Source organism: Gordonia liuliyuniae (assembly GCF_021739025.1).
Classification (GTDB): domain Bacteria; phylum Actinomycetota; class Actinomycetes; order Mycobacteriales; family Mycobacteriaceae; genus Gordonia; species Gordonia liuliyuniae.
In genome coordinates this window covers 1-56,716 of record NZ_JAKKOT010000003.1, presented here as the reverse complement: position 1 = coordinate 56,716, position 56,716 = coordinate 1, and the positions used below count along the sequence as shown (strand labels likewise).

Sequence of the window (56,716 nt, the reverse complement as noted above, 5' to 3'; positions counted from 1 at the left end):
CGGACACGTCCGTCGATGCCCCGGTGAGGTCGCCGAACGCGTTCTCGATGCAGCCGGTCACTTTGTTGCGCATGTACAGCTCGGTGCCGACTCCGGCGATCACGAGGAGCAGGACGACGGCCACCGCGACGAGACCGTACGTGCGGCGACGACCGTGCTTGCCTCCTGCGGGCGCCGAGCGGGTCACCGGCGCGTCGGGCGACGACATCGGCAGCGACGGGTCGGTCCCGATCGGCCCGAACTCACCGGTCCCGGGCGTCTCCATCTGCTTCGTGGACGGATTCGTCTGCGAATACGCGTGCGTCGCCGGGTCCGGCCGGGCGTGCGCGGGCGGACGAGGCTGGATACGGTTCTGGTCGATCGGGCCGGTCACCACTTCGCCGGTCGGCGAGTCCTCGGGAGTCGGCGGAGTTGTCGGGCTGTCCGGGGTCGCCGAAGTGTCCGGGGTCGTTGAAGTGTCCGGGGTCTGGACGCCTTCCGGCGTCGGAGTAGCCGAGGCCGGAGGAGTCTCCGGGGTCTCTGGATTCTCGACCGGTTCGTTCTTGTCCTCGTCCGTCATTTCGCATCGGTCCCATCCAGGCGGGGAATGTCCCGGCGGTTGGCGAGCGTCGCCAGCGCCGCACGCGCCTTGTCGGTCCGGGACAGGTCGAGATCGTGTAGCTCCACCCGCTCGCCGGAATCATAGTCGGCGATCACGCTACCGAACGGATCTGAGATTCGGCTATGACCGATGCCGGTGGGGGCCGCGGAATCTCGCGCCGCGGCGTCCTCCGGCAACGCCTGTCCCACGGCTGCGACGAATGCTGTCGCGTCCAGTGCACGGGCCGACGCCAGCAGTTCCCACTGGGCGATCTTGCCTGGGCCCGACCCCCACGACGCTGGGACGACGATGAGATCGGCGCCGCGGCGTGCGAGTTCGGTGAACAGTTCGGGGAAGCGGATGTCATAGCATGTGGCCACCCCGACCCGGTGGTCGCCGAGGTCGAAAACGAGCGGCTCGTCACCCGGCGCGATGGTCGCGGATTCTTCGAAGCCGAAGGCATCGAACAAATGAATCTTGTCGTAGGCGAGCCGAGGGAGTCCGGGGCGGGCGACCACCAGCGTGTTACGGGTCCGACCGTCGTCGGACGGCGTGAACATGCCTGCGACGACGGCGACGCCCGTCTCATCGGCGACATCGGACACCGCAGAGGCCCATGGGCCGTCCAACGGCTGCGCGACAGGGTGCAGCGACACCCCGAATCGGCACATCGCAGCCTCGGGGAACACGATCAGGTCAGCGCCCGCGGCGGCTGCCTGCCGCGTCTCATCGAGAACTCTGGCCAGATTCTCAGCTGGATCGGTGCCTGTCGAGATCTGGGCCATCGCGAGGCGCACGCGGGGTCCTCCTGAAATGTCGTCGATCCGGGGCGAGTATGGATGTCAACGCTAGTCGGCCGTCACCGGCGACTGCCAGGGGATCGATGAAATGCAGGACGCGCGCCCAGCGGAGAGGGCCTGGCTGAGGAGGCGATCGGAGCCTACTGCCGGTATCGGGTGGATCCTACTGCTGGTATCGAGTGGAGCCTTCGGGGCCTCGCGTCGAACTGATGAGCTTCGCGAAGCAGTGGTCTTTGTCGAGGGACTGGCTCGCACACCACGACAACGCCTGCTCCGGGTTCGCGAACGGCTGCACCGACACGATGATCCACCAGTCGGGGCTGGAGAACACCGGCCAGTCCGAGGACCGCAGGAGTTTCACGTTCGGATAGCGGGCCTTCATGCCCTCGTACTCGGCGAGGATCGACTGGTTGTCCCAGGTCTGGCCCTCTGCGACGACGCCAGGCCATTTCGCACTCACCTGGGCGACCCACCGATCGTCGTAGTGGGCGCGGACGTCGGCGGTGTCTGTCTGCGACACCGAGGACAGTTCCGTTCGCGCGTCGCCCTCCGGATCGGTGACGACCGTCGACGTCGTCGGAGTGTCCGTGGCAGGCACCGAGACGGTCACCTGGTCGGCGGAGGGGGCGTCCGCCTGATCGTCCTTGCCAGCCACCTTCGCCCAGATGACGACGGCGGCGACGACCAGCGCGAGCACGCACGCGATCGCCAGTCCGATCGCGATGCCACGCGCGACATTCGAGTCACGGGGCGGACCGGGCTGGCCACCGTTCGGGTACTGGCTACCGTACGGATACTGGCCGCTGGGATATTGGCCGCTGGGATATTGGCCGCCGGGATACTGGCCACCGGGGTACTGGCCCGATACGTACTGGCCGGTCGGCGGATAGTTCCCCGCAAGGTACTGCTGCCCCGGCACCTCTGGGAGGGTGCCGCCGTGCATCGTTTCGGCGTAGTGGTCTACGCGCCCGCCGACATCATCCTGCGGCGACTCCCCGTGCCCCGGCCTCGACATGCGCTCATCCTAGCCGCGTCCGACGGCCAGGACGTGTCCGAGTCGCCGGATCAATCCGATCAGGCGACGACCGACGTGATCACGCCAGGTTCTTGGTCACCCAATCGGCGGTGAACTCGGCTTCGCCGCGGAAGAGGTCAACGAGATTCACCAGCATGAGCTGTTCGAGTTTGCCGTTCACGAACGGCAGATAGACCTTGACCTCGGTCGTCTTGCGCACCGTGCACCCGGTCTCCGTGTCGAACAGTTCCTGCTCGCCGGTCAACGATCCGGGACCGGCCGGGATCGAAGCGGTGTAGGAGCCGGGAGTGCCGGTGGCGTCGAACGCGTCGAGCGATTCGACGCGGGTAATGACCATGTCTTTCATCATCACGGTCTGCGCGATCGGCGGCAGCATGTCCCGGGTCAGGGTCTGCTTGAGGACCACTCGCATGCCGCCCGCACCGGTCTCGAACTCCTCCACGTTGGAGATCGGGGTCAGCTCCCGGAACCCCTCCATGAGGTCGTCCCAGTACTGCCGCTGCATCTGCGCCTGGTAAAGCTTTTCCGCCGGGTGCTCGTAGCGGGCGGAATAACTGAGCCGTCGTGCCATGACGCCCAGAGTAACCGGCTGGTTAACTCTGACGAAAATCGACGGTGGCGTCGTGTTCGGCGTCCAGGAGGTGCACGACCTGCTCGATCACCGCTTTCTCGATGCGGCCGCCGACGAACGGGACCGACACGTCGACGACCCCCGTGTACTGGGCAGTTGCCGGATCGCCGGTGATCACGATGTCACCGGAGATCGTGGCAGGCGCGCCCGTCACCGACGCCTCCATGCGCCCGATGATGGTGTCGCCGGAGAGTCGGAAGACACACGTGCGTGGGATCTCCAGATCGCCGGGCCGGACCGCGGTGACCGCTTTCGGCAGGTTCGACTCATCGACGCCCTGCTTGGTCACGACGGTCGCCTCGTCGCCGTCGAGCGTGAACGACTCGAGCGATCCGTGATCGGAGTTCGTCGCGGCCAACAGGTCACGCCAGTACTGCTCGGTCGTGATCAGCGCCCAATAGTCCTTGGTGGAGAACGGGTAGGTGACCGAGTGCTCGAAGTTGCTCGACATGGGTGAGAGGTTACCGTTACCGGCATGAGTCACGTACAGCCGCTGTCTGCGTTCACCACGCTGCGTCTCGGGGGCCCCGCCGACGCCGTTGTCGAATGCACCCGGACGGCCGCGCTGATCGACACGGTCACGTCACTCGACCGCGCCGGGACCCCGGTGCTGCTCATCGGTGGCGGGTCGAATCTGGTGATCGGCGACGACGGTTTCGCCGGAACGGCGGTCGTCGTCGCGACCGAGGGCATCGAGTTCGGCTCCGACGACGCGGGCCCATATGTCACAGCGCAAGCGGGCACCGACTGGGACACGCTCGTCGCCGCGACCATCGACGCCGGGTTCGGCGGTCTCGAATGCCTGTCGGGCATCCCGGGCGCCGCCGGGACCACCCCGGTGCAGAACGTCGGAGCGTACGGCGTGGAGATCAGCGACCTGTTGCGGGAGGTACGACTGCTCGACCGGGCGACCGGCGACGTCCGGTGGGTGCGACCCGAGGAGCTCGCGCTGGCGTACCGAACGTCCAATCTGAAGGGCCGCGACGACCATGTCGTGCTCGCCGTGAGTCTTCGCCTCAACGTGGACGGCGTCTCTGCGCCGATCGCCTACCGCGAGTTGGCGCGTCGGATCGGCGTCCAGGAAGGGGCGACGACATCCGCGTCGCAGGTCCGGGCGATGGTCCTCGAACTACGACGCGGTAAGGGCATGGTGCTCGACCCCGACGATCACGACACGTGGAGCGCCGGTTCGTTCTTCACCAACCCGATCGTCGCCGACGACGCGATCGACCGCGTCCTCGAACGCATCGCAGCCGCGGTCGGCGACGCGCCGATCCCGCGTTTCCCTGCCGACGGCGGGTCGAAGCTCTCCGCGGGCTGGCTCATCGAACGAGCCGGATTCACGCGCGGCTACCCAAACGAGGACGCCGCGGCACGACTGTCGACCAAGCACACGTTGGCGTTGACGAACCGGGGCGCGGCGACCACCGCCGATCTGCTGGCACTCGCGGCGACCGTCCGGGACGGTGTGCTCGAACGCTTCGGCGTCGACCTGCATCCCGAGCCGGTGTTCGTCAACTGCTCTTTGCCTCGCTGACGTCGTCGAGGATGGCGTCGAGCAGGCGGTTGTAGGGGCCGGAACGCTCGATCGGCACCATGTGTCCGGCGCCCGGATACTCGGTGAGCGAATGGAGCACACCGTTCGCGCGCAGCACACCCGCCAACTCCTCGGCGTGCACCGGGCTGGTCAATCGGTCCTGAGTGCCGACGACGACGGCCGTCGGCACGGTGATCTTGCCGAGCCCCGGGCGCACGTCCAGGTCGTACATGGCCGCACCCCACGCGGCGCGCGCCGTCGGTGAGCACGCCGCGATCTGTTCATCGCTGAAGTCGACGTGCGCCTGGCGGGCCACCGGGCCGAGTGCGATGTAGTGCGTGAGCCGTTCACTCACCGGATTCGTGGGCAACGGCAGCGCCGTCGACACGAACGCGCGCTCGACGTACGGCTCCAGCGGGCGGACGATCGCGGGGAGATCCTCGGGGATCAGCAGTTGTCGCTGGACGACGGTGAACGCCCCGGTCGACGTGAGCACGATCGCCGACACCTTCTCCTCCATGCCCGCTCCGAACTGCGCGGCCCACGACATGATCGACATGCCGCCCATGCTGTGTCCGACGAGGACGGCGCGTTTGCCGTCGGGAATCACTTCTTCGAGGACGGCCTGGAGGTCCTGGCCGAGGACGTCGGGGGTCAGCCTGGTCTTGCCGAGTTCGGAGAGCCCGTGTCCGCGCTGGTCGTAGGCGACCGTCGCGTGACGGTCTCCGAAGTGCTGCATCTGGGCGTTCCAGAAGCCGGTGTTGCAGGTCCACCCGTGAACGAAGACGAGGATCTCGTCACTGCTGTCGACGTCACCGGAGGTGACGACATGCAGCAGTGTTCCGTCGGAGGCTGCGACGACTGACGACTTGGTGTGCGGCGGTGCCTGGAGCATGGGGTCCGGCCCGTCCTGCACCGGCCTCGGGTAGCGGTACGCCTCACGTAGCAGGGAGCCTGCGATGACGGCCAGCCCGACACCGCCGGTCCCTGCACCGACGGCTCCTGCGATTGCCAGCGCTCGCGCTCCCCACCGCCATCCGCGTCGTGAGTCAGCCATGTCTTCCCCTATCTAGTCCGTCGCGTCGTCCGAGTTCGGATCGCGCGGGTTCTCGAAGTATTCACCGGCTTGGCCGACGGCCCGCGAGATCTCGTCGTCGAGAGCTTTGCTGAACGCCGACTCGACGATCTCGTGGGCCATCGGCCGCACCGTCTGGATCAGTTCGGCGATGCGGGTGAACGTCTGGTCCCCCAGGCCCGGGAGGTTCTCGTCGAAGTACTTGTCCGTGATGAGCGAGACGAAGCTGTGCGCGACGTCTTCGAGATCCTGTTCGACGCGTACCCACATGTCGAGCAGCACATCGATGTCGACGCCCGCTTTGACGAGCGCTTCCGCACCCGCGAGGACTTCCGGGTTCCGCACCGCGTAATGCGCGCCGTCCTTAGCCAGAAGGCCAAGCTTCTGGCTGACTGCGATCGACCGGTCGGACGCCCCGAGCGACCGGCGAAGCTCGGTGATCGTGATCGTGGCGGCACGCTTGATGTTCTTGAACCGGCTGTTCTTCGGCGACTCGCGAAGTACGTGTTCGACCTTCATCCCGTAGTGGGCGGCGTGCAGGAGTTCGCTGATGGTGGCGAACGTGTAGCCGCGCTCGAGCATGCGGGAGATCAGGTTGAGTCGGACGAGGTGCTCCTCGGAGTACCAGCCGGTGCGCCCGCGGATCGCGGGCGCGGGCAGCAGTCCGCGGTCCTGATAGACGCGGATGTTGCGGACGCTGACGCCCGAGACGTTAGCGAGTTCGTTGATGCGGTACTCGGTCACTGCCCAGCCTGTCGATCCGACCCGTCGATGCTGTGCGTCGCAGAATCGCTCATCCGAGTTTCCGGAACCAGCTGCGGTTCAGGATCTCGTCGACCCGCACCCGGACGTCGACGATGTAGATCATCGTGGCGATGACACCGACGAGGAACAGGATGAGAACCGACATCCCGCCGACGACGAACAACCAGATGAGGAGGTTGGCGACGGCCAGGATCGCGACCCAGAAGGTCTTCGACTGCGCGTCCACGGCAGTGTAGGCGTCCGGCCGCGTGATCAGCGCGTGCACGAACGCGGCGAGCGACGAGAGCCCGGCGATCACACCCACCACGAGGAGGATGTACATCCGGGCGTCGAGAACCACGCTTTGAACGGTCACTCCGCCACCTTACCCACGCGCGTTGTCAGGGTCGCTGAACGATCCTCGGGGACACGTTTGGCTCCGGAGTTCTCGCCGACCTGCCCGTTCTCGCGACGGAACGAATCGTAGATCTCGAGGAGCATCTGCTTCTGCCGTTCGCTGATCGACTCATCGACGAGAAGCGCGTCGCGGACCGGGCTGGCCGGCCGTTCTTCGAGGATCCCGGCACGCACGTAGAGGACTTCGGCCGAGACGCGCAGCCCCTTCGCGATCTGGGCGAGGACGTCTGCCGACGGTTTGCGGAGTCCGCGCTCGATCTGCGAGAGGTACGGGTTGCTGACCCCCGCCCGCTCGGCGAGTTGGCGCAGCGAGACCTGCGCCGACAGCCGCTGCGCACGGATGAATCCGCCGATGTCCTGGGCCGCGGCGGCGACCGCGTCGGCCGGGCCGGTGTCGCCGCCCGGCTCGTCGCCGGACTGCTGCATGGAGCTGCTCACGTCAGATATACCTTCTCTACTCGCCCGTACCCAGTGTGCCGACACTGTGCTAGCAGATGCAAGCACTTGGGGCGGTGGGGCTGGTCACCCGAACACGAGGACGGAGACGGAGTAGATGGCGAGCCCGGCGAGCGAGCCGACGACGGTGCCGTTGATCCGGATGAACTGGAGGTCCCGCCCCACTTGCAGTTCGATCTTGCGGCTGGTCTCTTCGGCGTCCCACCCGCGGACGGTGTCGGTGATGACGGAGATGATCTCCGTCGAGTAGTTGTCGGCGATGTGCTTGGCGGTCCGCGCGACCCAGGTGTTCATCTTGTCCTGGAGTGGTCGGTCGTGGCTGATCCGCACGCCGAGTCGGACGACCGCGTCGGAGATCGATGTGCGGAGGGTCGACGACGGGTCGTCGAGCATCTGCTCGATGACGTCCTTGCCCGCCTGCCAGGCGGTGGACGCCGCGCCGGTCACCTCGTCGCGGCCGAGGAGTTCACCCTTGATCTCTTCGAACTTGGCGATGGTCGCCTCGTCGTGCTGCAACTCGTCCGCGAAGTCTCTGACGAAGTCGTGCATGGCACGTCGCAGGTCGTGGTCGGGTTCGGCGCGCACCTTGTACGTGAACTCGGTGAGCTCGCGGTAGATCTTGTCGCCGACGAGATTGTTGACGAACGACGGCACCCAGGCGGGGCCATCACGGTCGACGACCCGGTCGATGAGCCCTTGACTGTCCAGCGCCCACTCGTGGGCACGGTCGCACAGCATCTGGATGATCGGTTCGACCCGGTTCTCGTCGACGAGCTGCTCGAGGACCCGGCCGAGAGGTGGTGCCCACAGCGGTTCGGCTGCCCACTTCAGGATTGCCTGGATGAACTTCTCGACGTCTTCGTCGCGCAGCATCTCCGAGCCGAGCCGGATGGCGCGCGACACCTCGTCGTTGACGCGGGGCCCGTTGGCGGGGTCGGCGAGCCATCCGGACACCCGTCCGGGCATGTCGAGCCCGACAGCGCGTTCGACGACGACTTCGGGAGTCATGAAGTTCTCTTCGATGAACTCGCCGAGTTGTTCGCCGATCTGATCCTTCTTCCGCGGGATGAGCGCGGTGTGCGGGATCGGGATGCCGAGCGGCTGGCGGAACAACGCAGTCACCGCGAACCAGTCGGCGAGCGCTCCGACCATGCCCGCTTCGGCGGCCGCGCGCACGAATCCGACCCAGGCCGCCGTGTCGGAACCGTCGCGGTGCTCGATCCAGCGCATCACGAAGTAGATCACCGCAGCGCCCACGAGCAAGCCCGTGGCGACGATCTTCATCTTGCGAAGGTCACGCGCCCGCTGCTCGTCGCCTGCGGCCCCGAGCACGGTCGGAGTCGATTTCGGCGCGGACGGCTGGGACCGGAAGGTTGTCGACACGTACACAGTGTTCCCGAACACCTACTACTGTTGCTAGGTGATGCCTACCCTGAACCCGTTGTCGACCGCTTCGGTCGCTGTGAACGCCGCACGCACGCTGACTCGTGAACTCGAGCAGCGGATCCTCACACCCGCGGTGGAAGCGGTCGCCGGAGACGGACGCAAGCAGCGGTGGGAACACCACAAGCAGGCTCGGCGCACCGAACTGACCGAAGGCACGGTCGAGGCGATTCGAGCGCTCGGACCGAATGCCGGAATGGACGAGATCGCGGCGCACGTCGGGGTGTCCAAGACAGTGCTCTACCGGTACTTCACGGACAAGAACGACTTGGCCGCAGCGGTCACGGTCACGTACATGGAGTCGACGCTGCTGCCGTTGCTCACCGACGTGCTGACCGACGATCTCGCCGATTACGACCTGGTGCGGACCGTCATCGGCGTGTATGTCGACACGGTCTCGGCGGACCCGAACGTGTACGTGTTCACGACCGGACGGTCGGCCGGCAGCAATTCGGCCGCGTACACGGAACGGATCTTCACCGGCGCCGTACGGTCGACGATCGAGCAGCGTCTCGGGGTGCGCGGTGCGCAGATCGACGGCGCGAAGACGTGGGCGACGGCCATCGTCGGCGCGATCATCCGCGCCGTCGACGGGTGGCTCGTGACGCGCGATCAGCCGACGACACAACTCGTGGACGAGTTGACGATGCTGGTGTGGAGCGCGCTGGTCGGCATCGTCGCCCGCAACGGTGATCCGGTGGCATTCGCGGCGGACCCGTTGCCGATGCCACCGCTTCCGGGCGACACTCCGTGACCGACTGGTCGTCGAGTCCGCGAGTGACGCTGCGTGCCCGGTCGGTCGGCGGATTCGCAGAGGTCGATCCGGCGGCGACGCCCGGATACGACGGCGACAAGAAGTCGGGCGCGGCCGACCTGGCTGCTGTCGGCCAGAAGCTGTCGACGCTGCAGGAAATGCTGTTCGCCGAAGCGCGCAGCGGCGGAGACCGCTCGGTGCTGCTGGTCTTGCAGGGGATGGACACCGCGGGCAAGGGCGGCATCGTGCGTCATGTCGGCGGTCTGGTGGATCCGCAGGGGTTGGCCGTGACCGGGTTCGGCAGGCCGACACGAACGGAAGCGGCGCACGACTTCCTGTGGCGCATTCGTAAAGCGCTGCCCGCGCCGGGCCGCATCGGCGTCTTCGATCGCTCGCATTACGAAGACGTGCTTCCGGTGCGGGTCCACTCGTTGGTGCCGGAGTCGGTGTGGCGTCCACGATTCGACGACATCAACGCGTTCGAGGCCGAGTTGGCGGCGTCGGGCACCTCGATCATCAAGTGCGCGCTCGTCGTCTCGAAGGACGAACAGAAGGCACGGCTGTCCGAGCGACTCAAACGGCCGGACAAGTTCTGGAAGTACGACCCGAGTGATCTCACCGAGCGCGCCTACTGGGACGAATACCTCCAGGCCTACCAGGAGATCTTCGATCGGACCGACACCGACGCCGCGCCGTGGCACGTGATCCCGGCCGATCGGAAATGGTTCTCCCGCCTCGCCGTGGCCCAGATCCTGTTGGAGACCCTCGAGTCTCTCGACCTGTCCTGGCCACCGGCGAACTTCGACGTCGATGTCGAGAAGGCTCGGTTAGCCGCGCTCGACGACTGACGGCGAGACGTCGGCCGAACGCCGATCGGCGGGGAGCGCTTTCGCGATCCCCGCCGACGACGGTTCGAAACTACTTCTTGGCAGCAGGCTTGCGAGCCGGCGCCTTCTTCGCAGCCGGGCGAGCCTTGGCTTCGACGGTTCCGGCGGCGCCTGCGACCTTCTGCGCGGCGGTTACGCTGTCGGTCTTCACCTTGGTCGAGGCCTTCTCGACTCGCTCGGCGACGGCTTCGGCCTTGTCGGAGGCGTCGGCGAGGTCGATGGCGGCGTCTTCGACCTGGTCGGCTGCGCGGCCGACGAGGCCTGCGGCGCGCTCGCCGACGGCGCGGGTCTGCGAGGAGACTGCGCCGAGCGCATCTTCGGTGAGGTCCACGGCGTCGTTGTAGGCCTTCTCGACGCGGGTCAGATTCTCAGCGACGGCGGTGTTCTCACGGAGACGGGCGACGGTGGTCTCGCCGCGCTCGGCGAACGAGTTGTAGAGGCCGGTCGCGGTCTCGATGTACGGGTCGGCGAGCTTGCGGAGTTCCTCGGCGGTGAGCCTGCCGCGCAGCTCCTCGAGGGTGGGGACGTCCTCGGGCAGGCCGCTGATGCGGGTGCGCAGCTCGGCGACGGCGTCCTTGACTTCCTGGACTGCGGCATCGCCCGCGCCGACGACGGCGAAGAGCGGGGTGGGGAGGGTGCGTTCGACGGTGCTCATGGGAGCCTCCTGTTCACAGGTCTTTATCTGACACCCTGAGTATCGTCCAGGCCGCTAGCAACTGCAAGCACTTTGCTAGCTATCGTGGCTGAAGTCACGATTGGCAATCACGAATCAGCAACCCCGAAACCTCGTGGACCTGCGGAATCAATCTCTCGGAAACGATCGGTCGATCAGGTTCCGGGTTGAGATCAGTGCTAGCAAGACCCTCGCAGAGAGGCTCACATGTCGGCCGTGACCCGGTCACCGTAGCGATAGAAGCCGAGGTCGGCCTTCTTGCCGAGACGTCCCTCGTCGACCATGCGGCGCAGGAGCGGCGGCGGCGAGTACATCGGCTCGTCGAACTCGGAGCGCATGCGGTCGGCGATCGCGACGACGGTGTCGAGTCCGATGAGATCGGCGAGACGCAGCGGCCCCATCGGGTGCGCGACGCCCAGGACCATCGCGGTGTCGACGTCGTCGACGCTCGCGAATCCGCTTTCGACCATCCGCACCGCCGAGAGCAGGTACGGCACGAGAAGCGCGTTGACGACGAAACCCGACCGGTCCGACGAACAGATCACGTGCTTGCCGAGGACGTCGTGCGCGAAGTCGCGGACGCGTCGAGCGACCGCGTCGTCGGTCGCGGACGTCGTGACCAGTTCCATCAGCGCGACTTCCGGGACGGGATGGAAGAAGTGCATGCCGACCAGCCTGCGCGGTCGGGACGTCGCGGCACTCAGCGTGCCGATCGGAATCGACGACGTGTTCGAGGCGAGGATCGCCGCAGGCCCGACGACGACGTCGAGCCTGCCGAAGATGTCGACTTTCGCGGCCTCGTCTTCGACGATCGCCTCGATCACGAGCTCCCGATCGGCGAAGTCGGCGAGGTCGGTGGTGAATCGGAGACCGCTCGACATGCGATCTCGCTCCCTGGCGGTCAACGTCCCGCTGGACACCCCCTGGTCGAGGGAGTCCAGGATCCGGCTGCGGCAGGCGGCGACGAGATCACGGGCAGGCTCATGCACGAGCACGTCGCAGTGCGCGCGGGCGCACACTTCGGCGATGCCCGCGCCCATCCGTCCCGCGCCGACGATGCCGACGCGAGCGATCTTCTCGCTTGCCATGGAGAGTTCCTGACGTGCCGTGGGGAGGGGCGGATGCACACGATCCCGGGTCGAGCGGGGCAGTGCCCCACCCGACCCGGGATCGTCATGGCTTCGACCTCACTGATGAAGTCGGGCGGAGTTCCTAGTGGAACTGACCCTCTTCGGTCGAGCCCTTGAGGGCTGCAGTCGAGGTGTTCGGATCGACGGTCGTGGCGATCCGGTCGAAGTAGCCCGCGCCGACCTCACGCTGGTGCTTGGTGGCGGTGTAACCGCGCTCCTCCGCAGCGAACTCGCGCTCCTGCAGGTCGACGTATGCCGACATCTGGTTGCGGGCGTAGCCGTGAGCCAGATCGAACATGGAGTAGTTGAGGGCGTGGAAGCCGGCCAGGGTGATGAACTGGAACGTGAAGCCCATCGCGCCGAGCTCGTTCTGGAACTTGGCGATGGTGTCATCGTCCAGGTGCTGCTTCCAGTTGAACGACGGCGAGCAGTTGTAGGCCAGGAGCTGGTCCGGGAACTCGGCCTTGACCGACTCCGCGAACTTCTTGGCGAGCTCCAGGTCGGGCTTGCCGGTCTCCATCCAGATCAGGTCTGCGTACGGAGCGTAAGCCTTGGCGCGAGCGATGCAGGGCTCGATGCCGTTCTTGATGCCATAGAAGCCCTCCGCCGTGCGGGTGCCGTCCAGGAACGGCTGGTCGCGCTCATCGACGTCCGAGGTCAGCAGCGTGGCAGCCTCAGCATCGGTGCGGGCGATGACGACCGTCGGGGTGTTCGCGACGTCGGCGGCGAGACGAGCCGAGGTCAGGGTGCGGATGTGCTGCTGGGTCGGGATCAGCACCTTGCCGCCGAGGTGGCCGCACTTCTTCTCCGAAGCGAGCTGGTCCTCCCAGTGGGTGCCTGCGGCGCCCGCTGCGATCATGGCCTTCTGCAGCTCGTACACGTTGAGGGCGCCGCCGAAGCCTGCTTCGCCGTCGGCGACGATCGGGACGACCCAGTTGTCGACCGAGTTGTCGCCCTCGACCGCGGCGATCTCATCGGCACGCAGCATGGCGTTGTTGATGCGACGCACGACGCTCGGGACCGAGTTGGCCGGGTACAGCGACTGGTCCGGGTAGGTGTGACCCGAGAGGTTCGCGTCGCCTGCGACCTGCCAACCGGAGAGGTAGATGGCCTTCAGGCCTGCGCGGACCTGCTGAACAGCCATGTTGCCGGTCAGCGCGCCGAGTGCGTTGATGTAGCTGCCGTCGCCCTTGGTGACGCCGTCCCACAGGATCTCCGCGCCGCGCTTGGCGAGGGTGTTCTCCTCGACGACCGAGCCCTGGAGCTCGACGACCTGCTCTGCGGTGTACTCGCGGGTGATGCCCTTCCAGCGCGGGTTGGTGTCCCAATCCTGCTGGATCTCGGCGGCGGTACGCGGCTTTCCGACGTTGCTCATAGCCTTCGCTTTCGTTAGAACTGCGGATTCGCAGTGTCTGCTTTCGGTCTTAGCGTTCACCGGTTGCGAACCGGTTCACACTTGGAGGCGATGCCTGACACGAGGTTGCCACACAAGAAACCTCCTGGTCCAGACAGTTCCAGTGTTAAGTTGAGGCACCCTGTTGCCATATTTTGCGAATGTTGCAAATATCAGGTGGTGCACAACGCCGCCCATAGCAACAAAAAAGTACGCGCGTACTGGGAAAACATCACGACCCACTCCGACGAGGACGGCGGCAACGCCCCGCTTACTAGGACCGCGCGTCGACCACAACCTTACGCAAGTGTGACACATCTCACCTACCCGCTAGTACGGGTTCTCGGGCTGGTGCGGGTTCTAGGGCTGGCGCGGGTTCTCGGGCTGGTGCGGGTTCTAGGGCTGCGCCACCCGTTCGACAGCCGACCGCACCAGATCGGTGAACGCACCCTCGGAGATCGGGGGCTCGCCACGCGACGTTTCGGACGCGTCCTCCCCGCTCGCCCCGAGTTGCAGAGTGAAGACCTGACCGTCGGGCGAAGCCACCAGCACATTCGCCAGATACGAGCTACGTGCGCGCACCGAGCCGTCGGCGAACGTCGTCACCGAGTCCGTGCGGACGAGGTACGCCTGTTCCACCTCCTCGCCGACGGCCGGGTCACCGCGCAACGCGGGCAACTCCGTCGAGGTGTTGACGATCCGTGCTCCTGCCAGCGCTCCGGTCGTCGGAGTGGACGTCACGACCCGACACGGACCACTCGTGTCCCGGCGGTCGGCGTCAATGTTGCGACGCACCGTGCTGACCAGCTCAGTCAGGGTGCCCGGACCCGACTGGGTTCCCGGATCCGCCTGGGCGACCAGGAGCACCGTGTTCTCCTCGGTCAGCTTCGGGTTGAACGCGGCGTCCGCCGTCGGGCGGCACTGCGCAGGCACGAAACCGACCTTCTCCGCCTGTTCGAGCGTCGACCGGTTCGCCGCGATCATGTCGTCCACCTGATACGGCACCACGGCGAAGCCCTTCGGCAGTCGATCGCTCGGCACGAGGCGACCGGGGAGCGGCGTTCCGGCGTCGACCTGACCGCCGCCCCCGCACGCCGCGAGAACCGTCGCCGCGACACCGGCGACGACTGCGGCCATGATGGTGGCACCCGGACGTGACGGACGGGCACCTCCGAGGGGACACGACGCACGGGGACACGACGTACGGGAAGTTCTGCTGCGCACGCGGTCACGGTACCGCGTGGTGGCGTGGACGACAGACGGACAGACAGCCAGAGCAACCGGTCGACCGAGAGGGCCCAGAGAGATCAGGGCCCACCGAAGGACCGAGGCCCACAGAAGGAAGCATCCAGGCATGAGCGGCAACAAGATGTACGTCGGCGCCCGACTCCGCAGGCTCCGCGGCGAACGTGGGCTCTCCCAGTTGACGATGGCGTCGACGTTGGGTATCTCGGCGTCGTACCTGAATCAGATCGAGCACGACACCCGCCCGCTCACCGCCCCGGTGCTCGCGCGGATCACCGAGATCTTCGGCATCGACATCGGGTTCTTCGACCCGCAGGACGACGTGCGGCTGGTCGCCGAGTTGCGGGAGGCGCTCCTCGACGAAGACCTCGACTTCGACCCAGCAGCGAGCGACGCCAACGAGGTGTCGACGATGGTCGGCGCGCACCGGGCGATCGCCGAGGCGCTCGTCGGCATGTACAGCCGGTACCGCGTGGTCTCCGAGCAACTGGCGGCCGCGACCGCCGGTCGCGGCGACCACGGCGGGCGCGGCACCATCTCGGCGCCCCACGAGGAGGTCCGCAACTTCTTCTATCAGCGCCGCAACTACGTCCACGAACTCGACGAGGCCGCCGAGAACCTGACGTCGCGGATGCGGATGCACTCGGCGGATCTGCGCGCCGAACTGACGTCCCGGCTCGAGGACGTACACGGCGTCCGCATCGTGCGCCGCGTCGACCTCGGCGACAACGTGCTGCACCGCTTCGACCCGGATCGCCGACAGCTCGAGTTCTCGGCGGCGCTCGGCGCCGGTCAGCGCGGGTTCAAGGTGGCGGCCGAACTGGCGTACCTGGAGTTCGACGACCTGATCACCGAACTCGTCGACGACGGCGGATTCTCCAGCGACGACGCGGCAGCGCTGGCACGCCAGGGTTTGGCGAACTATTTCGCGGCGGCGGCCGTGCTGCCGTACACCCAGTTCCACGGCGCGGCCGAAGACTTCCGCTACGACATCGAACGGCTGTCGGCGTTCTACGCGGTCTCGTACGAGACGATCTGCCACCGGCTGTCGACACTGCAACGCCCGAATCTGCGCGGGGTGCCGTGGACGTTCGTCCGGGTCGACCGCGCGGGAAACATGTCCAAACGACAGTCGGCGACCGGCTTCAACTTCTCGTCCAGCGGCGGCACGTGCCCACTGTGGAACGTCTACGAGTCGTTCACTGCGCCTGGCAAGATCCTCACGCAGATCACCGAGATGCCGGACGGACGCGACTACTTCTGGGTGTCGCGGACCGTGGAACGCCGGGCCGCGCGCTACGGGCAGCCCGGTAAGACGTTCGCGATCGGCATGGGCTGCGAGCTGCGGCACGCGGACCGGGTGATCTACTCCGACGGGATCGCGATCGGCACGGAGGCGAAGGCGACACCGATCGGCGCGGGCTGCCGCGTCTGCGATCGGCGCGACTGCCCTCAGCGCGCCTTCCCGCCGCTGGGCTCGACCCTCAACATCGACGAACATCGCAGCACCGTGTCGCCGTACACGATGATATGACGTCCTGGGATATGACCACCTGGGATCTGACCACCGGGGATCTAACCACCTGGGACCTGACCGCCTGGATCTGACCGCGGGAGGTCACTCGCACGATGTCCGTTCGCCGATCCGTGGTCTACCTTCGAATCATGAGCACACCTCGCGTCGCACCCGGTACGTTAGGCGACCTCGGTCCGATCAACTGGTTGGTGGTCAAGGCCATGTCGGCCGCGACCGGAACCGACAACGCCCACATCTTCGCCACACTCGGCCGAAGCAGAGGGCTGTTCCGCGGCTGGCTGCACTTTTCCTCGCGCATGATGCCGTTCGGCGAACTGTCTCGGCGAGAGACGGAGATGATCATCATTCGTGTCGCCCACCAGCGCGGATGCGAGTACGAACTCGATCACCACCGTCGCCTCGGTGCGAAAGCCGGCATCGACGACGCGGCGTTCGCCGACGTCATCGAAGGCCCCGACGCGGGATGGGGTGACCGTGAGCGGACGCTGTTGCTCGCCGTCGACGAACTGATCGCAGATCGCGACCTGTCCGATACGACGTGGGCGGCCATCCGGCGTCATCTGACGCAACGTCAGGCGGTCGCGTTCATCCTCCTCGTCGGCCAATACGATTCGCTCGCCACGACGATCGGCGTGCTTCGCGTGCAGCGCGACGAGTTCGGACCGGGACGATGACGTCCATCGCCCAGCGGGCGATGGGGAACCGGGTCGTCTCCTTCGTCTACGAGAAGGCGTGGCGGCCGATCTTCACTCGCGGATTCAGCCTCGGCGGCTCGGGCACTGCCGACTACGACCACGCACTCCGCGCCTACCTCGCACGTCCCGGCGACCGTCGCGTCCTCGACGTCGCCTGCGGTCCCGGAAACTACAGCGACGACGCAGCGTCCGGTCTGACCGGCGACGGCCGATACGTCGGCATCGACTTCTCTCCGGCGATGCTCGACCAGGCGGTACGCGATCACCGCGCCGATCGGGTGACGTTCGTGCGGGGCGACGCCCACCACCTTCCGTTCGCCGACAACACCTTCGACACCGTCCTGTGTCTGGCCGCGCTGTATCTGATCCCCGACCCGTTGCCGGTACTCGACGAGATGGCCCGTGTGTGCGCGCCAGGCGGGGAGATCATCGTGTTCGCGTCGGCGAAGGCCTCGATCGCCGCGCTGCCGGGCGGGTCAGCGCTCGCCGGACTCGTCGGGCTCCGCCTCTTCGATCTGGACGAACTATCCGATCGGATGCGTCTGCTCGGGCTCGAACATCTCGAACAGACCGTCACCGGCGTCGGACAGTATGTTCACGCCCGCACACCGAGAGCCGCATCATGACAGAACCGCTGTTCACGTATCTGACGGGTCTGGCCGACCCGAACCGCGACGGAGAGAGCGACCGTCCGGCGATCAAACGAATCAACCGCAGCGAGTCCGAGACCATCGTCCGGCTCGCGTTCCGCGCCGGCCAGGTGATGGCCGAGCATCTCGCCGCGCACCCGATCGTGGTGCTCGGGCAGACCGGCGCGATCGACTTCACCGTCGACGGCCAGACGCTCCGTCTGGAACCGGGCACCGCGATCCGCGTCGACGCCCGCACCCTGCACTCGCTGCACGCGGTCAGCGACGGAACCGTCACCCTGGTGATCGTCCATGGAACACAAGAACGGGGAACACAAAAACGGGGAACACAGAATCGGGGGACACGAAATCGGGGGACACAAGATCGGGGCACCCAAGCTCAGGGCACATAAGATCGGGGCGCATAAGATCGGGGCATGTCCGAATCGACCAAGGCCCGTCAGCGCGACCGTGTTCGCGAAGTCCTGGAAGGCTCGGACGTAGGACTGGACGCCACCGAGGTCGGTGCCGCGCTCGGCGTGCACGTGACCTCCGCTCGCTTCCACCTGAACAACCTGGTGACCGACGGCGTCGCCGTCACCGAACAGCTCGCGCCCGACGGGGTCGGGCGGCCCCGTCTCGCCTACCGGATCGCTCCGCCGGCCGCGGCCGACAGCCTGAACGATCTGCTGTTGATGCAGCTCGGCACGACGGCCAGAGCGAGAGAGGACGCAGCTGCCGCCGGAGGGCGAGAATGGGTGCGTCGGCACGCGTCGCAGTCCGCCCAGACCGCGCTTCCCGACCCTGTCATCGCCGTGCAAGCGGCACTCGGCGACCTGGGGCTGCGCATCACCGAGGTGGCATCCGATCTGCAGGCGCATCACGTCACGATCTGCTCGTGTCCGCTCGCCGACATCACAGACGCTCTGCCGGAGATAGCCCGCGGGACAGTCCGCGGCGTCGCCGAAGAAGCGCTGGACGCGATCGCCGAGACCTTCGGCGTCGGCTACCTCGTGCAGGCGACGACGGTCGACGACTGCACCGTCAGTCTGCGACTGACTGACCGACCGCTTCTTCAGAAGTCTCGGTAGTCGCGGGTCGACATGCGCGGCCCACGGCGTTGCGGCATGCCGCCCGCCACCTCGCACAACCGGACCACGCGATAGCGCTGACCCCGATAGGGCTCGAGCAGTTCGAGCATCCGGGCGTCGTCGATCCGCTCCCCGACCAGCGCGGTCCCCACCACCGAGGGCGTGTGATAGTCGCCGACCGGCACCGCGTCCGGATCGCCGAGCGCCCGGATCCGCGTGTGCGCGGCCGTCCACTCCCCGACCCCGCGCAGCGCAGTCAGGACATCGACCTTGGATTCGACATCGACGAGTGCCGCCGCACGGATGGTCCGCATGCGGACCGGTTCGAGTCCGCTCCGGTGCCAATCGGATTCGGTGATGTCTCGCCACACCTGGCGAGGCGGCGGAACTCGCATGTCCGCCGGCACCGGTCCCGGCGCGGGTTCGCCGTAGCGACTGAGCAGATACCGCCAGCCTCGATAGGCTTCCGTGCCGGTCACCTTCTGCTCCAGGATCGACGCGACGAGCGCCTCCCACACTCGGCCCGTGCGGCCGATCCGCAGCCCCGGGGCCCGCTCCACCAGGCGGGCCAACACCGGGTCGTCGGCGTGCAGATCCTGCGGACGGTCGGCGGCGCCGACCATGTCGGGCGCCGCATCGAGAAGCCAGCGCGCGCCCGGGCCCCACGCCCGGGCCGACACGGTCCCGGACCGCTGGGCCAGCGCGAGTGTGCCGGGCCCGTCCGGCGTGTCCACGGCTCGCCACACCGATCGGTCTGCGGCGACCCGGTACGCCGGGTCGTGTGCGCCGCGCCGATGAACCCCGAGGGTCGCCGACAACGACGTCGTCGCGCACTCCCACCGTCGCTCACCCGTCATCCCACAATTATGCGGACGACGCACGCCGACGCGGCTCGGGGGAAGCCCCCGCCCGGAGGGAAGACCGTGCCAGAGCGCGGCAAAGTGATGCCATGTTCTCGCGCATCGAGACGGTTTCCCGCCCCAGCACGTACACGTGACCTGTGACGACACGAATCCTTCAGAATTTCCGTCTCATCGACGGAACCGGCTCCGACCCGGTCCACGACGCCGAGATTGTCATCGACGACGGCAAGATCACCTACGCGGGGCCGGCCGCGAACGCTCCCGAGGTCGCCGAGTCGGCCGACGCGGTGCGAATCGACGTCGGTGGGAACACCGTCACCCCCGGATTCTTCGACTGCCACGTCCACCTGTCGCTGCCCGGCACCGCCGGGTCGCCGATCATGGCGGCGATGGTGCCCGAGTCGTACCGCTTCTTCGAACTCATCGGACGCCTGAAGACCACGATCGGTGCGGGCGTCACCACAGTGCGCGACCTCATGGGCGTCGACGTGGGGGTGCGCGACGCGGTCAAACACGGCCTCGTCGAAGGCCCGCGACTTCTGGTGGCCGACAAGATGTTCAGTCAGACCGGCGGACACGCCGACTTCCACATCCCGTCCGGGCTCGACGGGACCGGCCTGATCGGCGGAGTGATCGTCGACTCCGTCGACGAGGCCCGCAAGGAGGCTCGGGCGCTGCTCCGCGAAGGCGTCGACGTCCTCAAGGTCGCATCCAGCGGCGGCGTCACCTCGCCGTCCGACGACCCCGACTGGCTCGGTGCACGCACCGAGATCGTCGCCGCGCTCGTCGAAGAGGCCCACAACTACGGTGGCCGCAAGGTTGCCGCGCACGCCATCGGTCACGCCGGGATCCGGGCGGCAGTGCAGGGCGGCGTACAGAGCGTCGAGCACGGTTACGCCCTCGACGACGAATTGCGCACCGAGATGGTCGAACGCGGCCAGTTCCTGGTGCCGACGCTGATCGAGACGCTCAAACCAGACACCGCGACCCCGCAGGCAGTCGCGAAGAGCACCAAGTGGCACGCACTGGCCCACGAGTCGATCCGGGCGTCGGTCGAGGCAGGCATCAAGGTCGCCGTCGGCACCGACGCGGGCCTGGTGCCCGACCACGGCGACACCCTCGCCGAACTCGGCTGCCTCGTGAAGTTCGGCGGCATGACCCCGATGCAGGCCATCGTCGCGGGCACCAAGACCTCGGCGGAACTGTGCGACGTCGCCGACACCCTCGGCACCCTCGAAGCGGGGAAGCTCGCCGACCTGGTCGTCGTGAAGGGCGACCCGCTCACCGACATCGACTCGCTCGCCGATCACGACAACATCCTGCTGGTGCTCAAGGAAGGCGCGACGGCCAGCAATCGCGGCGACTACCGGATCTGACCTTCTAGCCGACGAACGGACCCCGCACGAGTGACCCGATCGCGCCGGCGGCGCGCGTCATCGAGCGGGGTTCCGCGGTCGTCCTCGTTACAGGTTGATCATGTGGCCGATCGCACCGTGGAAGGTCTCCTGCAGCGCTTCGCTCATCGTCGGGTGGGTGTGGACGTTGCGCGCCAGTTCCTTGGCCGTGAGGTCCCACTTCTGCGCGAGAGTCAGCTCCGGCAGCATCTCCGAGACGTTGTCGCCGACCAGGTGACCGCCGATCAGTTCGTCGTTCGTGCCGTCGGTGACGAGCTTGACGAAGCCGGTCGGCGCGCCGAGGCCCTGCGCCTTCCCGTTCGCCGAGAACGGGAACTTGGTGACCTTGACGTCGTAGCCTTCGGCCTTGGCCTGCTCCTCGGTGAGACCGAACGACGCGACCTGCGGCTGGCAGAACGTGGCGCGCGGCATCATCCGGTAGTCGCCGAGCGGCATCGTCTCGGCACCCGAGATCGTCTCGGCCGCGACGACGCCCTGAGCCTCAGCGACGTGGGCGAGCTGCAGTTTGGCCGTGACGTCGCCGACGGCGTAGATGCCGTCGACGTTGGTGCGCATGAAGTCGTCGATGGCGATCGCTCCGCGGTCCGTGAGCGCGACGCCGGTGTCCTCCAGGCCGAAGCCCTCGACGCGCGGCGCGAAGCCGACCGACATCAGTACCTTGTCGACGGTCAGGCTGCCGTCGTTGCCTTTGGCGTCCTTGTAGCTGACGACCACCTGACTGCCCTGGTCGTCGACGGACTGCACTCCGGTGCCGGTCATGATCTTGATGCCGAGCTTCTTGTACGCCTTGGTCATCTCCTTGGAGACGTCGGCGTCTTCGTTCGGCAGGATGCGCGGCATGAACTCGACGATGGTGACGTCGACACCGTAATTGGCGAGCACGTAGCCGAACTCCATGCCGATGGCGCCCGCGCCGACGATGACGATCGACTTCGGGAGATCCCGCGTCATGATCTGGGTCTCGTAGGTGACGACGTTCTCGCTCAGCTCGACACCGGGCAGCAGTCGCACAGTGGAGCCGGTGTCGATGATGACGTTGTCGAACGTGATCACCCGATCGCCGACCTTGATCGTCTTCGCGTCGGCGAACACGCCGAAGCCGTCGATCTCGGTGATCTTGTTCTTCTTCATCAGGAAGTGCACGCCCTTGACGATGCCGTCGGACACCGTCCGGCTGCGGTCGAACGCCGCGCCGAAGTCGAATGACGCCTCACCGCTGATGCCGAAGGTCGCCGCCTCGTGATTGAAGACGTGCGCGAGCTCCGCGTTGCGGAGCAGCGCCTTGGAGGGGATGCAACCGACGTTCAGACAGACGCCACCCCACCACTTCTCTTCGATGACGGCAGTCTTCTTGCCGAGCTGGGCGGACCGGATCGCGGCCACATACCCACCAGGGCCACCACCGAGGACAACTGTTTCAAAATGTTCAGCCACGGCGTCAAGCCTAACGCTCACGGGCCGATCGTCGCACCTGCCTGAGACAGCCCATTTCAAGCACTGTTTGAAACAATGATTGGTTTGTGATTCACTTCACCGCATGGCGACTGACGTGACTCGCGCCCGACTCCTCGACGCCGCCGAGCATCTGCTCACCACGACGTCATACGAGGATCTGCGCGTCCGCGCGGTGTGCGCACGCGCCGGCGTCAACCCGGCAGCGGTGCACTATCATTTCGGCTCCCGAGAAGACCTGGTCGCAGCGTTGCTTCAGGATCGCTTGGAACCGTTCTGGTCGGCTCCACTCGACGAACTGACGCGCAGACCTGCGACCGTCCGCGAGATCGTCGACGCGATACTCGCCCCACTCGCCCCACTTGCCCGACTCCGCGACGATCGGGCCACGGCCTCGTTGTTGTCGCTGCTCGGCCGTTTCGTGTTGACCCATCCTGACCTGCCGTGGACCGCGACGTGGTTCCGAACTCAGACGTGGGTGGGCATTCTCACGTCGACGATCGACGTCGACGAGGCGACCGCCCGTCGTCGGTGGCGTTTCGCGTTCTCCATCCTGATGACCGAACTGTCGACCCGGACCGCGCCGAGCGTCGCCGCCGTCTCCGCTCTCGCCGACTTCCTCACCGCAGGCCTGAGCGCGCCAGTCCTCGAAGGCCCAACTACCGCAGCCCCGACCACCGATTCAGCTCCCGCCGCGGATGCACCCTCATCCGGCCGGCACGAAAGGAACCAGTTGTGACTCCCGATCCGTTCAGCCCCGCAAGACTCGGCCCGATCACGCCGCGCAACCGGCTCATCAAGTGCGCGACGTTCGAGGGCCGGACGCCCGACGCCCTCGTGACCGACGAGCTCATCGAGTTCCACCGGGAGACCGCCGCGGGCGGCGTGGGCATCAGCACCGTGGCCTACTGTGCGGTGAGCCCGGGCGGGCGCACCGATCGCCACCAGATCTACATGCGTCCGGAAGCCACTGACGGACTCCGTCGACTCACCGATGCGATCCATGGCGAAGGCGCCCTGGCGGCGGCGCAACTCGGACATGCCGGAGCGGTCGCGAACTCGATATCGAACCAGGCCCCCGCGCTCGGCCCGGGCCGTTTCCCCGCCCCGATGGGCATGTCGTTGACCAAACGGCTCGACGCCGACGGGATCGCGACGTTGACGCGGCAGTTCGCCGACGCGGCCCGGCAAGCCGTCGACTGCGGTTTCGACGGAATCGAGATCCACTGCGGGCACAACTACCTGATCAGTTCGTTCCTGTCGCCGCTGCTCAACCATCGGCGCGACGAGTACGGACGCACCGTGCCGGGGCGTGCGCGACTGGCCCGCGAGGTGATCGAAGCAGTCCGTGACGCGGTCGGGGATCAGGCTGCCGTCTGGGCCAAACTCAGCATGTTCGACGGCGTCGGCACCCCGGGCACCGGCAAGGGCGGGCATCCGTGGAGCGGCCTCAACGTCGACCAGGCGTGCGAGACGGCCCGCCTGTTCGAAGCGGACGGATTCCTCGACGCCATCGAGCCGACGGCAGGCAGTTCCCTGCTCAACCCGATGTACCTGTTCCACGGGGAGGCTCCGCGCGCCGAGTTCGCGGCAGCCTTCCACGGAGTCATGCGTGTCGGCCTGAAAGCAGCCGGACCGGTGTTCCTTCGGCACTACCCGTACCGCGACACCTACCTGTTGCCGTTGGCGCAGGAACTCCGCAAGGCCGTTTCGATGCCGCTCATCCTGCTCGGCGGGGTTACCGACCGCACGACGATTCAGACCGCGCTCGACGAAGGATTCGACTTCGTCGCGATGGGTCGCGCGCTACTCCGGGAACCGGATTTGCCGCTATTGATGCAGAACGACCCTTCGACGGTTTCGCGATGCGTGCACTGCAATCTGTGCATGCCGAGCATCTATTCGACGACGCGTTGCCCAATTCGTGACGGAGAGGTCCCGGACCCCCTGTCACCTGCGGGCTCACCCGATTAAGGGACGTCGACTGCGCGAGTTCGAGTTTCCCTCCCGCGCCATTAGTGCTACGGATTGGTTAGTCCGTTCGGGGGGAACGACCCCTCGATTGTCTACCGGCTGAGAAGCCGTCGAGATAGGTGCATCCGCGACACAGCGCGGAGTCGAGCTCGCCGGCCCGGCAGAGCCCGAACCTCACCGTCTCGGCTACACATCGGAGGCACGATGGCAGACGCGCTGTCCACCAAAGACTTCACCGCACCCAAGCCCGAGGCCGTCCGCAAGGCCATCATGGGGTCGGCGATCGGTAACGCAACCGAGTGGTACGACTACGGCGTCTACGCCGCCACTACCACCTATCTCACCGATGCCTTCTTCCCCGGAGAGCTGGGCGGCATCGGCACGATGCTCGGTTTCGCCGTGTCATTCGTACTGCGGCCGCTCGGCGGTTTCGTGTGGGGTCCGATCGGCGATCGGCTGGGCCGCAAGGCCGTCCTCGCCATGACGATCCTGCTGATCTCGGTGGCCACCGCGCTGATCGGCGTGCTGCCGACGCACGCATCGGTCGGTGTCTGGGCTCCGGTCCTGCTGATCCTGCTCCGCGTGGTGCAGGGCTTCTCCACCGGCGGCGAGTACGGCGGAGCCGCGACCTTCATGGCCGAGTACGCGCCGGACAAGAAACGCGGCAAGCTCGGCAGCTTCCTCGAGTTCGGCACCCTGGCGGGTTTGTCGGCCGGTACCGGTTTCGTGCTCATCATGGACACGCTCGCCGACCACGAGATCTGGCTGGACGCCGACGACATGGCGACCTGGGGCTGGCGCGTGCCGTTCCTGTTCGCGCTGCCGCTCGGCGTCGTCGGCCTGTACCTGCGGTCGCAGCTCGACGATTCGCCGGTCTTCACCGAGGTGGACAACGAGCGCAGTGCGAAAGCGCGCAAGAAGCACATCGACGAGCCTTCGATATTCGCACAGCTGAAGACGACGCTGGTCGGCTACTGGCGGCCGATCGTCATCATGTTCGGCATGGTCGTGGCGCTCAATGTCACGCAGTACACGCTCCTGGCGTACCAACCCGACTACCTGAAGAACACTCTCGGAATGGACGAGGCCCAGGGCTCGATCGTCATCCTCATCGGACAGCTCACGATGATGGCGCTGATCCCGTTCTTCGGCGCGTTGTCCGACCGAGTCGGCCGAAAACCCATGTGGTGGACGTCGCTCATCGGACTGTTCATCTTCGCGCTTCCGATGTACTGGTTGATGGGGCAGGGCCTCGCGTGGGCGATCATCGGATTCCTGATTCTGGGTCTGCTGTACCTACCGCAGCTCTCCACGATCTCAGCGACTTTCCCGGCGATGTTCCCGACCCACGTCCGTTACGCGGGCTTCGCGATCGCGTACAACGTGTCGACCGCTGTCTTCGGCGGCACTGCCCCGCTGGTGAACGAATCCGTGGTGAGCAGCTCCGGGTGGCTGGAGTTCCCGGCGCTCTACATGATGCTGGCCTGCGTGATCGGCATGGTCGCACTGTCGTTCCTCAAGGAGACCGCCGGCGCGTCCCTGCGCGGCACCGATATCCCCGAACAGCACAGCGGTCCGGAGACCGAGGTCGAGTTGGAGGAGGAGCCGCCGACGGTCCTGCGCTGACCCGGTCAGCCGTTCCCGAAACGCACGGTGGCCTTCACCTGCGCGGCGAGCGACGAGCCGAGTCCGAGCGGCCAGCGCAGCATGACGTACTCGGCCGCCTCGTCGACCGAGAGGCGTCGCGTCGAGTTCCCGGTTCGGACCCAGAACTCGCGGTCGGTGTTCTTGCCCGGTCGTAGATACACCGGGCGCGGAGATGCGGCGGCGCGCAGTCGACAGACCGGGCGCGCAACGCCGTCGCGGGTCACGTCTTCGACGGCGATCGCCACCTGTGCGGCCGCGTTCTGCCCGACCGAGGTGACCAGCAGGTCGCGCAGCCAGAGTTCGTAGCGGTCGGCGTCGGGGACGCGCAGGGTCGCATAGTCGGCGTCGAGCCCGAGGGGCGCCCCGTCGTCGTCGACACCGATCAGCAGGGTTCCGCCGTCGCTGTTGAGGAACGCCGAGACGGTCTTGGCGATCACCTGCTCCATCCGCGCGTCCTTCTCGCCAGTGCGCACGTTGACGCGTGCCGTCGACTTGAACTCGAGCCGGTCCGACTCGCCCGCCAGCAGGAGTTCGCCGACCGGTGTGATGTCGGGACGTTGGAAGTGCGCCGCGACGATTCCGTAGACGAACACCGCGGCCACCGAGCCGGCGAGCCCGAACAGAACGGTCCACGGTGTGCGCAGGTGCGCCGTCGGCCAGATCGACCATTCGACGAGGAGCCCGACCGAGGTGCCGAGAATCGCGAGCACGACGGAGACGGATGCACGCAGGTTCGCCCGGCCCCGCAGCAGCCATCGCGCGGTGGCGCCGAGCAGCCACGCCACCGCCAGGACGATCACGAGGGCCACGGACACCATCCACAGCGGCGTCGTCTCTCGACTCACGAACCCTCCAGTCCTATGGTCGGTCTCACCGCGGACAAGCATATTCCGCGCACACGCCGCTCACTGTGGTCCTGGCCAGAATCGAAGCACGACGTCCCAGATCTGACCGCCGCCGCGCGCCGCACGTAACGTGGTGGCGGTGACTGATGCGAACACGACCGCGAACGACCCCTATCTCTGGCTCGAAGAGGTCGACGGCGGCGACGCGCTCGCCTGGGTGCGCGCCCACAACACGCCAACCGTCGACGAGTTGACCGGCTCGGAGCGGTTCGCACAGATGCAGGCGGACACACTCGAGATCCTCGACACCGACGACCGGATCCCGTACGTGCGACGGCGAGGCGACTACCTCTACAACTTCTGGCGGGACGCGACGCACCCGTACGGGCTGTGGCGCAGGACGACGCTCGACGAGTACCGCACGGACGTGCCCGAGTGGGACGTGCTGATCGATGTCGACGCGCTGCGCGAGGAAGAAGGCGAGAACTGGGTGTGGGCCGGGGCGTCGATGCTGCGGCCCGATTACGACCGCGCGCTGGTCTCGCTCTCCCGCGGCGGCGCGGACGCGACGGTCGTCCGCGAGTATGACGTGCCATCGCGCACGTGGGTCGATGGTGGCTTCGGGCTGCCCGAGAACAAGTCGAACGTCTCGTGGATCGACCGCGACACCGTCTATGTAGGCACCGAGTTCGGTGAGCAGCCGGACGGCGAGGGCTCGTGGACGTCGTCGGGCTACCCCCGCGTGGTGAAGCGGTGGACTCGCGGCACCGACCTGTCGCAGGCCGAGACGGTGTTCACCGGGAGCGTCGACGACGTCGCGGTCGGCGCCGCGTTCGACCCGACGCCCGGCTACCGGCGTCACTTCGTGTATCGGGCGACCGACTTCTACAACACCGACGACTTCGAGGTGATTGACGGCGAACTCGTCGCGATCGATATACCGTCGGACGCCTCCTACGCCGTGCACCTCGACTATCTGATGGTGTCGCCCAAGTCGTCGTGGACGGTCGACGGCGTCGAACGCGAGCCCGGCTCGCTGCTCGTGTTCGACTATCCGGCGTTCGTGTCCGGCGATCGCACACACCGCGTCCTGTTCGCGCCGGACGCGCACACGAGCCTGCAGGACTACGCGTTCACCCGGAGCCGACTGGTGCTGACGACCCTGCACGATGTGGCGACCCGCATCCAGGCGTTCGAGATCGGCACGTGGGAGCCTGCGGAACTCCCCGGCATCCCCGACCTGGCGACGGTCGGAGTCCTCGACGTTGACCCCGACCACAGCGACGAGATCTGGCTGTCGTCGAGTTCGTTCACCCAGGCTCCGTCCTTGCTGTACGGCGATGCGACGATCGGGGTGGCGCCGATCAAGTCGTCGCCCGAACATTTCGACGCCTCGGGTGTCCAGGCGCAGCAGGTGTTCGCGACGTCGGACGACGGCACACAGGTTCCCTACTTCGTGGTCAAACGTGACGACGTCGAATCGGGCCCCACCCTCCTGTACGGCTACGGCGGGTTCGAGAACTCGCTGACACCCGGGTACCTGGGGGTGACCGGACGGAACTGGATCGCGCGCGGCGGGATCTTCGTCTACGCGAACATCCGCGGCGGCGGTGAGTACGGGCCGACGTGGCACACCCAGGCGCAGAAGGCCGGCCGTCACCTCGTGTACGAAGACTTCGCGGCGATCGCGCGGGATCTCGTCGCACGCGGGTGGACGACGCCGCAGACGCTCGCAGCTCGCGGCGGATCGAACGGCGGCCTGCTGATGGGCGTGATGACGACGAAGTATCCGGAACTGTTCGGCGCACTCGTGTGCCAGGTGCCGCTCATCGACATGCGGCGCTACCACCTGCTGTTGGCGGGAGCTTCGTGGATGGCCGAGTACGGTGACCCCGACGATCCGGCCGAGTGGGAGTTCCTCTCGAAGCACTCGCCATACCAGCTGGTCCGCGCCGACGTCGACTATCCCGAACTGCTGGTGACGACGTCGACCCGCGACGACCGGGTACATCCGGGGCACGCCCGCAAGTTCACGGCACGACTGGAGGAGACCGGGCATCGCGTCCGCTACTACGAGAACATCGAGGGCGGACACGGCGGCGCGGCAGACAACAAGCAGTCGGCGTTCAAGGAAGCGCTCGCCTACGAGTTCCTGTGGCGGACGATCGGCGCGACCGCGGGCCCCTGACGCCTGCGTGTTACGTTTTCTAGCGTCCACCAGCCATGACCCAGTTTTGACCCCGCTATGACGTAGGGAAGCCGGAACGAAGCCGGCGCGGTACCCGCCACTGTGTCCGCATCACGCGGAAGCCAGACCTCCACGTCGCAGCGACCTCGCCACCGGGGCGGTGTGTCCCCGAGAGAGGCGGAGTGTGCGATGCACCCCCGTTCCCGTAAGAGCGTTCCCGTCTCCAGGCGTATCACCGCCTGTCTGCTCGTCGCCGCCCTGGCCGTCGCCGGCTGTTCGGGCTCCTCGTCGAACGACGCGGGCGCCGACCGTGACTGCATCACCGACTTCGACGCGAACACCGACTACTTCCCGGACAAGTCGACGATCACCGATGCGACCGGGTTGGCGATCACCTACCACAAGTCGTATCAGGTGCTGACCGTCAAGGAGCCGGCCCCCGGCGCAGCGCCCGCATCGTATGTGCTGGTCCGCTGCGGTGCGCCCACCCCGAAGCTCGACGGTGCGCTCGCGGACGCCCCGCAGGTCGAGGTGCCGATCCGGACGATGTACTCGGGGTCGACGACGCATCTGCCTGCCATGGCCGCGCTCGGCGCCGCCGACGCGGTGACCGGGGTCAGCACGACAGACTTCGTGTCGACGCCACAGGTGCGGAGCCGCATCGACGAGGGGAAGGTCACCCAGTACGCGGAGGCGGGCGTCCCCAACGTCGAGAAGGTGATCGCCGGGCGGCCGGACGTCCTCGTCTCGGACGGCATGGACGATCCGTCGTATCCCAAGCTCCAGCAGGCGGGCGTCGACGTTCTCGCCGACGCCGACTGGTTGGAGACGAGCCCACTCGGCCGCGCCGAATGGATCAAGTTCTTCGGCGCCCTCACCGGCCATGAGAAAGCGGCCACTGAAGTCTTCGACGGGATCAAACGCGACTACAACGCGGTCGCCGCGAAGGTCGCGAACGCACCGAAGACGAACGTCCTGCTCGGCGGCATCGAGAACGGCACGTGGACGATGGCCGCGGGCGGCAGCTACTTCGGCCGTCTGACCCGCGACGCGGGCGGCGACTACCCGTGGGCAGGCGACCGCTCGACCGGGTCGCTGCGACTGTCCATCGAGTCGGTGATCGACAAGCAGCGGACCGCTGACGCCTGGATCCTGTCGGATATGACGGCGACGTCGCTCGACGCGGTGTACAAGCAGGACGACCGGTACCGCGTGTTCACGCGACCCGCCGAGCGCGCGTGGAACGCCCTCAAGGCGGTCAACGCATCCGGAGGCAACGACTACTGGGAGCGCGGCGTACTGCGCCCCGATCTGGTACTCGGCGACCTCTCGGCGATCCTGCACCCGGATCTGTTCCCCGACCACGACTTCGAGTTCTACCTGCGACTCCCCGTTCAGTGACTCGGAAGACTCCAGCGCGCCCCCGGTGGACGTTGTCGCGGCGGACGACGTGGGTGACGCTCGTCGTCGTCGCCGTGGTGTCCGTGCTGGTGACCGCGTCCATCGGTGCGGTCATCGTGCCGGTCTCCGACATCCTCGCGGTACTGGCCGGCGGTGACGCGTCCGACCCCGGCAACGATGCGATCCTCCGACTCGTCCGGCTGCCGCGCATCGCGACGTCGGCGATCGCGGGTGCCGCGCTCGGGGTGGCGGGTCTGCAGATGCAGACGCTGTTCCGGAACGCGCTGGCCGACCCGTACATTCTCGGCGCCAACTCGGGCGCGAGCCTCGGCGTCGCGATCGTGTCGCTCGCGGGCGGGGCAGGCGGCCCGGCGTTCGTCGGGGCGGTCGCCGGGGCCGGACGCGTCGGTGTCGTCCTCGCCGCCGCGGCGGGCGCCGCCGTGGTCCTCGGCGTGATCCTGGTGATGGCCACCTGGGTCCGCAACGCCGTCACCCTCTTGTTGATAGGTGTGATGCTCGGATCGGTGACCGGCGCGCTGGTGTCAGTGCTGATCGTGACCGCCGACCCGACCGCGGTGCAGAAGTACATGATCTGGGGCCTCGGCACGTTCTCGTCGACGTCGTGGGGCGACCTCGCGGTGGCCGCACCGATCGTGCTCGGCACGATCGTCATCGTGTTCTTCACCGTCCGTCCCCTCAACGCGCTCCTCCTCGGGGAGGGCTACGCCCGGTCGATGGGCGTAGACCTGCGTGTGGCGCGCACCGTCACCCTGCTGTCCGCAGCCTTGCTCAGCGGCGTGGTGACCGCGTTCTGCGGGCCGGTCGGGTTCCTCGGCCTGGTCATTCCGCACCTCGTGCGCGGCCTGCTCCGCACGTCGGACCACCGGATCGTGATCCCCGGTTGTGCGCTCGTCGGCGCGACCCTCGCCGTGTGGTGCGGTGCGCTGGCCGATCTGCCGGGCGAACGGATGGCCTTGCCGCTCAACGCGGTGACAGCGATCATCGGCGCCCCCGTCGTGATCACCGTCCTCCTGCGCGGCCGCCGAGAGGGCGGGTCGGTATGACCGGTCTCATGCTGGACGACCTGACGGTCGGCTACCGCGGGCGACGCGGACGGACGGTGGCGGCGCACCTGTCGGCAACGGCGGCCACGGGTCGTCTCACCGCGTTGATCGGACCGAACGGCGCAGGGAAGTCGACGCTGTTGCGCACCGTGTGTGGACTGCAGCCGCCGCTGTCGGGTCGAGCGATGCTCTCCGACGGCACCCAGATCACGTCGCTGCGGGCCTCGGCGCTGGCTCGACGCGTCGCCGTCGTCACGACCGATGCCGTCGACCCGGGCAGGCTGACCGCCTACGACGTGGCTGCGCTCGGCCGGACGCCCTACCTGTCGCCGAGCGGACGTCTCGCCGACCACGATCGACGACGCACCGGAGAGGCTTTGGAAGCAGTCCGCGCGAGTCACCTCGCCGACCGTCCCTTCCACGATCTGTCCGACGGTGAATGTCAACGCGTACTTGCCGCCCGTGCGCTCGCGCAGGAGCCGGAACTGCTCGTGCTCGACGAGCCGACGTCACACCTGGACGCACCGTCGCGCGTGGAGTTCCTCGACCTGCTCGCCTCCCTTGCACGCGAGCAGTCGATCGCTGTCCTCATGTCGTCGCACGAACTGGAACTCGTCATGCGGCTCTCGGACGAGGTGTGGCTGCTGCGCGGCGACGGCACGATGGCCACCGGGTCGCCCGCAGAGCTCGCGGCCGGCGGCGCGGTGTCCAGTGCGTTCGACCGCGGGCGCCTGCGCTTCGACACCGAGCAGTTCGCGTTCGTCATCGACGAGGACAGTTGAACGTCTCGCTCTATCGGACGGCTGCGCGGCCGATCTCGGCGGAGCCCGCGAAACCTACACCGCTCGTGCCGCACACCGAGTGATAGACCAATGCGTGCCCCGCACGGTGTAGGTTTCGCGTGAGGGACGCATCGCAACCCGCGATCACACCCTCGGTTGTCGTCCTCCGACGACTCGCAGGAGAAGTCCAGCGACGATGACGAGTACGCCGACGGCGCCCACGATCGCGGACGTCCGAATCAAATCGGAGGAGACGCCGTCGGCGACCACCTCCACCGTTCGGCGGGCGGCCTCGTCGGTGTCGGCGGCCTTGTCGCCCGCGAGCCATCGGATGTACTGCGCGATCCCGAACGCGCCAGCAGCCGAGAGGACGACGCCGACGCCCAACCAGGCGAGCACGGTGCTGCGCCGATTCGCGATCAGCAGCGCGAGGATCGCCGCGACGGCGGCGACAATCACCGCGGTCCACGATGTCGCCGACACCAGTCGGCCCGTCGACTCCATCGACCCGGCGGTCAACCGGTGCTGATCGATGCCGATGTAGATGGGGCGGTCCACGGTGACCTCCGTCGGGAGGTTCGCAGACGCGAGGACCCGGTTGACCATTGGCGTCACATTCACGTCCATGACGTGCGTGTCGGTCTCGGGTCCGGGCGCCGTGAACAGCCAGTCGTGCTGTTGTCGGGCGATCTCCTGGAAGTCCTGCACGAACCCGTCGCTACGCGTGTACTCGCGGGCGAGCGGTTCCACGACCGTCCCCGCCAGCGGGACGCTCGTCTGCTCTTCGACGGACGCCGCGACCTTCTCCGCGAAGTAGTCCTGCACTTGGGAATCGCGTGCGGCGTCGCCAGCCGACGCCGCGAAACCATCGGTGGAGACCACCCGCTGCGACACCCACATGCTGGGTACGGCGATGATCACCGCGATCATCGCGACGACGGTGAACAGTCCGGAGGCAACACTTCGCACCCCGCCGACGTTACCGGAGGCCGATCGCGCTCTACTCTCCGACGAGGTCACGTGCACGGCCGACGATCAGCGGGTCGGGAGTCCCGACGATCGTCTCGTCCTTGCCGTCGTAGTCGTGGAGGCTGAGGACGTACCGCATGGCGTTGATGCGTGCCCGCTTCTTGTCGTTGCTCTTGACGACGGTCCACGGCGCATGGTCGGTGTCGGTGTCGGTGAACATGCGTTCCTTGGCGGCCGTGTACGACTCCCAGCGGTCGAGTGACGCCAGGTCCATCGGCGACAGCTTCCACTGCCGGACGGGGTCTATCTGGCGAATCGCGAATCGGGTCCGCTGTTCGAGCGGGGTCACCGAGAACCAGAACTTGACCAGGTGGACGCCGTCGTCGACGAGCATTCGTTCGAATGTGGGCGCTTGCCCCATGAACTGGTCGTACTGCTCGGGCGTGCAGAAGTTCATGACGCGTTCGACGCCCGCCCGGTTGTACCAGGAGCGGTCGAAGAAGACCATCTCTCCTGCGGCGGGAAGATGCTGCACGTAACGCTGGAAGTACCACTCGGTCGATTCGCGTTCGGACGGCTTCTCGAGTGCGACGACGCGGGCGCCGCGCGGGTTCAGATGCTCGTTGAACCGCTTGATCGTCCCGCCTTTGCCCGCCGCGTCACGGCCCTCGAACAGAAGCAGGTGCCGCTGCCCGGTCTGCTTGGACCACTTCTGCAGTTTCAACAGCTCGATCTGGAGTCGCCGCTTGGTCACCTCGTACTCGCGGCGGCTCATCCGCTCTTCGTACGGGTAGTCCTCGCGCCACGTGTCCACGACGTTGCGTGCGGGCAGTGTCAGCAGAATCGGGTCGTCGTCATCGTCGTCGACGACCGTGAACCCGCCGGTGTCTCGCAGATCGACGAGCTGCTGCAGGGCTTCCCGCCCCGAGACGACGCTGAGATCGGGTCCGACGTCCTGGTTCGGCTGCACGTAGCCGTCGAGATTGTCCACGCGCACAGGCTAGCGCGATCCCGCCGATTCGGCAGGAATGCGATGACGGCCGACGGTCGTCTCCGCCAGTGTCAGTGGATGTCGATCGACCCCGACTTCACGCAGTACTGCCCGGTGGTCGAATCGTAAGCCGCACCGAATCCTCCTGCGCACATCGCGCCCTGCGGTCCGGCGTACGCCTGGCCGCCCCAGCCGCCGACGGCGACCGAGGTACCGCCGTCACGGGCCATCGAGATCGACGTCGATCGCGGGCCGGTGGAGAACGAGTAGGCGTTGCCGCCGCGGACACCGCTCGACAGCGCCTGCGAACCCGGCTGAAGGTTGATGCTCGTCGCCTTTCCCCGCTGGGTCGCGACTGCGGTGGCGACGCCGCTGTTGCTGGTGTCGCGGGCGTCGGCGCGCGACCCGGGGCCCGCGTTGGCGATGCAGCGACTCAGGCCGTCAGCGTGTTCGACGCGGTTGTTGTTCGCAGCCGAACACGTGGTGTCTGCGGATGCGGTGCCGCCGCCGAAGAGGGCCATCGCTCCGATCGCAGCGCCTCCTGCGAACCCTGCGAAGAGGACTCGAATCCCCCGGCTCCCCTTGAACATGCGCACGCTTATTTCCTCTCCCGCGAAGATTGCCGATGGTCCATCGAAGTCGTGACCGAGGCTACCCGCGCCGGGGCGCTCGGGGTGCGATCGTTACCGACGCGATGCATAAGAATCGGCCCCGCCCCGGACCGGTGTCCATGGCGGGGCCGTTCGGGTGTTCAGACGTTGCTCAGGAGCGGCGTTTCGCTTCCGCCGTGAGCCCCTTCTTCGCGGTCTCGACAGCCACTTTCTGGCCTCGTTTGACGATGAGTCCGGGCAGCTTGATCTTGAGGTCGATCGTCAACTCGAACGAGACATGTGCACCGTCGCCCTTCGGAGTGACCGTGTACTTGCCCTGCTGCATGGACAGCTGCGAACTCTCGACGAGACTCCACTCGCACGTGTTCTCGGTCCACGTGTAGTCGAGGACCTGATCGTCGGTGATACCGGCGGCGGTCACCGACGCTTCGACGCGCGCCGGGCTTCCGTCCGCATGCTCGGTGAGGATCTTCGCGGACTTGTGCGGGCCCGACCATTCGGGGAGGGACTCGACGTCGAGCAGGATCTCCATGATGACCGACGGCGGTGCGTCGACGTCGAACTCGGTGTTTGCGGTGACAGCCATGGCAGAGAATGTACCGGGTATCTACTCGGGCGATGTCAGAAGCGGACTGATTTCCTTCACCACGAGGTCGAGCGGCTCGAAGCTCCGGTGTGCCCGGCACAGCACGACGGCGCCTTCCATCGCAGCGAGGATCGTCACCGCCAACGACCGGGAGCGTTCGCTGTCGAACCCGCGAGAGCGCAGGCCCGCGGCGAGGCCGTCCTCCCACCGGACGAAGTGTTGCTCGGCGACGTCCGCGACGGCCGGGTCGGTGTCGCGCGCGGTCGCGGCCGCGGCGACAGTGCTGCCCGCTGCGAACTCGGTGTCCGCGAGTACGCGGCGCCACATGGCGGCGATGTCGGCGACGATGAAGGTTGGCGACGACCGGACCGCCTCGGCGAGGCCGTCGTCGACTCGGCCCGCACTGAACCGGACCGCTTCGGCGATGATCTCCGATCGGCCGCCGGGGAAATGGTGGTAGACCGAGCCACGCGAGGCGTCGGCGGCTTTGAGGACATCGCCGATCGATGTGCCCGCGACACCGTTGCGCGCGATCAGGTCGGCGGCCTTCGCCACCATCTGCGCACGCGTCGACGTCACTCGAGGAAACTCGCGCGGAGGGTGTCGGGCACGCTCGCGTCCAGACCCAGCCCGTCGGTGAGGTAGCCTTCGATCGATCCGTAGCGGCTGTCGACTTCCTCGAATGCGCTGGCCAGATACTCTTTGCGGACTCCGAGGATCGGCAACAGCAGGTCGGGGTCGCCGCCCTCGGACGCGAATTTGTCGAAGATCGGTTTCAACGCGGGCACCAGCCGGTCGTTGGTCAGCAGGTAGTCGGCGAAGACGTCGTCACGGGACACGCCGAGCACGGCCAGCAGCGACGCCGCAGCCCAACCGGTGCGATCCTTGCCCGCGGTGCAGTGGAAGGCGACCGGGGCCCGGTCGACGCCTGCGAGCCCGGCGAAGAAGCGAGCGTACGCGGTGTTCGCGCTCGGCAGGGTGATCATGTCGCGGTACGTTCCGGCGATCGCGGCGGCGGCCGTTCCGTCCTTCAGCTTCTTGTTGAGTTCGACGGCGAGTGTCGGGTCGGCGAAGACGCCGCCGAGGCTCGCGGGGATCGCGGTCTCCGAGTCGGCGAGCACGTCCAACGCGATGTCGTCGACTCCGTCGAACACCAGGTCCGGGGCGGCGGCGCGTTCGGCTTTGGACCGAAGGTCGTACACGGTCCGCACCCCGAGCGCCGCGAAGAGCTTCGCGTCGTCGGCGCTGATCCCGGCGAAGTCGGCCGTCCGATATAGGAGGCCGGGGCGGACAGCACGTCCGTCGGAGCCCCGCCACCCGCCGAGGTCCCGCATGTTGGGAAGCGAGACGATGGGGCTCGGCGCTCCGGGTTGTCCATTCGGTTTCTGCACGTCGGTCATGGATACGAGGTTAGCGCTCGGCCGTTCCCCGATACGGTGGTCGTGTGACCTTCGCCGCATCTCTCCCCCAGGAACTGATCTCCCGCGTCGACGCAGTGGTCGACGCTGACACTGATCGGCTGGTCGAGACGTTCAAGGACATCCACCGCAACCCCGAGTTGGCGTTCGGTGAAGTACAGACGTCTCGGCTGATCGAGAAGGCGTTGCAGAATCTCGGGTTCGACGTCACCAAGGGCATCGGACGCACCGGTATCGCCGCGACGCTCCGCAACGGTGACGGCCCGGTCGTGATGTATCGCGCCGACATGGATGCGAACGCCATCGAGGAGCAGACCGGTCTGGACTATGCGAGCGACGTGCGCGTGGCGCGCGAGGACGGCTCAGTCGTTCCCGCCGCACACATGTGCGGCCACGACGCGCACGTCACCTGGCTGATCGGCATGGCCAACGCGCTTGTCACGGTGCGTGATTCGTGGTCGGGAACGGCTGTGTTGATCGGTCAGCCCGCCGAGGAGCCGATCACCGGAGCCAAGGCGATGGTCGACAACGGGCTCTACAACTTCATCCCGAAACCCGACGTCCTCATCGGCATGCACACGATGCCAGCCCCGGTCGGCATCGTGTCCTCATCGCCCGGCCCGCGGCTGGCAGGCACCGACCAGGTCGACATCGTCTTCCACGGGGTCGGCGGGCACGGGTCCATGCCGGAGCGGACCAAGGATCCGCTGCAGATGGCCGCGCGAGCCGTCGTCGCGTTCTCGTCGGTCGTTCCCGAGCACGTCGACCCGTCACAGACCGCGATCCTGACGGTCGGTGCCATCGCGGCGGGCGCCGACAACAATGTGATCCCGTCACAGGCGGTGATCAGGACGAACATCCGCTGGTACGACCCGCGGGTCCGCGCGAGCCTTCTCGACGCGATCGAGTCGGTCTCCCAGCAGATCGCGCGCGACGCGGGCGCAGGCGACGATCTGCTGCCGGAGATCATCGTGAAGGGCGGCTCACTCCCGCTGGTCAACGACCCCGAGCTCGCCGCGTCGATGTCGACGTCGCTGGCCGCGATCATCGGTGACGACAGCGTGCTCACCGACCTGCCTGCCGCGACGGCCTCCGAGGATGTGCAGATCCTCAAGGGTCCGTACCCCGACATGCCGTTCAACTACCTGATGGTCGGCACCGCCGACCCCGAACTGGTCGCGGCGGCGCGGGCGCGCGGCGACGAGGTCCCGTTCTCCCCGCACACCCCGAACTACATCGTCGACCTCGCCGCCGTGCCGTACGGAACCAAGATCGCCGCCTACGCGATGCTCGGGCTGCTGCGCGGGCAGTGACCGCTCAGGTGGCGGCGCGTTGCAATTCGTCGAAGTCCTCGCACAGCTCTCGCTCGTTGAGCCGCGAACCGGCATGACGGGCCGCCTGTGCCTGTTCGGCGACCAGGCCCGCAGACCCCGACGTCGTTCCCGCACGCCGAAGGCCGGCCACCCTCTCGGATGACCGGCCTTCGGTGAGTTCTGCGGGGAACTGCTGATCGTCAGATCAGAAGCCCATGCCGCCCATCTCGTCGCCACCCGGCATCGCCGGCATGGCGTTCTTCTCGGGCTTGTCGGCCACGACGGCCTCGGTGGTGAGGAACAGGGCCGCGATCGAGGCTGCGTTCTGCAGCGCCGAGCGGGTGACCTTCACCGGGTCGTTGATGCCCGCGGCCAGCAGGTCCTCGTACTCGTTGGTCGAGGCGTTCAGGCCGGTGCCGATCGGCGAGTTACGGACCTTGTCCGCGACGACGCCCGGCTCGAGGCCCGCGTTGATCGCGATCTGCTTGGCCGGAGCCTCGAGCGCGACACGCACGATGCTGGCGCCGGTGGCCTCGTCGCCGTCGAGCGACAGACCGCTGATGGCAGCCTCCGACTGGAGCAGGGCCACGCCGCCGCCGGCGACAATGCCCTCTTCGACGGCAGCCTTCGCGTTGCGGACAGCGTCCTCGATGCGGTGCTTGCGCTCCTTGAGCTCGACCTCGGTGGCAGCGCCGGCCTTGATGACTGCGACACCGCCGGCCAGCTTGGCCAGGCGCTCCTGCAGCTTCTCGCGGTCGTAGTCGCTGTCGCTCTTCTCGATCTCCGAGCGGATCTGCGCGACGCGGCCTGCGATGGCCTCGTTGTCGCCCGCACCGTCGACGATGGTGGTCTCGTCCTTGGTGACGACGACCTTGCGCGCGGTACCGAGCAGCTCGATGCCTGCGGTCTCCAGCGAGAGGCCGACCTCTTCGCTGATGACCTCGCCACCGGTGAGGATGGCGATGTCGGCGAGCATGGCCTTGCGGCGGTCACCGAAGCCCGGAGCCTTGACGGCGACGGACTTGAAGGTGCCCTTGAGCTTGTTGACGACCAGGGTCGAGAGCGCTTCGCCCTCGACGTCCTCGGCGATGATCAGCAGCGGCTTGCCGGCCTGGATGACCTTCTCCAGCAACGGCAGGAGGTCCTTGATGGTCGTGACCTTGCCCGAAACGAGCAGGATGTACGGGTCCTCGAGGACGGCTTCCTGGCGGTCGGCGTCGGTGACGAAGTATCCCGAGATGTAGCCCTTGTCGAAGCGCATGCCCTCGGTGAGCTCGAGCTGCAGACCGAACGTCTGAGCCTCTTCGACCGTGATGACGCCTTCCTTGCCGACCTTGTCCATCGCCTCGGCGATGAGCTCGCCGATGGCGGGGTCGCCTGCGGAGATACCGGCGGTAGCAGCGATCTGCTCCTTGGTGTCGATCTCCTTGGCAGACTTCAGCAGCGACTCGGTGACGGCCGCGACAGCCTTCTCGATGCCGCGCTTGAGGCCGAGCGGGTTGGCGCCGGCTGCGACGTTGCGCAGACCTTCGCGAACCAGGGCCTGAGCCAGGACGGTGGCGGTGGTGGTGCCGTCGCCTGCGACGTCGTCAGTCTTCTTGGCGACTTCCTTGACCAGCTCTGCGCCGATCTTCTCGTACGGGTCCTCCAGCTCGATCTCCTTGGCGATGGACACGCCATCGTTGGTGATCGTGGGGGCGCCCCACTTCTTCTCCAGGACGACGTTGCGTCCCTTGGGTCCGAGCGTGACCTTGACGGCGTCGGCCAGGCTGTTCAGGCCGCGCTCGAGTCCGCGACGGGCCTCTTCGTCGAAAGCGATTTGCTTTGCCATTGGTAAGTGATCCTCCGGTGGGGGGTGACACTAAGTTCTCGTAGGGTCGGACTCGATGCCCGCGACGGACGACCGGGGTGTCTTGAACCGGCCTCACCGTTCCAACCTGGCACTCACATGCCGCGAGTGCCAAGTTCCGTTTTAGCACTCGCCTATGGAGAGTGCAAGGTTCCCAGCCCCTGGCGGTCGAAGGCTCCCCCGTTCGTCGAGTTCGGTCCCATCGGCCGGGGGTTTCGACTCCGGGGGACGCCGTCTGCCCACTCGCCCGACAGGCGACTACCGTCAACAGTCATGTCCGGCGAACTGATCGCGATCACCGTGCTGGGGACCGCCCTGACGGTGATCCTCATCGTGATCGCGTTGCGGACGCGGCGAGTCGTGTCAACTCCTGCCGAACTCGCCGTCCACGACACCTTGCACACGGCGGCCCTCGCGGCCGGACCGTTGCGAGACGGACTGACCGCAGAATCGGCCGCCGAGGCGATCGGACCGCTGCGTGTCCTCACCGCAGCCGAAGGCGTCGCCCTGTACGGACCCGACACCACACTCCTCGCCCGCGAAGGCGACGAGGATGTGTGGACTCCCCCCGTCTCCGCCGCGGCGGAAAAGCTTGCGGCGGCCACTCTGCGCGAACAGAACCCGAGCGTGCAACGCGATCCCGCGGGCACCGCAGCCCTCGCGCGACGACTGATCGCCGCACCGCTCCTCACCGACGACATCAGTGCGGGCGTCCTCGTCGTCGCGACCCGCGACGAACCGGGTCCGGGCAAGATCGGGGCCATCACCGAGGTCGCACGGTACGTCGCAAGCCAGTTGCAACTCGCCGAACTCGACGCGTCCCGCGCACGCCTCGACCGCGCCGAGGTCCTCGCCCTGCGCGCCCAGATCAGCCCGCACTTCATCTACAACGCGTTGAACACCATCGCGTCGTTCGTGCGCACCGACCCCGACCGAGCCCGCGAACTCATCCTCGACTTCGCGGACTTCACCCGCTACTCGTTCCGTGCCGCAGGCGAGTACACACCGCTCGCCGACGAACTCCGCAACATCGACCGCTACCTCACGCTCGAACGGGCACGCTTCGGCGAAGGACTCACCGTGAAACTGCAGGTGGCGCCGGAAGTGCTCGGCGTCGTGCTGCCGTTCCTGGCGTTGCAGCCGCTCGTGGAGAACGCCGTGAGACACGGGATGGCCGGACGCAAGACCGGCACCATCTCGATCGTCGCCCGCAACGCGGGCCCCGACTGCGAACTCAGCGTCGAAGACGACGGCGCAGGAATGGACCCCGAACTGCTGCGAACCGGGGCGATCGACGCACTCGCCCCGGCAGGGCCAGCCGAATCCGACGGCGCTCATGTCGGGCTGACGAATGTCGACCAACGACTGCGGTCGGCATTCGGCAACGACTACGGTCTGATAGTCGAGACCGCAGTCGGCGCGGGCACCAAGGTGAGCATGCGGATTCCCAAGTTCGCCGCCGGAATCCGTGCCGTCGCTTCACCGGACGGAAGGGAACCGCGCACACGATGAACGGACTCACCGTCCTCGCCGTCGACGACGAGGAGCCCGCCCTCGACGAACTCGCGTTCCTGTTGAACCGCAACGACGCCGTCGACGTCGTACTGACCGCATCCGACGCCACGTCGGCGTTGCGTGAACTCAGCGACCACCGGGTCGACGGCGTGTTCCTGGACATCTCGATGCCGGGCCTGTCCGGCATGGAGTTGGCCGGCGTCCTCGCCAGGTACGCCGACCCGCCGCCCGTCGTCTTCGTCACCGCGCACGATGACCGTGCCGTCGAAGCATTCGAGGTCGGCGCCGTCGACTACCTACTCAAGCCGCTGCGCGAAGAACAGCTGGCGCGGGCCGTCGAACGAGTCGCCTCGCACGACCGGTCCGGCCCGGACGAACCCCCACGCGACGGGTCGGCCCCCGCTTCCGCCGCCGACACTCCCGCAACACACACTCCCGCAACGCACACTTCCGCAACGCACGCGTCAGGCAGCGACTCCGACGAGGTGATCCCCGTCGAGTCCGGCGGAGTCACATCGCTCGTCCGGCGGGACGCCATCTCGTGGGTCGAAGCCGTCGGCGACTACGCCCGCCTCCACACCGACAGCGGCTCGTACCTCGTACGCGTCACCCTGTCGACGCTCGAATCCCGTTGGGGACCGGCAGGATTCGCACGCGTTCACCGCAGCTACCTGGTGAACCTCCCGATGGTGTCGGGGTTGCGGTCCGCGGGTCCGTCGACCATGGTCCGCATCCAGGCCAACGGGGTGTCGCAGGCGGTGGAGCTGCCGGTGAGCCGCCGCCAGGTCCGGGAACTCAAGGATCGTCTGGTCCGCGACCCGATGCGGACCATCCGAGGCGGCGGACCGTCGGGGTCCGGCCGCTGAGATGCCCGACCGCCCGCCCCGCGAACGCGTCGTCCTGTCCGAGCGACGCGGAGCGCGCATGGTCCGCACCCGCGTCCAGGTCGCCGAACAGAGCGGAATCGGCGAGAACCTGGTCCGCGGGCTCGTCCGCGCGCAACTCGGTCTCGCACTGCGGCTTGGCCTGGCCGTGGTCCTGATCTTCGTCGCCGTTCCGATCCTCGGCGCGACCGTCGAGCCGTTCGCGTCGGCCACCGTGTTCGGGATCCGGCTCAACTGGGTCATCCTCGGAGTGCTCCCCTATCCGCTGCTGTACCTGGCGGGCCGCCTCTACATTCGGCTCGCCGACCAGGCCGAACGGGACTTCGTCCGCCTCACCGACGACGACCCCGGACCCACGACTCGGGACTCGGCTCGGTGAGCGATCACGTCACCACACTCACGGTCGCCGCAGTCCTGGTCGCAGCGGTCGGCACCCTCGCCGCGGGCGCGTACGCGGGGCGGGGCGCCCGCTCGACGTCAGACTTCCTCGTCGCCTCACGCAGCATCGGCTCCGGCTGGAACGCCGCAGCGATCGCGGGCGAATACCTGTCGGCGGCGTCGTTCCTCGGCGTAGCGGGACTCGTCGCCAAGTACGGGGCCGACGCCCTCTGGTATCCGATCGGGTTCACCGCGGGCTACCTCGCGCTGCTGCTGTTCGTGTCGGCTCCCCTCCGCCGGTCGGGCGCGTACACGGTGCCCGACTTCGCCGAGTTCCGCCTCACGTCGAAACGTGCCCGCAAGGCGACGATGGTCGTAGTCGTCGGCATCTGTGTGCTGTACCTGGTCCCGCAGTTGCAGGGTGCAGGCCTCGCGTTGGACATCCTGCTGGGACTGCCCCCGTGGATCGGTGTGGTCGGCGTCGGTCTGCTCGTGATCGTCAACGTCGTCGGCGGCGGCATGCGGTCGGTGACGTTCGCACAGGCGGTCCAGTACTGGTTGAAACTCACCGCCGTCGCGGTGCCCGCGCTCGCCCTCTCGATGCTGTTCCTCCACCACGACTCTGACCTCGGCGAGCCGCTGCCGCCGCGCGTCGACGTCGCGACCACGGTGAGCGTCGACCGCACGGTGTCGGTGACCGTCTCCGATCCGACCGGGGTCCGGATCAACGGTGCGCCCGCCGAGGTCGGAACCGTCACCGTCGAACGCGGTTCGACAGTGACCCTGGCGAAGGACGCGGCGACACCGGTCGTGTCGGACGCCCCCCAGACCGGCGCGCAGTGGGCGGCGTCCGGCGGCGGTCTCGGCGGCGACCACCCGCTCTACCAGGTGCTGTCGCTGATGGTGGCGACCTTCCTCGGCGCCGTCGGACTCCCCCACGTGCTGGTGCGCTTCTACACGAACACCGACGGGCGGGCGGCGCGCCGGACCGCGTTGAACGTGATCGCCGCATTGTCGGTGTTCTACCTGTTCCCGACGGTGCTGGGCGCGCTCGCACGGGTCTGGACCCCGCAGGTGCTGACGACCGGCAACACCGACGCCGCGGTTCTCCTGCTGCCGACGGCCGCCATGCCGGGAGTGTGGGGGACACTGCTCGGCGCACTCGTCGCGGCCGGCGCGATCGCCGCGTTCCTGGCGACGTCGTCGGGCCTGCTCGTCAGCATCGCAGGCGTCATGTCGACTGATCTGCTACCGGCCGGAGTCCGCAGCTTCCGGATCTGTGCACTCATCGGCGGACTCATTCCGATCGGCTTGGCATTGGGCGCGGGAACCCTCGACCTGTCCCGGTCGGTCGGCCTGGTCTTCGCCGTGTCGGCAGCGACCTTCTGCCCGCTACTCCTATTAGGAATCTGGTGGCGGGGGCTCACTGCGGCGGGCGCGATCGCAGGTCTGGTCGTCGGCGGGATCGCATCGGCTGCCGCTGTCGCCCTGGTCGTCAGCGGCGTCGTCGACGACGACGTCGCAGGCGGGTGGCCGACGGCGGTCGTCGACTATCCGGCAGCAGTGACGGTGCCGCTCACCTTCGTCGTCATGATCGCGGTCAGCATGGCGACACGCTCGTCCCGGCCACCGGGCGTCGCAGGGATCTTCGCCGCGATGCACGTGCCCGAACGCCTGGGGTTGGGTGTGGAACGGACCCCGTGAAACCGCCGAGGTGACGGACGACCGTTCACCGCTCGTCGGCGCCGGGCGACCGTTCACCGCATGGTCGGAGATGCTCGTCGCTTCGATCACAATGCGCCTGCCATGTGACACGTATCTCGTTCATTCTTCTCGCATGCGACTGTCCGTCGACTCTCATGTGTAAGGAGTGATCGTGTCCGATCAAGCACCACCGCCCACGGAGCGGGTGCAACCATCGCCCGACGAGTTCCTCGTCGCGCAAGCGAGCCCCGAATTCACCAGCCTCCGGCGGACCCTCCTCCGGTTCATCGTCCCGATGTCCGTGTTCTTCCTCCTCTGGTACGCGGTCTACGTCGTCCTCGGCGCGTTCGCGGACGACTTCATGGGGACCAAGGTGTGGGGGAACATCAACCTCGGCCTGATCCTGGGGCTGCTCCAGTTCGTGACCACTTTCGCGATCACCGCCGCGTACGTGAAGTTCTCGGGCCGTGACCTCGATCCGAAGGCCGAACAGATCCGACAGAACTTCGCCGACGGCGTATACGCAGACACCGCGGAGGGCATCCGATGACCATCACCCATCTCGCCGAGCCCGAGGCCGTCGGCAACACCGCGATGAACATCTCGATCTTCGTGGCGTTCGTCGCGGTCACCATGTTCGTCGTGATCCGCGCCAGCCGGAAGAACACGACCGCCTCCGAGTTCTTCACTGCGGGCGGCGGCTTCTCCGGCACGCAGAACGGCATCGCCATCGCAGGCGACTACCTGTCGGCCGCCAGCTTCCTCGGCATCGCGGGCGCGATCGCCGTGTACGGCTACGACGGCTTCCTGTACTCGATCGGCTTCCTCGTGGCCTGGCTGGTCGCCCTGCTGGTGGTGGCCGAACTGCTGCGCAACACCGGCCGATTCACGATGGCCGACGTGCTGAGCTTCCGATTGAAGGAACGCCCGGTCCGCATGGCGGCCGCGCTGTCGACACTGGTCGTGTCGCTGTTCTACCTGCTCGCTCAGATGGCAGGCGCGGGCGGTCTCGTCGCACTGCTCTTGAACATCCACGACCGGGCCGGCCAGAGCATCGTGATCGCCGTCGTCGGCGTCCTGATGATCGCGTATGTGCTGATCGGCGGGATGAAGGGCACCACGTGGGTGCAGATCATCAAGGCGTGCCTGCTGATCGCGGGAGCCGTCGTGATGACCGCGATCGTGCTCATCAAGTTCGGGTTCAACATCTCCCATCTCTTCGGCGAGGCGCAGAACATGATCTCCGGTTCGGCCGACGAGGCGGTCGCGTCGCGTGACGTCCTCGCGCCGGGCGCCAAGTACGGCGGCTCCACCGAGTCGAAGATCAACTTCATCTCGCTCGGTCTCGCTCTGGTCCTCGGCACCGCGGGTCTGCCGCACGTGCTGATGCGCTTCTACACTGTGCCGACCGCGAAGGAAGCCCGCCGCTCGGTCGTGTGGGCGATCTCCCTGATCGGCGCGTTCTACCTGTTCACCCTGATCCTCGGCTACGGTGCGGCGGCTCTCGTCGGACCCGACAAGATCCTCAGTGCGGCAGGCGGCGAGAACGCGGCGGCTCCGCTGCTGGCGCTCGAACTGGGCGGCACCGTCCTGCTCGGCATCGTCTCGGCGGTCGCGTTCGCGACGATCCTCGCTGTGGTCGCCGGTCTGGCGATCACCGCGTCCGCGTCGTTCGCGCACGACATCTACGCGTCGGTCATCAAGCGCGGCAACGCATCCGAGTCCGACCAGGTGCGCGTCTCGCGGATCACGGTCATCGTCCTCGGCGTCATCAGCATCGTGCTCGGCATTCTGGCCAACGGCCAGAACATCGCGTTCCTCGTCGCTCTCGCGTTCGCGGTCGCCGCGTCGGCCAACCTGCCGACGATCATCTACTCGCTGTACTGGCGTCGCTTCAACACGCGTGGCGCCCTGTGGAGCATGTACGGCGGCTTGATCTCGTGCATCGTCCTGATCGTCTTCTCCCCCGCCGTCACCGGCGGTTCGAAGGCGATGATCTCGAGCATCGACATCTCGTACTTCCCGCTGGAGAACCCGGGCATCGTCTCGATCCCGCTCGCGTTCATCCTCGGTATCGTCGGCACCCTGACGTCCCGCGATCGCGGTGAAGCAGGCAAGAACGCCGAGATGGAAGTCCGCTCGCTGACCGGTGTCGGAGCCGAAGGGGCCGTCGCCCACTGACGCTGCCCACTGACGCTGCCCACTGACACGGGGCATGCACTGACACGGCGCATGCACTGACACGCCCAGGACGTCGGCGGGTCGACTCACCATCCGAGTCGGCCCGCCGACGTCTTCGTTCGCCCACCTCGGGCACAACTCTCCCGTATACGGACACTCGAACCGCCATCCGGACCTGGGCGCCGTATACGGGAGAGTTGTGCCAGCGTCTGGCCGCTACGCGTCCTGGATGCGGGCGAAGGGTCGGGCCGCTTCCACCTCGTACGACAATTCGAGGAGCGTCCGCTCGGCGCCGACGTCGGCGGAGAAGTGGATAGCCACCGGCAGCCCGTCGGGCGTGGAACCGAACGGCAGCGTCACCGCGGGCGTACCGCTCACGTTGTTCGCAGGCGTGAACGACACGTAGCCGATCAGCTTGTCGAATACCTCGTCGAAGTCGTCGGTCGGCGACAGGTACCCGATCTTCGGAGTCGTGTGCGCGAGCGTCGGGGACAGGACGACGTCGAACCGCTCGCACAGATCGCGGAACGCCGCGGTCGCCTTGTTGAGGCGGCGGAGCGCGAACGGCAGCCGGTAGAAGTGCCGAAAGAACCTGGCGGACAATGCTTGTGTGAACGGGTCGAGTTGCGATCGGTCGAAGCCCGCCCCCACTGTCTTGCCACCGAAACGGTCAATGCCGAACGCCATCATCGCCCAGTAGTCGGAGAAGTCGTCGACGAACGACCGGTCGACGGGCAACGGAATCGTCTCGACGCGATGCCCCATCGACTCCAACATCTCGGCGGCGTCGTTCAACGCCGTGTCGGTCGGCGCGTCCAACAGCCGTCCAGTGATCGGCGTGTTGACAAGCGCCACCCGCAGCCGGCGGCTGCCGGGGCCTTCGACGCTGCCGACCGGTGGCAGGCTCCCGCTGTCGCGGCGAGACTCCACATCGGCCAGAAACGCGGCACTGTCGCGCACCGAACGGGTGAGGACACCGTTCGAGATCAGATCGATCGGCAGTTTCTCACCCATCGCAGCAGGCGCCGTCCGCCCCCGCGACGGTTTGAGCCCGAAGAGACCGCACGCCGCAGCCGGGATGCGGATCGAGCCGCCGCCGTCGTTGCCGTGCGCAATCGGCAGCACGCCCGATGCGACGAGCGCTGCCGCACCGCCGGACGACCCGCCCGACGAGAAGTCGGTGTCCCACGGGTTCCGCGTCGGTCCGCGATCGGCGAACTCAGTGGTCGCCGTGAGACCGAAGGCAGGCGTCGTCGTCGCCCCGATCACGTTGAACCCGGCGCCGACGAACTCGCGAGAGAATTGTTCGTCCGACGCGGCGGGCACATCGCCGGTCGCCGCCGAGCCATTGCGAGTCGGCAGACCGGCGAACGCGGTGTTGTTCTTGATCGCCGACGGCACACCCGCGAACACACCGTGAAACTCGCCGTCAGTGCGCGCTCGTGCCCGCTCGCGGTCGTCGACCGCGAGCGCCGAGAGCTGCGGCTCGACCCGGTCGAGGCGAGCCAACGCAGCGTCGAGCGCTTCGGCGGCACTGACCGCTCCGGTCGCGATCCGCTCGGCAACTCCGAGCGCATCCAAATCGCCGAGAACGTCATCGCCGAAAGCGTGCACATGTTTCATGCCTCATGACGGTACTTCCTTCCATCGAATCGCGACACGACGAGTTACTTCGGAGTAGGACTGGAGTATGCAGCTTCGTTTCACCCCCGAGGAGGAAGCGTTCCGGGCCGAGCTCCGCGAATTCTTCACCACCGAGATCCCCGAAGACATCCGTCGCCGCAATGCCGAAGGCAAGACGATCTACCCGGACGACGTCGTCACCACCACACAGCTCCTGAACAAGCGCGGCATCGCCGTTCCGGCGTGGCCGGTCGAGGCGGGTGGCCAGGACTGGACTCCCGTACAACACCACATCTGGCGCGAGGAGATGGCGCTCAACTTCGTGCCCGACCTCCTCCCGTTCAACGCGGGCATGGTCGGGCCCGTCATCGCGCACTTCGGCAATGACGAGCAGAAAGAGAAGTACCTGCCCGCCACCCGAAACCTGGACCTGTGGTGGTGCCAGGGCTTCTCTGAACCCGAGGCAGGCAGCGACCTCGCATCGCTCAAGACGCGCGCCGTCCGCGACGGCGACCACTACGTCGTCAACGGCCAGAAGACGTGGACGACGCTCGGCCAGTACGCCGACTGGATCTTCATGCTCGTCCGTACCGACCCCGACGTGAAGAAGCAGGCCGGTATCAGCTTCCTGCTCATCGACCTGGACACGCCGGGCATCGAGATGCGTCCGATCCAGTTGATCGACGGCAGCCACGAAGTGAACGAGGTCTTCTTCAGCGACGTGCGCGTCCCCGTCGAGAACCTCGTCGGCGAAGAGAACCAGGGCTGGACGATCGCCAAGTTCCTACTCGGCAACGAACGGTCGGGCATCGCCCGCGTCGGCTACACCAAGACGAAGCTGGCGCGCGCTAAGAAACTCGCCGCCGAGATCACGACCCCGACCGGGACCCTGCTCGACGATCCCGCCATCGCCTCCCGCCTGGCCGATCTCGAGAACCAACTCCTCGCCCTTGAGATCACCCAGCTGCGCGTGGTGGCCGGCTCGGCCAACGGGAAGCAGAACCCGGCGTCGTCACTGTTGAAACTACGCGGTTCGCAACTGCAGCAGGATGCCATGGAACTGCTCGCCGACATCGCCGGACCGGACTCGGTGCCCGTCGCAGCCGTCGACTCGGCGGCCGCCAACGGGACCGCCGACGTGCTGTCGCCCGAGTGGGCACAGCGCACGGTTCCGACCTACCTCAACTACCGCAAGGTCACGATCTACGGCGGCTCATCGGAAGTGCAACGCCAGATCATCGACAAGGCCGTCCTCGGGCTGTAGCCCTCCCAGATTTCAAGGAACACAATGGAATTCGATCTGTCTGACGAACAGGTGATGTTGCGCGACACCGTGCGCGACGTCCTGACCTCCGCCTACGACGTGGAGAGGCTCCGCGCGGTGACCGACACCGACCTCGGGTGGAGCCGCGACGTGTGGCGCTCCCTCGCCGAGATCGGCATCCTCGGGCTGGTCTTCAGCGAAGCCGACGGCGGGATGGGCGCAGGCCCCGAAGAGCTCTCAGTGGTGATGGAGGAGGTCGGCGCGAGCCTGGCTCCCGAACCCCTCCTCGGCTCCGTCGTCGTCCCCGGCATGCTCGTCGCCCGGACCGCCGACGACGCGACCCGCACCGAGATCGTCGAAGGACTGTCGTCCGGCGAGCGGATGCTGGCGTTCGCACACACCGAAGCCGGCGACCGGTGGCCGCACACAGCGGTGGCGACCACCGCTGTGTGCGGCCGACTGACCGGCGTCAAAACGCTCGTCGACCACGGCGACTGCGCCGACACCTTCGTCGTCTCGGCCCGCGAACCGGACGGCGCCATCGGCCTGTACCTGGTGGCCGCCGACGCCGACGGCCTCACCCGTACCGCGTACCGCACGCACGACCGTCGACGCGGCGCGCAACTCGACCTGTCCGGGGCGCCCGGCACCCGACTCGGGGACGGCGACGCATCGCAGGTCATCGCCGACGTCGACGTCGCCACCCAGTCGGCGCTGTGCGCCGAAGCGGTCGGCGCCATGACCCGCGCCCTCGAAATGACCACCGAGTATCTGAAGTCGCGCAAGCAGTTCGGCGTCCCGCTCGCCACCTTTCAGGCGTTGTCGCACCGGGCAGCGGACATGTTCGTGTCCGCTGAACTCGCCCGCAGCATGAGCACGTACTTCACCGCGTCGCTCGCCGACGGCGACTACGACCCGATCACCGCATCCCGGGCCAAGCTGCAGATCTGCCGGAGTGGCCGTCATGTCGGCCAGGAAGCGGTGCAGATGCACGGCGGCATCGGCATGACAGCCGAGTACCCGATCGGCCACTACGTCAGCAGGCTCACCGCCATCTCGCACACGCTCGGCGACGCCGACAGCCATCTCGCACGGCTGTCCGGTTCCGTCGCCGATTGGGAGATGGTGACTGTCGGCTGACCGCTAGAGTCATCGCATGGAACCGCTGGAGATCTTCCGTAGCGACATCGCCGACCTCACGTCGTACGGCCTGCTGTCGATCGCGCTCCTCATCCTCGGATTCGTGGCGCTCGACCTGGTGACGCCCGGCAGCCTCCGCACCAAGGTGTGGGTGGAGCAGAACCGGTCGGCCGTGGTGCTGGCGGTCGCGCAGGCCGCGGGCCTCGCGATCGCGATCGCCGCGGGCATCGGCGCGTCCACCGGCTTCGAACTGTGGAAAGGCATCCTGTTCACGCTCGGCTACGGCGTCGCGACGATCGCCTTGATGATGTTCTCGTTCGTCCTCGTCGACTGGCTCACCCCAGGCAGGCTCGGTTCGGTGCTGCTCGACGAGTCCGACGGCGGCTATTCGCGAGCCGCATGGCTCAACGCGGTCGTGTTCGTGGCGATCGGACTGTTCGTCGCCGCGGCACTGTAAAACGCCGCGCTGTAGAACACTGGGCTGTTGGACCTACCGGCGTTACCGCCTGTCACGGCAACTGGTCTATCGTGACGGGCACTACACCGTTGGAAGGAACCCCCGTGGCTGCACCCATCATTGAAGACTCCATCGAGATCGACGCGTCCCCCGAAGCCGTCTGGTCGGTCATCAGCGACCTCAAGCGGATGGGCGAGTGGAGCCCTCAGTGCAAGAAGATGATCGTCTTCGGCGGCGACGTGAAGCAGGGAGCCCGCACCCTGAACGTCAACCGTCGCGGCCCACTGGTCTGGCCGACGAGCGCCAAGGTCGTCGCCTTCGAGCCGAACCGCGAGATCGCCTTCCGCATCACCGAGAACCACACCGTGTGGTCGTACCGGATCGAGCCGACCGCGACCGGATCACGCGTCACCGAGCAGCGCGCGGCGGCAGGCGGCAAGACCACCGCCGTGTCGTCGTTCCTCGTCGACAAGGTGTTCGGCGGCAACGACTCGTTCGAGGACGAACTCCGCGCAGGCATCCGCGAGACGCTCGACAAAGTGAAGCGCGCAGCGGAAAGCGCATAACCGGGCGCCTCGACAGACTCCGCTCGGTCGGCGGCGGGGGTCTCGACTTCGCTCGAGCGGCGGGCTCCGCCTAAGCTTGCAGCAACGCAGAGCTCCCGGTCGAGGTTGCCGGAGGAGCCAGAGGTGAGGAGACTCCCGGTGGCACGACGCCCCGCACAACCCGACGATCGCACCGGTGTCGCACACCTGGTCGACCTATTCAACTCGACGGTTCCACCCGTCCACCGCCGCGGACTGCCGTTCGTCGCCGCGCCGGCCGCCGTCGCACTCCTCGGACGCAGACATCCGTGGCTCGCCCGGTCGGCGGCGGCGACGGCCGCAGCGTCGGCATTGTTCTTCCGGCATCCGTCCCGCGTGCCGCCCACCGGCGCCGGGCTGGTCGTCGCCCCGGCGGACGGCGCGATCGCGCTGGTCGACGAGGCCGTCCCCCATCCGGAGCTCGGACTCGGCGACCGACCGTTGCCGCGCATCTGCACGTTCCTCTCGATCTTCGACGTCCACGTCCAGCGTGTCCCGATCGCGGGCCGAGTGGTGTCGGTGGCGCACAAGCCAGGCGAGTTCCTGTCCGCGGACCTGCCCGAGGCGAGCACTGCGAACGAGCGGACATCGATGACCATCGCGACCGGCGCCGACGGATCCGGACCGCAGGTCGGCGTCGTCCAGATCGCCGGGCTTCTGGCTCGCCGCATCGTCAACGACGCCTCAGTCGGCGACGAGTTGACGCTCGGCGACACATACGGCCTGATCCGCTTCGGGTCACGCGTCGACGTCTACCTGCCCGCGGGCAGCGTCCCGAAGGTGTCTGTCGGCCAGCGCGCGGTGGGCGCGGAAACCGTCTTCGCGGATCTCACCTGATGCCCAGCGCGACGGCCCCACGCGGTCCCGGCCGACTCCGCCGAGACGGGAGTCCGCGGCGCAGGCTGCGGGTGGCCGGCCGTCGGACGGGCCGGCCCGACGACACACGTCGCCGGTCGCTGCGCGACGGTCGCATGTTCCTGCCGTCGGCGCTCACGATCCTCGCGCTCTGTGCAGGTCTCACCGCGGTCCGCTCGGCCGATGCAGGCAACGTCGACACCGCGCTCGCGCTGCTCGTCGCCGCAGCGATCCTCGACGGTCTCGACGGCCGCGTCGCCCGCCTCATGGGCGCCACCACCAAGATCGGCGCCGAGATCGACTCCCTCGCGGACGCCGTCAACTTCGGTGTCGCGCCCGCACTCATCGTCTACTCGACGGTGCTGCGCGACCAGGACGGCGCCGCCCAGGACCTCGGCTGGATCCTCGTCCTCATCTACTGCGCGGCGATCATCCTGCGGTTGGCCAGATTCAACACGCTGCTCGACGACGACGACGCCCCCGGATACACGAGGGACTTCTTCGTCGGTGTTCCGGCGCCGATCGCCGCATTGACTGCGTTGCTGCCGGTCGGCGTCTTGCAGCACTTCGGCGACGGCTGGTGGACGTCGACGGTGGCCGTCGGCGTGTGGATGATCTTCGTGTCGATCCTCGCGGTGAGCCGCTGCCCGACGCTGTCGTTCAAGTCGGCGAGGGTCCGCCCGAGCGCACTCGCCGGGCTGCTCATCGTCGTCGCCGCGGCCGCCGCGCTCTTGATGACGTTCCCGTACATCCTGATGATGGTCGTGGTCGCCGCGTACCTCATCCACATCCCCTTCGCGTGGCGGATGCAGCGGTGGGTGGCTTCGCATCCCGAGCACTGGGACGCACCGCCGCGGGACCGCCGTATCCAGCGACGTGACGAACGACGTGCGGGCGGCGTGCGCCGACACACTGGTCCCCGGAAGGCCTCGGCGGCTCGACTCGGCTTGCGTCGCCCCGGGGCACCGGAGGCCCCCGGAGCCCCGACCACGCCGGTATCCGCGGACTCGGAGGGCTGACCCGGTGACGCGGCCGACGTTGACTCTGACCGCCCGACTGAACACGTCGGCGGCCGACTCGCGTCGAGGCTTGGTGCGGGTCCACCCGGAGGTACTGGCGGCGCTGTCGTTGACCGAGTGGGACGCGATCGGCATGACCGGTGCGCGGACGATGACCGCGGTCGTGGCGCGCGCAGCCGGCGACGTCCCACCGGGCGTGCTGCTGCTCGACGACATCACCTTCACCAACCTCGGGGTCCGGGAGAACGCGCAGGTCGTCGTCGGGCCGGCGCTCGTGCAGGGTGCCTCTCGCGTCACGGTGCGCGGGTCCTCCGTCGCCATGTCGGTGGTCGCCGAGGCCACGCTGCGGCGCGCGCTGCTCGGCAAGATCCTGGCCGTCGGAGACACCGTCGCACTGCTTCCGCGCGATCTCGGACCGGAACTGTCGGCGAGTCCGGCGACCCGGTCACTGGCGAACACGCTCGGCATCACGTGGACCAACGAGCTCCTCACCGTCACCGCGACCGAACCTGCTGGACCGGTCAGCGTGCAGACTGGGACGGCGGCCCTATGGGCCGGTCGGCACGCCGTGCCGGGGGCGGCGCCGCACCCGGTTGTCGAGCCGCCCGCCACTGCGAGCGCCCCCGAGCCCGTCGGCGCGTCCACGTCGTCCCCGGCGACGGCGCGCGACCAGTCGCCACGTCCGGTCCGGCCCGTCTCCGAACTCGTCGGCGTCGACTCGCAGGTCAGTCGGCTCACCGAATGGTTGGCGGTCACGCTCGACACCCCGGACATCCTCCGGTCCCTCGGAGCGCAGCCGCGTCTGGGCGTCCTCGTGACCGGACCGGCCGGAGTCGGCAAGACGACGGTGGTCCGGGCGGTGTGCGCGCACCGTCCGTTCATCGAACTGGACGGTCCGACGACTGGAGCCCTCACCGCAGAGGGGCGACGCGCTGCGGTCGCCGACGCCGTCGCCCGACTCCGCGCGCAGGGCCCCGGCGTCCTCCTGATCCCGGAGGTCGACGCACTCCTCCCGGCTGTGCCCGACCCCGTCTCGACGTTGATCCTCGACGACCTTCGGGACGCGATCGCATCCGGCGTCGTCGCTCTCGTGGCCACCAGCGCGGACCCCGCCGCGATCGATCGGCGTCTGCGCGCCCCCGACCTGTGCGACCGTTCGCTGTCGATCGGACTGCCCGACGCCGACCTGCGAGCCCGACTGCTCGGCGCGATCCTCACCGACGTGCCCACCGACGGCCGACTCGACGTCGACGACGTCGCCGCCCACACGCCGGGCTTCGTCGCCGCCGATCTGGCCGCCGTCGTCCGCGACGCGGCCTTGCGCGCCGCGGCCCGTGCCGCGACCGACGAGACCGAGCCGGCGCTGCGCACCGCCGACCTGACCGAAGCCCTCACCGTGATCCGTCCGACGTCCCGCAACGAGTCGCCAGACGTCGCCCTCGGCTCGGTCACGCTCGACGACGTCGGCGACATGGTCGAGACACGTCAGGCCCTCACCGAGGCGGTGCTGTGGCCGCTGCAGCACCCCGACACCTTTACCCGGCTCGGGGTGGAGCCTCCGCGCGGCGTGCTGCTGTACGGCCCTCCGGGCTGTGGGAAGACGTTCGTGGTTCGTGCGCTCGCCGCGTCCGGCCGACTGTCGGTGCACACGGTGAAGGGTGCCGAACTCCTCGACAAATGGGTCGGGTCGTCCGAACGTGCCGTCCGCGATCTGTTCGCCCGTGCCCGCGAGTCGGCTCCGTCGCTGATCTTCCTCGACGAGGTCGACGCGCTCGCACCCCGCCGCGGCGGCTCGACCGATTCGGGGGTCGCGGACCGTGTGGTGGCCGCGCTCCTCACCGAACTGGACGGCGCCGAGCCGCTCTCGGACGTGGTCGTGCTCGGCGCGACGAACCGGCCCGACCTGATCGACCCCGCGCTGCTGCGACCGGGCCGCCTCGAACGTCTCGTGTTCGTACCGCCACCCGACGCCGCCGCCCGCGCCGACATCCTGCGCGCTGCGTCGCGCAACGTCCCACTCGACGGTGTCGATCTCGATCGATTGGCCACCGAGCTCGACGGGTACTCGGCTGCGGACTGCTCGGCGCTGCTCCGGGAGTCTGCGCTGGCCGCCATGCGTCGGGACATCGAGGCCGCGACTGTCACGGTGGACGATGTGGAGACCGCGCGCGCCACGGTCCGTCCCTCTCTCGACCCAGATCAGGTCGCCGAACTCGAGGCGTACGCGCAACGCCGCACAGACTGACGCGGTTCCGTCTGTTCCGGAGCCTGCGGGTCCAGCACTTCGGCACCTCGCTCCCAGTCTCCTGACAGGTTCGGCGGGTACTCGAGCACGCGGCGACGTGCCGCACGACGAGAGGGAAACGATGAGCGATCCGCAGGACCAGACTCCTGGAGACGCCGGGGTGGGCGGCCTGTTCTCGCGAACGTCGTGCGTTCCCGCGAACGTTCTCGCTTCCCGCTATTGGACAGTCCAGTAGCGGGAAGCGAGAGCGTTCGCGGGAAGGCAGAGGGGTAGCGGGAAGGCGGCGGGGTAGCGGGAAGGCGGCGGGGCGGCACGCTTTTCGGGCACTCGTTGTTCGAACGTACGTTTTTGTCGGAGGTGAGTTATATCATACTTGTAGTTCTCGAGAACGTGTCGGGAGCCAGGTGTTCTTTGACAATTCGATAGCGCGCCGCAGTCCAGGCGAACCCGTTACAGACTGCTCGTTCCTCGGGTGAGAGTGCGAGCCGCGGGAGGGCTACGGCGGCACTTGCCGGGGTGGTGCCCGGCACCCCACACGGGGTGGGGTTCGGTCCACGTCGTTCGCTCAACCCACGGCAGGGTGCCGTGGTTCGAGCGCGCCGACAACCGGCCCCACGTAGTCGCTGAAGTCCTGGATCGAAGGAGGTCCTGTCATGTTCGCTTCCACTGTTCGCGAATTCGCCGACCACATTGTCGATGAACTCGCTCCACCCACCGCCGTCGAACGCGAGGCCGGTGACTCGCTG

The 56,716-nt window shown here is 67.5% G+C and carries 56 protein-coding genes (1 of these 56 cut by a window edge); 30 read left to right on the top strand and 26 right to left on the bottom strand.

Features of this window, described 5'->3' with window-relative positions; all coding sequences use genetic code 11:
- From L5G28_RS05180 to L5G28_RS05160, 5 genes are all read right to left on the bottom strand, one after another.
- Positions 1-559 carry the start of an LmeA family phospholipid-binding protein gene (locus L5G28_RS05180; RefSeq protein ID WP_237000604.1) on the bottom strand. 587 nt of this gene lie to the left of the window's left edge, so the window shows 559 of its 1,146 coding nt (coding positions 1-559); the start codon lies at positions 557-559; its stop codon lies off the left edge, out of view.
- Entirely contained in the window at positions 556-1,377 is an 822-nt protein-coding gene (locus L5G28_RS05175) for a carbon-nitrogen hydrolase family protein (protein ID WP_237000603.1), read from the bottom strand. The genes L5G28_RS05180 and L5G28_RS05175 overlap by 4 nt, the downstream gene beginning before the upstream one ends.
- A 166-nt stretch (positions 1,378-1,543) precedes the next feature.
- A complete protein-coding gene (locus L5G28_RS05170) occupies positions 1,544-2,395 on the bottom strand; it encodes a hypothetical protein (RefSeq protein ID WP_237000602.1) in 852 nt (283 codons plus the stop codon).
- Between the two features lie 79 nt (positions 2,396-2,474).
- Complete coding sequence (locus L5G28_RS05165; RefSeq protein WP_237000601.1) at positions 2,475-2,987, bottom strand: DUF2505 domain-containing protein; 513 nt, start codon at positions 2,985-2,987, stop codon at positions 2,475-2,477.
- A gap of 22 nt (positions 2,988-3,009) precedes the next feature.
- Complete coding sequence (locus L5G28_RS05160) at positions 3,010-3,498, bottom strand: DUF2505 domain-containing protein (protein ID WP_236997799.1); 489 nt, start codon at positions 3,496-3,498, stop codon at positions 3,010-3,012.
- A gap of 24 nt (positions 3,499-3,522) precedes the next feature.
- Here L5G28_RS05160 and L5G28_RS05155 point away from each other — a divergent pair, with 24 nt between their 5' ends.
- Positions 3,523-4,584: a UDP-N-acetylmuramate dehydrogenase gene (locus L5G28_RS05155; RefSeq protein ID WP_237000600.1), complete on the top strand. Its 1,062-nt coding sequence runs from the start codon at positions 3,523-3,525 to the stop codon at positions 4,582-4,584.
- On the opposite strand, the gene L5G28_RS05150 is transcribed toward L5G28_RS05155, so the two are convergent.
- From L5G28_RS05150 to L5G28_RS05130, 5 genes are all read right to left on the bottom strand, one after another.
- On the bottom strand, positions 4,562-5,641 hold the full coding sequence (locus L5G28_RS05150) for an alpha/beta fold hydrolase (protein ID WP_237000599.1): 1,080 nt from the start codon (positions 5,639-5,641) through the stop codon (positions 4,562-4,564). The two genes, L5G28_RS05155 and L5G28_RS05150, sit on opposite strands and share 23 nt — an antisense overlap.
- A gap of 12 nt (positions 5,642-5,653) precedes the next feature.
- Positions 5,654-6,403, bottom strand: coding sequence for a MerR family transcriptional regulator (locus L5G28_RS05145; protein WP_237000598.1), 750 nt, complete (start codon positions 6,401-6,403; stop codon positions 5,654-5,656).
- Positions 6,404-6,452: 49 nt separating this feature from the next.
- The gene (locus L5G28_RS05140) at positions 6,453-6,779 is read right to left on the bottom strand and encodes a DUF2516 family protein (protein ID WP_236997803.1); all 327 of its coding nucleotides are present in this window, start codon (positions 6,777-6,779) and stop codon (positions 6,453-6,455) included.
- Complete coding sequence (locus L5G28_RS05135) at positions 6,776-7,246, bottom strand: helix-turn-helix domain-containing protein (RefSeq protein ID WP_237001257.1); 471 nt, start codon at positions 7,244-7,246, stop codon at positions 6,776-6,778. Before L5G28_RS05135 ends, L5G28_RS05140 begins: the two co-directional genes overlap by 4 nt.
- A gap of 96 nt (positions 7,247-7,342) precedes the next feature.
- Entirely contained in the window at positions 7,343-8,560 is a 1,218-nt protein-coding gene (locus tag L5G28_RS05130) for a DUF445 domain-containing protein (protein WP_237001256.1), read from the bottom strand.
- Between the two features lie 139 nt (positions 8,561-8,699).
- On the opposite strand from L5G28_RS05130, the gene L5G28_RS05125 reads away from it, so the two are divergent.
- Together L5G28_RS05125 and L5G28_RS05120 are read left to right on the top strand one after the other, a co-directional pair.
- Entirely contained in the window at positions 8,700-9,473 is a 774-nt protein-coding gene (locus L5G28_RS05125; RefSeq protein WP_237000597.1) for a TetR/AcrR family transcriptional regulator, read from the top strand.
- Positions 9,470-10,321 (top strand): PPK2 family polyphosphate kinase, encoded by an 852-nt coding sequence (locus L5G28_RS05120; RefSeq protein ID WP_237000596.1) that lies wholly within the window; start codon positions 9,470-9,472, stop codon positions 10,319-10,321. The genes L5G28_RS05125 and L5G28_RS05120 overlap by 4 nt, the downstream gene beginning before the upstream one ends.
- A gap of 70 nt (positions 10,322-10,391) precedes the next feature.
- Here the strand turns inward: L5G28_RS05120 and L5G28_RS05115 are convergent, their stop codons facing one another.
- The 4 genes from L5G28_RS05115 to L5G28_RS05100 form a co-directional block, all read right to left on the bottom strand.
- Entirely contained in the window at positions 10,392-11,015 is a 624-nt protein-coding gene (locus L5G28_RS05115) for a heparin-binding hemagglutinin (protein ID WP_237000595.1), read from the bottom strand.
- Between the two features lie 221 nt (positions 11,016-11,236).
- The gene (locus tag L5G28_RS05110) at positions 11,237-12,121 is read right to left on the bottom strand and encodes a 3-hydroxybutyryl-CoA dehydrogenase (protein ID WP_237000594.1); all 885 of its coding nucleotides are present in this window, start codon (positions 12,119-12,121) and stop codon (positions 11,237-11,239) included.
- A gap of 124 nt (positions 12,122-12,245) precedes the next feature.
- A complete protein-coding gene (gene aceA, locus L5G28_RS05105; RefSeq protein ID WP_236997822.1) occupies positions 12,246-13,538 on the bottom strand; it encodes an isocitrate lyase in 1,293 nt (430 codons plus the stop codon).
- Positions 13,539-13,952: 414 nt separating this feature from the next.
- The gene (locus L5G28_RS05100) at positions 13,953-14,693 is read right to left on the bottom strand and encodes a hypothetical protein (RefSeq protein ID WP_237000593.1); all 741 of its coding nucleotides are present in this window, start codon (positions 14,691-14,693) and stop codon (positions 13,953-13,955) included.
- A 217-nt stretch (positions 14,694-14,910) separates the two neighbouring features.
- Between L5G28_RS05100 and ramB the strand changes: the two genes are divergently transcribed.
- The 5 genes from ramB (at position 14,911) to L5G28_RS05075 (ending at position 18,753) form a co-directional block, all read left to right on the top strand.
- On the top strand, positions 14,911-16,335 hold the full coding sequence (gene ramB / locus L5G28_RS05095; protein WP_237000592.1) for an acetate metabolism transcriptional regulator RamB: 1,425 nt from the start codon (positions 14,911-14,913) through the stop codon (positions 16,333-16,335).
- A gap of 131 nt (positions 16,336-16,466) precedes the next feature.
- Entirely contained in the window at positions 16,467-17,012 is a 546-nt protein-coding gene (locus tag L5G28_RS05090; protein WP_237000591.1) for a carboxymuconolactone decarboxylase family protein, read from the top strand.
- Positions 17,009-17,659: a class I SAM-dependent methyltransferase gene (locus L5G28_RS05085; RefSeq protein WP_237000590.1), complete on the top strand. Its 651-nt coding sequence runs from the start codon at positions 17,009-17,011 to the stop codon at positions 17,657-17,659. The genes L5G28_RS05090 and L5G28_RS05085 overlap by 4 nt, the downstream gene beginning before the upstream one ends.
- Positions 17,656-18,075 carry a cupin domain-containing protein gene (locus tag L5G28_RS05080; protein ID WP_237000589.1) on the top strand — a complete coding sequence of 140 codons (420 nt, stop codon included), beginning with the start codon at positions 17,656-17,658 and terminating at the stop codon, positions 18,073-18,075. The genes L5G28_RS05085 and L5G28_RS05080 overlap by 4 nt, the downstream gene beginning before the upstream one ends.
- Before the next feature lie 24 nt (positions 18,076-18,099).
- Entirely contained in the window at positions 18,100-18,753 is a 654-nt protein-coding gene (locus tag L5G28_RS05075) for a helix-turn-helix domain-containing protein (RefSeq protein ID WP_237000588.1), read from the top strand.
- Here L5G28_RS05075 and L5G28_RS05070 read toward each other — a convergent pair.
- Complete coding sequence (locus L5G28_RS05070; protein WP_237000587.1) at positions 18,738-19,610, bottom strand: DNA-3-methyladenine glycosylase family protein; 873 nt, start codon at positions 19,608-19,610, stop codon at positions 18,738-18,740. The genes L5G28_RS05075 and L5G28_RS05070 overlap by 16 nt on opposite strands.
- Positions 19,611-19,753: 143 nt before the next feature.
- On the opposite strand from L5G28_RS05070, the gene L5G28_RS05065 reads away from it, so the two are divergent.
- Positions 19,754-20,992 carry a metal-dependent hydrolase family protein gene (locus L5G28_RS05065; RefSeq protein WP_237000586.1) on the top strand — a complete coding sequence of 413 codons (1,239 nt, stop codon included), beginning with the start codon at positions 19,754-19,756 and terminating at the stop codon, positions 20,990-20,992.
- Between the two features lie 87 nt (positions 20,993-21,079).
- On the opposite strand, the gene lpdA is transcribed toward L5G28_RS05065, so the two are convergent.
- Complete coding sequence (lpdA, locus tag L5G28_RS05060) at positions 21,080-22,465, bottom strand: dihydrolipoyl dehydrogenase (protein WP_237000585.1); 1,386 nt, start codon at positions 22,463-22,465, stop codon at positions 21,080-21,082.
- A 103-nt stretch (positions 22,466-22,568) separates the two neighbouring features.
- On the opposite strand from lpdA, the gene L5G28_RS05055 reads away from it, so the two are divergent.
- The 3 genes from L5G28_RS05055 to L5G28_RS05045 all read left to right on the top strand — a co-directional run bounded on the left by L5G28_RS05055 (position 22,569) and on the right by L5G28_RS05045 (position 26,083).
- Positions 22,569-23,222, top strand: coding sequence for a TetR/AcrR family transcriptional regulator (locus L5G28_RS05055; RefSeq protein ID WP_237000584.1), 654 nt, complete (start codon positions 22,569-22,571; stop codon positions 23,220-23,222).
- A complete protein-coding gene (locus L5G28_RS05050; RefSeq protein ID WP_237000583.1) occupies positions 23,219-24,457 on the top strand; it encodes an NADH:flavin oxidoreductase in 1,239 nt (412 codons plus the stop codon). Before L5G28_RS05055 ends, L5G28_RS05050 begins: the two co-directional genes overlap by 4 nt.
- Before the next feature lie 204 nt (positions 24,458-24,661).
- Positions 24,662-26,083: an MFS transporter gene (locus L5G28_RS05045; protein ID WP_237000582.1), complete on the top strand. Its 1,422-nt coding sequence runs from the start codon at positions 24,662-24,664 to the stop codon at positions 26,081-26,083.
- A 5-nt stretch (positions 26,084-26,088) separates the two neighbouring features.
- Here the strand turns inward: L5G28_RS05045 and L5G28_RS05040 are convergent, their stop codons facing one another.
- A complete protein-coding gene (locus tag L5G28_RS05040) occupies positions 26,089-26,949 on the bottom strand; it encodes an AlbA family DNA-binding domain-containing protein (RefSeq protein ID WP_237000581.1) in 861 nt (286 codons plus the stop codon).
- Positions 26,950-27,088: 139 nt separating this feature from the next.
- Between L5G28_RS05040 and L5G28_RS05035 the strand changes: the two genes are divergently transcribed.
- From L5G28_RS05035 to L5G28_RS05020, 4 genes are all read left to right on the top strand, one after another.
- A complete protein-coding gene (locus L5G28_RS05035) occupies positions 27,089-29,137 on the top strand; it encodes a prolyl oligopeptidase family serine peptidase (protein ID WP_237000580.1) in 2,049 nt (682 codons plus the stop codon).
- A 189-nt stretch (positions 29,138-29,326) separates the two neighbouring features.
- Complete coding sequence (locus L5G28_RS05030; protein ID WP_237000579.1) at positions 29,327-30,538, top strand: ABC transporter substrate-binding protein; 1,212 nt, start codon at positions 29,327-29,329, stop codon at positions 30,536-30,538.
- On the top strand, positions 30,535-31,602 hold the full coding sequence (locus L5G28_RS05025; RefSeq protein ID WP_308191946.1) for a FecCD family ABC transporter permease: 1,068 nt from the start codon (positions 30,535-30,537) through the stop codon (positions 31,600-31,602). Before L5G28_RS05030 ends, L5G28_RS05025 begins: the two co-directional genes overlap by 4 nt.
- Positions 31,599-32,384 carry an ABC transporter ATP-binding protein gene (locus L5G28_RS05020; protein ID WP_236997838.1) on the top strand — a complete coding sequence of 262 codons (786 nt, stop codon included), beginning with the start codon at positions 31,599-31,601 and terminating at the stop codon, positions 32,382-32,384. Before L5G28_RS05025 ends, L5G28_RS05020 begins: the two co-directional genes overlap by 4 nt.
- A gap of 144 nt (positions 32,385-32,528) precedes the next feature.
- Here the strand turns inward: L5G28_RS05020 and L5G28_RS05015 are convergent, their stop codons facing one another.
- The 6 genes from L5G28_RS05015 to L5G28_RS04990 form a co-directional block, all read right to left on the bottom strand.
- Positions 32,529-33,353 carry a hypothetical protein gene (locus L5G28_RS05015; protein ID WP_237000578.1) on the bottom strand — a complete coding sequence of 275 codons (825 nt, stop codon included), beginning with the start codon at positions 33,351-33,353 and terminating at the stop codon, positions 32,529-32,531.
- A gap of 31 nt (positions 33,354-33,384) precedes the next feature.
- Positions 33,385-34,350, bottom strand: coding sequence for a polyphosphate kinase 2 (gene ppk2, locus L5G28_RS05010; protein WP_237000577.1), 966 nt, complete (start codon positions 34,348-34,350; stop codon positions 33,385-33,387).
- A gap of 65 nt (positions 34,351-34,415) precedes the next feature.
- The gene (locus tag L5G28_RS05005) at positions 34,416-34,934 is read right to left on the bottom strand and encodes a DUF6764 family protein (protein WP_237001254.1); all 519 of its coding nucleotides are present in this window, start codon (positions 34,932-34,934) and stop codon (positions 34,416-34,418) included.
- Positions 34,935-35,106: 172 nt separating this feature from the next.
- The gene (locus L5G28_RS05000) at positions 35,107-35,541 is read right to left on the bottom strand and encodes an SRPBCC family protein (protein WP_237000576.1); all 435 of its coding nucleotides are present in this window, start codon (positions 35,539-35,541) and stop codon (positions 35,107-35,109) included.
- 21 nt (positions 35,542-35,562) lie between these two features.
- Positions 35,563-36,120 carry a TetR/AcrR family transcriptional regulator gene (locus tag L5G28_RS04995; RefSeq protein WP_237000575.1) on the bottom strand — a complete coding sequence of 186 codons (558 nt, stop codon included), beginning with the start codon at positions 36,118-36,120 and terminating at the stop codon, positions 35,563-35,565.
- Positions 36,117-36,941 carry a tyrosine-protein phosphatase gene (locus tag L5G28_RS04990; protein ID WP_237000574.1) on the bottom strand — a complete coding sequence of 275 codons (825 nt, stop codon included), beginning with the start codon at positions 36,939-36,941 and terminating at the stop codon, positions 36,117-36,119. The genes L5G28_RS04995 and L5G28_RS04990 overlap by 4 nt, the downstream gene beginning before the upstream one ends.
- 44 nt (positions 36,942-36,985) lie before the next feature.
- On the opposite strand from L5G28_RS04990, the gene L5G28_RS04985 reads away from it, so the two are divergent.
- Positions 36,986-38,272, top strand: a complete 1,287-nt coding sequence (locus tag L5G28_RS04985; RefSeq protein ID WP_237000573.1) for an amidohydrolase — start codon at positions 36,986-36,988, stop codon at positions 38,270-38,272.
- 4 nt (positions 38,273-38,276) lie between these two features.
- On the opposite strand, the gene L5G28_RS04980 is transcribed toward L5G28_RS04985, so the two are convergent.
- Both L5G28_RS04980 and groL read right to left on the bottom strand, forming a co-directional pair.
- Positions 38,277-38,423: a hypothetical protein gene (locus L5G28_RS04980; RefSeq protein WP_237000572.1), complete on the bottom strand. Its 147-nt coding sequence runs from the start codon at positions 38,421-38,423 to the stop codon at positions 38,277-38,279.
- Between the two features lie 54 nt (positions 38,424-38,477).
- Positions 38,478-40,103 (bottom strand): chaperonin GroEL, encoded by a 1,626-nt coding sequence (gene groL / locus L5G28_RS04975; RefSeq protein WP_236997847.1) that lies wholly within the window; start codon positions 40,101-40,103, stop codon positions 38,478-38,480.
- Between the two features lie 291 nt (positions 40,104-40,394).
- Here groL and L5G28_RS04970 point away from each other — a divergent pair, with 291 nt between their 5' ends.
- The 6 genes from L5G28_RS04970 to L5G28_RS04945 all read left to right on the top strand — a co-directional run bounded on the left by L5G28_RS04970 (position 40,395) and on the right by L5G28_RS04945 (position 46,783).
- Positions 40,395-41,633: a sensor histidine kinase gene (locus L5G28_RS04970; protein WP_237000571.1), complete on the top strand. Its 1,239-nt coding sequence runs from the start codon at positions 40,395-40,397 to the stop codon at positions 41,631-41,633.
- Positions 41,630-42,502, top strand: coding sequence for a LytR/AlgR family response regulator transcription factor (locus tag L5G28_RS04965; RefSeq protein ID WP_237000570.1), 873 nt, complete (start codon positions 41,630-41,632; stop codon positions 42,500-42,502). The genes L5G28_RS04970 and L5G28_RS04965 overlap by 4 nt, the downstream gene beginning before the upstream one ends.
- Position 42,503: 1 nt before the next feature.
- Positions 42,504-42,899 carry a hypothetical protein gene (locus L5G28_RS04960; protein WP_237000569.1) on the top strand — a complete coding sequence of 132 codons (396 nt, stop codon included), beginning with the start codon at positions 42,504-42,506 and terminating at the stop codon, positions 42,897-42,899.
- A complete protein-coding gene (locus L5G28_RS04955) occupies positions 42,896-44,602 on the top strand; it encodes a sodium/solute symporter (RefSeq protein WP_237000568.1) in 1,707 nt (568 codons plus the stop codon). The genes L5G28_RS04960 and L5G28_RS04955 overlap by 4 nt, the downstream gene beginning before the upstream one ends.
- A 172-nt stretch (positions 44,603-44,774) precedes the next feature.
- A complete protein-coding gene (locus L5G28_RS04950) occupies positions 44,775-45,152 on the top strand; it encodes a DUF485 domain-containing protein (protein WP_236997852.1) in 378 nt (125 codons plus the stop codon).
- Positions 45,149-46,783, top strand: a complete 1,635-nt coding sequence (locus tag L5G28_RS04945; protein WP_237000567.1) for a monocarboxylic acid transporter — start codon at positions 45,149-45,151, stop codon at positions 46,781-46,783. Before L5G28_RS04950 ends, L5G28_RS04945 begins: the two co-directional genes overlap by 4 nt.
- A 216-nt stretch (positions 46,784-46,999) precedes the next feature.
- Here L5G28_RS04945 and L5G28_RS04940 read toward each other — a convergent pair whose 3' ends face one another.
- Complete coding sequence (locus L5G28_RS04940; RefSeq protein ID WP_237000566.1) at positions 47,000-48,406, bottom strand: amidase; 1,407 nt, start codon at positions 48,404-48,406, stop codon at positions 47,000-47,002.
- A gap of 67 nt (positions 48,407-48,473) precedes the next feature.
- On the opposite strand from L5G28_RS04940, the gene L5G28_RS04935 reads away from it, so the two are divergent.
- The 7 genes from L5G28_RS04935 (at position 48,474) to L5G28_RS04905 (ending at position 55,970) form a co-directional block, all read left to right on the top strand.
- A complete protein-coding gene (locus tag L5G28_RS04935; RefSeq protein WP_236997855.1) occupies positions 48,474-49,670 on the top strand; it encodes an acyl-CoA dehydrogenase family protein in 1,197 nt (398 codons plus the stop codon).
- A gap of 24 nt (positions 49,671-49,694) precedes the next feature.
- Positions 49,695-50,810, top strand: a complete 1,116-nt coding sequence (locus tag L5G28_RS04930) for an acyl-CoA dehydrogenase family protein (RefSeq protein WP_237000565.1) — start codon at positions 49,695-49,697, stop codon at positions 50,808-50,810.
- Between the two features lie 16 nt (positions 50,811-50,826).
- Positions 50,827-51,267 (top strand): DUF350 domain-containing protein, encoded by a 441-nt coding sequence (locus L5G28_RS04925; protein WP_237000564.1) that lies wholly within the window; start codon positions 50,827-50,829, stop codon positions 51,265-51,267.
- A gap of 104 nt (positions 51,268-51,371) precedes the next feature.
- On the top strand, positions 51,372-51,833 hold the full coding sequence (locus L5G28_RS04920) for an SRPBCC family protein (protein WP_237000563.1): 462 nt from the start codon (positions 51,372-51,374) through the stop codon (positions 51,831-51,833).
- 138 nt (positions 51,834-51,971) lie between these two features.
- Positions 51,972-52,688, top strand: coding sequence for a phosphatidylserine decarboxylase (locus L5G28_RS04915; RefSeq protein WP_237000562.1), 717 nt, complete (start codon positions 51,972-51,974; stop codon positions 52,686-52,688).
- The gene (locus tag L5G28_RS04910) at positions 52,688-53,725 is read left to right on the top strand and encodes a CDP-alcohol phosphatidyltransferase family protein (RefSeq protein ID WP_237000561.1); all 1,038 of its coding nucleotides are present in this window, start codon (positions 52,688-52,690) and stop codon (positions 53,723-53,725) included. The genes L5G28_RS04915 and L5G28_RS04910 overlap by 1 nt, the downstream gene beginning before the upstream one ends.
- A 4-nt stretch (positions 53,726-53,729) precedes the next feature.
- Positions 53,730-55,970: an AAA family ATPase gene (locus L5G28_RS04905; protein ID WP_237000560.1), complete on the top strand. Its 2,241-nt coding sequence runs from the start codon at positions 53,730-53,732 to the stop codon at positions 55,968-55,970.
- Positions 55,971-56,716 lie beyond the last annotated feature (746 nt).

What these genes read in the sequence shown, in the direction of transcription:
- L5G28_RS05030 (WP_237000579.1), top strand. Translation starts at nt 29,327, where the DNA reads ATGCACCCCCGTTCCCGTAAGAGCGTTCCCGTCTCCAGGCGTATCACC.
- L5G28_RS04970 (WP_237000571.1), top strand. Translation starts at nt 40,395, where the DNA reads ATGTCCGGCGAACTGATCGCGATCACCGTGCTGGGGACCGCCCTGACG.
- L5G28_RS05150 (WP_237000599.1), bottom strand. Translation starts at nt 5,641, where the DNA reads ATGGCTGACTCACGACGCGGATGGCGGTGGGGAGCGCGAGCGCTGGCA.
- L5G28_RS05110 (WP_237000594.1), bottom strand. Translation starts at nt 12,121, where the DNA reads ATGGCAAGCGAGAAGATCGCTCGCGTCGGCATCGTCGGCGCGGGACGG.
- L5G28_RS04925 (WP_237000564.1), top strand. Translation starts at nt 50,827, where the DNA reads ATGGAACCGCTGGAGATCTTCCGTAGCGACATCGCCGACCTCACGTCG.
- L5G28_RS05090 (WP_237000591.1), top strand. Translation starts at nt 16,467, where the DNA reads ATGAGCACACCTCGCGTCGCACCCGGTACGTTAGGCGACCTCGGTCCG.
- aceA (WP_236997822.1), bottom strand. Translation starts at nt 13,538, where the DNA reads ATGAGCAACGTCGGAAAGCCGCGTACCGCCGCCGAGATCCAGCAGGAT.
- L5G28_RS05055 (WP_237000584.1), top strand. Translation starts at nt 22,569, where the DNA reads ATGGCGACTGACGTGACTCGCGCCCGACTCCTCGACGCCGCCGAGCAT.
- L5G28_RS05135 (WP_237001257.1), bottom strand. Translation starts at nt 7,246, where the DNA reads ATGCAGCAGTCCGGCGACGAGCCGGGCGGCGACACCGGCCCGGCCGAC.
- groL (WP_236997847.1), bottom strand. Translation starts at nt 40,103, where the DNA reads ATGGCAAAGCAAATCGCTTTCGACGAAGAGGCCCGTCGCGGACTCGAG.
- L5G28_RS05005 (WP_237001254.1), bottom strand. Translation starts at nt 34,934, where the DNA reads ATGTTCAAGGGGAGCCGGGGGATTCGAGTCCTCTTCGCAGGGTTCGCA.
- L5G28_RS05070 (WP_237000587.1), bottom strand. Translation starts at nt 19,610, where the DNA reads ATGACGGGTGAGCGACGGTGGGAGTGCGCGACGACGTCGTTGTCGGCG.
- L5G28_RS05130 (WP_237001256.1), bottom strand. Translation starts at nt 8,560, where the DNA reads ATGAAGATCGTCGCCACGGGCTTGCTCGTGGGCGCTGCGGTGATCTAC.
- L5G28_RS05075 (WP_237000588.1), top strand. Translation starts at nt 18,100, where the DNA reads ATGTCCGAATCGACCAAGGCCCGTCAGCGCGACCGTGTTCGCGAAGTC.
- L5G28_RS05045 (WP_237000582.1), top strand. Translation starts at nt 24,662, where the DNA reads ATGGCAGACGCGCTGTCCACCAAAGACTTCACCGCACCCAAGCCCGAG.
- L5G28_RS04930 (WP_237000565.1), top strand. Translation starts at nt 49,695, where the DNA reads ATGGAATTCGATCTGTCTGACGAACAGGTGATGTTGCGCGACACCGTG.
- L5G28_RS04935 (WP_236997855.1), top strand. Translation starts at nt 48,474, where the DNA reads ATGCAGCTTCGTTTCACCCCCGAGGAGGAAGCGTTCCGGGCCGAGCTC.
- L5G28_RS05170 (WP_237000602.1), bottom strand. Translation starts at nt 2,395, where the DNA reads ATGTCGAGGCCGGGGCACGGGGAGTCGCCGCAGGATGATGTCGGCGGG.
- L5G28_RS04910 (WP_237000561.1), top strand. Translation starts at nt 52,688, where the DNA reads ATGCCCAGCGCGACGGCCCCACGCGGTCCCGGCCGACTCCGCCGAGAC.
- L5G28_RS05085 (WP_237000590.1), top strand. Translation starts at nt 17,009, where the DNA reads ATGACGTCCATCGCCCAGCGGGCGATGGGGAACCGGGTCGTCTCCTTC.
- L5G28_RS05100 (WP_237000593.1), bottom strand. Translation starts at nt 14,693, where the DNA reads ATGGCCGCAGTCGTCGCCGGTGTCGCGGCGACGGTTCTCGCGGCGTGC.
- L5G28_RS04960 (WP_237000569.1), top strand. Translation starts at nt 42,504, where the DNA reads ATGCCCGACCGCCCGCCCCGCGAACGCGTCGTCCTGTCCGAGCGACGC.
- L5G28_RS04940 (WP_237000566.1), bottom strand. Translation starts at nt 48,406, where the DNA reads ATGAAACATGTGCACGCTTTCGGCGATGACGTTCTCGGCGATTTGGAT.
- L5G28_RS05155 (WP_237000600.1), top strand. Translation starts at nt 3,523, where the DNA reads ATGAGTCACGTACAGCCGCTGTCTGCGTTCACCACGCTGCGTCTCGGG.
- L5G28_RS05165 (WP_237000601.1), bottom strand. Translation starts at nt 2,987, where the DNA reads ATGGCACGACGGCTCAGTTATTCCGCCCGCTACGAGCACCCGGCGGAA.
- L5G28_RS04945 (WP_237000567.1), top strand. Translation starts at nt 45,149, where the DNA reads ATGACCATCACCCATCTCGCCGAGCCCGAGGCCGTCGGCAACACCGCG.
- L5G28_RS05020 (WP_236997838.1), top strand. Translation starts at nt 31,599, where the DNA reads ATGACCGGTCTCATGCTGGACGACCTGACGGTCGGCTACCGCGGGCGA.
- L5G28_RS05125 (WP_237000597.1), top strand. Translation starts at nt 8,700, where the DNA reads ATGCCTACCCTGAACCCGTTGTCGACCGCTTCGGTCGCTGTGAACGCC.
- L5G28_RS04990 (WP_237000574.1), bottom strand. Translation starts at nt 36,941, where the DNA reads ATGACCGACGTGCAGAAACCGAATGGACAACCCGGAGCGCCGAGCCCC.
- L5G28_RS05080 (WP_237000589.1), top strand. Translation starts at nt 17,656, where the DNA reads ATGACAGAACCGCTGTTCACGTATCTGACGGGTCTGGCCGACCCGAAC.
- L5G28_RS05115 (WP_237000595.1), bottom strand. Translation starts at nt 11,015, where the DNA reads ATGAGCACCGTCGAACGCACCCTCCCCACCCCGCTCTTCGCCGTCGTC.
- L5G28_RS05000 (WP_237000576.1), bottom strand. Translation starts at nt 35,541, where the DNA reads ATGGCTGTCACCGCAAACACCGAGTTCGACGTCGACGCACCGCCGTCG.
- L5G28_RS04965 (WP_237000570.1), top strand. Translation starts at nt 41,630, where the DNA reads ATGAACGGACTCACCGTCCTCGCCGTCGACGACGAGGAGCCCGCCCTC.
- L5G28_RS05160 (WP_236997799.1), bottom strand. Translation starts at nt 3,498, where the DNA reads ATGTCGAGCAACTTCGAGCACTCGGTCACCTACCCGTTCTCCACCAAG.
- ramB (WP_237000592.1), top strand. Translation starts at nt 14,911, where the DNA reads ATGAGCGGCAACAAGATGTACGTCGGCGCCCGACTCCGCAGGCTCCGC.